Origin of the sequence: Thermocrispum municipale DSM 44069 (genome assembly GCF_000427825.1) — a bacterium.
In the GTDB taxonomy this organism is placed as follows: domain Bacteria; phylum Actinomycetota; class Actinomycetes; order Mycobacteriales; family Pseudonocardiaceae; genus Thermocrispum; species Thermocrispum municipale.
Genome location: NZ_ATYT01000015.1, coordinates 1 through 56211, shown reverse-complemented (window position 1 = coordinate 56211; position 56211 = coordinate 1). Strand labels below are relative to the sequence as shown.

At 70.4% G+C, this 56211-nt stretch carries 54 protein-coding genes (1 of these 54 only partly in view); 25 read left to right on the top strand and 29 right to left on the bottom strand.

Annotation, left to right across the window (positions count from 1 at the left end):
- Window positions 1-225, top strand: the 3' portion of a protein-coding gene (locus tag YWM_RS0113590) for a GntR family transcriptional regulator (RefSeq protein ID WP_425426553.1). Its footprint begins 141 nt before the window's first position; the window shows 225 of its 366 coding nt (coding positions 142-366); the start codon falls outside the window, past its left edge; it ends in the stop codon at window positions 223-225.
- Here the strand turns inward: YWM_RS0113590 and manB are convergent.
- Window positions 222-1328, bottom strand: a complete 1107-nt coding sequence (manB, locus tag YWM_RS0113585) for a mannose-1-phosphate guanylyltransferase (protein ID WP_052344881.1) — start codon at window positions 1326-1328, stop codon at window positions 222-224. The two genes, YWM_RS0113590 and manB, sit on opposite strands and share 4 nt — an antisense overlap.
- A gap of 175 nt (window positions 1329-1503) precedes the next feature.
- Here manB and YWM_RS0113580 point away from each other — a divergent pair, with 175 nt between their 5' ends.
- Complete coding sequence (locus YWM_RS0113580; RefSeq protein ID WP_028851190.1) at window positions 1504-1881, top strand: hypothetical protein; 378 nt, start codon at window positions 1504-1506, stop codon at window positions 1879-1881.
- On the opposite strand, the gene YWM_RS23620 is transcribed toward YWM_RS0113580, so the two are convergent.
- From YWM_RS23620 to YWM_RS0113565, 3 genes are read right to left on the bottom strand one after another with little or no spacing between them, the layout of a single operon-like run.
- Window positions 1863-2774, bottom strand: coding sequence for a glycosyltransferase family 2 protein (locus YWM_RS23620; RefSeq protein WP_052344879.1), 912 nt, complete (start codon window positions 2772-2774; stop codon window positions 1863-1865). The genes YWM_RS0113580 and YWM_RS23620 overlap by 19 nt on opposite strands.
- Window positions 2775-2788: 14 nt before the next feature.
- Window positions 2789-3937 (bottom strand): glycosyltransferase family 4 protein, encoded by a 1149-nt coding sequence (locus YWM_RS0113570; RefSeq protein ID WP_156914773.1) that lies wholly within the window; start codon window positions 3935-3937, stop codon window positions 2789-2791.
- 35 nt (window positions 3938-3972) lie between these two features.
- Window positions 3973-5097, bottom strand: a complete 1125-nt coding sequence (locus YWM_RS0113565) for a glycosyltransferase family 4 protein (RefSeq protein WP_028851188.1) — start codon at window positions 5095-5097, stop codon at window positions 3973-3975.
- Here YWM_RS0113565 and YWM_RS0113560 point away from each other — a divergent pair.
- From YWM_RS0113560 to YWM_RS0113545, 4 genes are all read left to right on the top strand, one after another.
- A complete protein-coding gene (locus YWM_RS0113560; protein WP_052344878.1) occupies window positions 5096-6046 on the top strand; it encodes a glycosyltransferase family 2 protein in 951 nt (316 codons plus the stop codon). The two genes, YWM_RS0113565 and YWM_RS0113560, sit on opposite strands and share 2 nt — an antisense overlap.
- 106 nt (window positions 6047-6152) lie before the next feature.
- Window positions 6153-7454: a hypothetical protein gene (locus YWM_RS0113555; protein ID WP_028851186.1), complete on the top strand. Its 1302-nt coding sequence runs from the start codon at window positions 6153-6155 to the stop codon at window positions 7452-7454.
- 47 nt (window positions 7455-7501) lie between these two features.
- On the top strand, window positions 7502-10018 hold the full coding sequence (locus YWM_RS0113550; protein ID WP_028851185.1) for a glycosyltransferase: 2517 nt from the start codon (window positions 7502-7504) through the stop codon (window positions 10016-10018).
- Window positions 10011-11117 carry a glycosyltransferase family 4 protein gene (locus tag YWM_RS0113545; protein WP_245566036.1) on the top strand — a complete coding sequence of 369 codons (1107 nt, stop codon included), beginning with the start codon at window positions 10011-10013 and terminating at the stop codon, window positions 11115-11117. Before YWM_RS0113550 ends, YWM_RS0113545 begins: the two co-directional genes overlap by 8 nt.
- Here the strand turns inward: YWM_RS0113545 and rfbD are convergent, their stop codons facing one another.
- Complete coding sequence (gene rfbD, locus YWM_RS0113540; RefSeq protein ID WP_028851183.1) at window positions 11118-12029, bottom strand: dTDP-4-dehydrorhamnose reductase; 912 nt, start codon at window positions 12027-12029, stop codon at window positions 11118-11120. It abuts the gene before it with no gap.
- A gap of 10 nt (window positions 12030-12039) precedes the next feature.
- A complete protein-coding gene (gene rfbB, locus YWM_RS0113535) occupies window positions 12040-13029 on the bottom strand; it encodes a dTDP-glucose 4,6-dehydratase (protein WP_028851182.1) in 990 nt (329 codons plus the stop codon).
- A gap of 73 nt (window positions 13030-13102) precedes the next feature.
- Here rfbB and YWM_RS23615 point away from each other — a divergent pair, with 73 nt between their 5' ends.
- The 3 genes from YWM_RS23615 (at window position 13103) to YWM_RS0113520 (ending at window position 15762) form a co-directional block, all read left to right on the top strand.
- The gene (locus YWM_RS23615; RefSeq protein ID WP_052344877.1) at window positions 13103-14254 is read left to right on the top strand and encodes an LCP family protein; all 1152 of its coding nucleotides are present in this window, start codon (window positions 13103-13105) and stop codon (window positions 14252-14254) included.
- A gap of 115 nt (window positions 14255-14369) precedes the next feature.
- Entirely contained in the window at window positions 14370-15077 is a 708-nt protein-coding gene (locus YWM_RS0113525) for a TIGR03089 family protein (protein WP_028851181.1), read from the top strand.
- Between the two features lie 133 nt (window positions 15078-15210).
- Window positions 15211-15762, top strand: coding sequence for a hypothetical protein (locus YWM_RS0113520; RefSeq protein WP_028851180.1), 552 nt, complete (start codon window positions 15211-15213; stop codon window positions 15760-15762).
- A 24-nt stretch (window positions 15763-15786) separates the two neighbouring features.
- On the opposite strand, the gene YWM_RS0113515 is transcribed toward YWM_RS0113520, so the two are convergent.
- Complete coding sequence (locus YWM_RS0113515) at window positions 15787-16935, bottom strand: acyl-CoA dehydrogenase family protein (RefSeq protein ID WP_043661037.1); 1149 nt, start codon at window positions 16933-16935, stop codon at window positions 15787-15789.
- A gap of 152 nt (window positions 16936-17087) precedes the next feature.
- On the opposite strand from YWM_RS0113515, the gene YWM_RS26895 reads away from it, so the two are divergent.
- On the top strand, window positions 17088-17345 hold the full coding sequence (locus YWM_RS26895; protein WP_245566035.1) for a hypothetical protein: 258 nt from the start codon (window positions 17088-17090) through the stop codon (window positions 17343-17345).
- Window positions 17300-18097: a serine hydrolase gene (locus tag YWM_RS23610; RefSeq protein ID WP_245566034.1), complete on the top strand. Its 798-nt coding sequence runs from the start codon at window positions 17300-17302 to the stop codon at window positions 18095-18097. Before YWM_RS26895 ends, YWM_RS23610 begins: the two co-directional genes overlap by 46 nt.
- Before the next feature lie 4 nt (window positions 18098-18101).
- Here the strand turns inward: YWM_RS23610 and purE are convergent, their stop codons facing one another.
- Genes purE through YWM_RS0113490 form a run of 4 tightly spaced genes read right to left on the bottom strand, consistent with a single transcriptional unit; the run spans window position 18102 to window position 21877 of the window.
- Window positions 18102-18605, bottom strand: coding sequence for a 5-(carboxyamino)imidazole ribonucleotide mutase (purE, locus tag YWM_RS0113505; RefSeq protein WP_028851178.1), 504 nt, complete (start codon window positions 18603-18605; stop codon window positions 18102-18104).
- A gap of 12 nt (window positions 18606-18617) precedes the next feature.
- Complete coding sequence (locus YWM_RS0113500) at window positions 18618-19802, bottom strand: 5-(carboxyamino)imidazole ribonucleotide synthase (RefSeq protein ID WP_028851177.1); 1185 nt, start codon at window positions 19800-19802, stop codon at window positions 18618-18620.
- Between the two features lie 13 nt (window positions 19803-19815).
- The gene (locus tag YWM_RS23605; RefSeq protein ID WP_156914772.1) at window positions 19816-20991 is read right to left on the bottom strand and encodes a glycosyltransferase 87 family protein; all 1176 of its coding nucleotides are present in this window, start codon (window positions 20989-20991) and stop codon (window positions 19816-19818) included.
- A 31-nt stretch (window positions 20992-21022) separates the two neighbouring features.
- On the bottom strand, window positions 21023-21877 hold the full coding sequence (locus YWM_RS0113490) for a GGDEF domain-containing protein (RefSeq protein ID WP_084612398.1): 855 nt from the start codon (window positions 21875-21877) through the stop codon (window positions 21023-21025).
- A 243-nt stretch (window positions 21878-22120) separates the two neighbouring features.
- Here YWM_RS0113490 and YWM_RS0113485 point away from each other — a divergent pair, with 243 nt between their 5' ends.
- Complete coding sequence (locus tag YWM_RS0113485) at window positions 22121-24394, top strand: sigma-70 family RNA polymerase sigma factor (protein ID WP_028851175.1); 2274 nt, start codon at window positions 22121-22123, stop codon at window positions 24392-24394.
- Window positions 24395-24500: 106 nt separating this feature from the next.
- Entirely contained in the window at window positions 24501-25010 is a 510-nt protein-coding gene (locus YWM_RS0113480) for a GtrA family protein (RefSeq protein ID WP_028851174.1), read from the top strand.
- Here YWM_RS0113480 and YWM_RS0113475 read toward each other — a convergent pair whose 3' ends face one another.
- Both YWM_RS0113475 and YWM_RS0113470 read right to left on the bottom strand, forming a co-directional pair.
- Window positions 25011-26285: an ATP-binding protein gene (locus YWM_RS0113475; RefSeq protein WP_028851173.1), complete on the bottom strand. Its 1275-nt coding sequence runs from the start codon at window positions 26283-26285 to the stop codon at window positions 25011-25013.
- A 15-nt stretch (window positions 26286-26300) separates the two neighbouring features.
- Window positions 26301-27005 (bottom strand): response regulator transcription factor, encoded by a 705-nt coding sequence (locus YWM_RS0113470; protein WP_028851172.1) that lies wholly within the window; start codon window positions 27003-27005, stop codon window positions 26301-26303.
- Window positions 27006-27061: 56 nt separating this feature from the next.
- On the opposite strand from YWM_RS0113470, the gene hisN reads away from it, so the two are divergent.
- On the top strand, window positions 27062-27859 hold the full coding sequence (gene hisN / locus YWM_RS0113465; protein WP_028851171.1) for a histidinol-phosphatase: 798 nt from the start codon (window positions 27062-27064) through the stop codon (window positions 27857-27859).
- Here the strand turns inward: hisN and YWM_RS0113460 are convergent.
- The 7 genes from YWM_RS0113460 to YWM_RS0113430 form a co-directional block, all read right to left on the bottom strand.
- The gene (locus YWM_RS0113460; RefSeq protein ID WP_028851170.1) at window positions 27839-28168 is read right to left on the bottom strand and encodes a hypothetical protein; all 330 of its coding nucleotides are present in this window, start codon (window positions 28166-28168) and stop codon (window positions 27839-27841) included. The genes hisN and YWM_RS0113460 overlap by 21 nt on opposite strands.
- Window positions 28165-30429: a glycohydrolase toxin TNT-related protein gene (locus YWM_RS26195; RefSeq protein ID WP_028851169.1), complete on the bottom strand. Its 2265-nt coding sequence runs from the start codon at window positions 30427-30429 to the stop codon at window positions 28165-28167. The genes YWM_RS0113460 and YWM_RS26195 overlap by 4 nt, the downstream gene beginning before the upstream one ends.
- A 3-nt stretch (window positions 30430-30432) precedes the next feature.
- A complete protein-coding gene (locus tag YWM_RS0113450) occupies window positions 30433-30762 on the bottom strand; it encodes a hypothetical protein (RefSeq protein WP_028851168.1) in 330 nt (109 codons plus the stop codon).
- Complete coding sequence (locus YWM_RS23600; RefSeq protein ID WP_052344875.1) at window positions 30759-31163, bottom strand: YbaB/EbfC family nucleoid-associated protein; 405 nt, start codon at window positions 31161-31163, stop codon at window positions 30759-30761. Before YWM_RS23600 ends, YWM_RS0113450 begins: the two co-directional genes overlap by 4 nt.
- Window positions 31164-31471: 308 nt before the next feature.
- The gene (locus tag YWM_RS0113440) at window positions 31472-32413 is read right to left on the bottom strand and encodes a hydroxymethylglutaryl-CoA lyase (protein ID WP_043661035.1); all 942 of its coding nucleotides are present in this window, start codon (window positions 32411-32413) and stop codon (window positions 31472-31474) included.
- Between the two features lie 4 nt (window positions 32414-32417).
- On the bottom strand, window positions 32418-32975 hold the full coding sequence (locus YWM_RS0113435; protein ID WP_028851166.1) for a PH domain-containing protein: 558 nt from the start codon (window positions 32973-32975) through the stop codon (window positions 32418-32420).
- Between the two features lie 102 nt (window positions 32976-33077).
- On the bottom strand, window positions 33078-33884 hold the full coding sequence (locus YWM_RS0113430) for a biotin--[acetyl-CoA-carboxylase] ligase (protein WP_028851165.1): 807 nt from the start codon (window positions 33882-33884) through the stop codon (window positions 33078-33080).
- 73 nt (window positions 33885-33957) lie between these two features.
- Here YWM_RS0113430 and YWM_RS0113425 point away from each other — a divergent pair, with 73 nt between their 5' ends.
- The 5 genes from YWM_RS0113425 (at window position 33958) to YWM_RS0113405 (ending at window position 38769) form a co-directional block, all read left to right on the top strand.
- Window positions 33958-35598, top strand: a complete 1641-nt coding sequence (locus tag YWM_RS0113425; protein WP_028851164.1) for an acyl-CoA carboxylase subunit beta — start codon at window positions 33958-33960, stop codon at window positions 35596-35598.
- Window positions 35595-35813 carry an acyl-CoA carboxylase subunit epsilon gene (locus YWM_RS0113420; protein WP_028851163.1) on the top strand — a complete coding sequence of 73 codons (219 nt, stop codon included), beginning with the start codon at window positions 35595-35597 and terminating at the stop codon, window positions 35811-35813. Before YWM_RS0113425 ends, YWM_RS0113420 begins: the two co-directional genes overlap by 4 nt.
- A gap of 162 nt (window positions 35814-35975) precedes the next feature.
- Window positions 35976-36503, top strand: a complete 528-nt coding sequence (locus YWM_RS0113415) for a DinB family protein (protein ID WP_052344874.1) — start codon at window positions 35976-35978, stop codon at window positions 36501-36503.
- A gap of 140 nt (window positions 36504-36643) precedes the next feature.
- Complete coding sequence (locus tag YWM_RS0113410) at window positions 36644-37267, top strand: Maf family protein (RefSeq protein ID WP_028851161.1); 624 nt, start codon at window positions 36644-36646, stop codon at window positions 37265-37267.
- A 164-nt stretch (window positions 37268-37431) separates the two neighbouring features.
- Window positions 37432-38769: a dicarboxylate/amino acid:cation symporter gene (locus tag YWM_RS0113405; RefSeq protein ID WP_028851160.1), complete on the top strand. Its 1338-nt coding sequence runs from the start codon at window positions 37432-37434 to the stop codon at window positions 38767-38769.
- 64 nt (window positions 38770-38833) lie between these two features.
- Here YWM_RS0113405 and YWM_RS0113400 read toward each other — a convergent pair whose 3' ends face one another.
- A complete protein-coding gene (locus YWM_RS0113400) occupies window positions 38834-39538 on the bottom strand; it encodes a hypothetical protein (RefSeq protein WP_156914770.1) in 705 nt (234 codons plus the stop codon).
- A 346-nt stretch (window positions 39539-39884) separates the two neighbouring features.
- On the opposite strand from YWM_RS0113400, the gene YWM_RS0113395 reads away from it, so the two are divergent.
- The 3 genes from YWM_RS0113395 to YWM_RS0113385 are packed head-to-tail and all read left to right on the top strand — an operon-like array spanning window position 39885 to window position 42673.
- A complete protein-coding gene (locus YWM_RS0113395) occupies window positions 39885-41675 on the top strand; it encodes an acetyl/propionyl/methylcrotonyl-CoA carboxylase subunit alpha (RefSeq protein ID WP_028851158.1) in 1791 nt (596 codons plus the stop codon).
- 41 nt (window positions 41676-41716) lie between these two features.
- Window positions 41717-42133, top strand: coding sequence for a DUF1707 SHOCT-like domain-containing protein (locus YWM_RS0113390; protein WP_028851157.1), 417 nt, complete (start codon window positions 41717-41719; stop codon window positions 42131-42133).
- A 9-nt stretch (window positions 42134-42142) separates the two neighbouring features.
- The gene (locus tag YWM_RS0113385; protein ID WP_028851156.1) at window positions 42143-42673 is read left to right on the top strand and encodes a GNAT family N-acetyltransferase; all 531 of its coding nucleotides are present in this window, start codon (window positions 42143-42145) and stop codon (window positions 42671-42673) included.
- A 39-nt stretch (window positions 42674-42712) separates the two neighbouring features.
- Here YWM_RS0113385 and glpD read toward each other — a convergent pair whose 3' ends face one another.
- The gene (gene glpD, locus YWM_RS0113380; protein WP_028851155.1) at window positions 42713-44446 is read right to left on the bottom strand and encodes a glycerol-3-phosphate dehydrogenase; all 1734 of its coding nucleotides are present in this window, start codon (window positions 44444-44446) and stop codon (window positions 42713-42715) included.
- A 73-nt stretch (window positions 44447-44519) separates the two neighbouring features.
- On the opposite strand from glpD, the gene YWM_RS0113375 reads away from it, so the two are divergent.
- Entirely contained in the window at window positions 44520-45062 is a 543-nt protein-coding gene (locus YWM_RS0113375; protein ID WP_028851154.1) for a hypothetical protein, read from the top strand.
- 23 nt (window positions 45063-45085) lie between these two features.
- On the opposite strand, the gene YWM_RS0113370 is transcribed toward YWM_RS0113375, so the two are convergent.
- Window positions 45086-46489, bottom strand: coding sequence for an NAD(P)H-quinone dehydrogenase (locus YWM_RS0113370; RefSeq protein ID WP_028851153.1), 1404 nt, complete (start codon window positions 46487-46489; stop codon window positions 45086-45088).
- A gap of 51 nt (window positions 46490-46540) precedes the next feature.
- Here YWM_RS0113370 and YWM_RS0113365 point away from each other — a divergent pair, with 51 nt between their 5' ends.
- A complete protein-coding gene (locus tag YWM_RS0113365) occupies window positions 46541-46993 on the top strand; it encodes a gamma-glutamylcyclotransferase family protein (RefSeq protein ID WP_028851152.1) in 453 nt (150 codons plus the stop codon).
- A 60-nt stretch (window positions 46994-47053) separates the two neighbouring features.
- Here YWM_RS0113365 and YWM_RS0113360 read toward each other — a convergent pair whose 3' ends face one another.
- From YWM_RS0113360 to YWM_RS0113335, 6 genes are all read right to left on the bottom strand, one after another.
- A complete protein-coding gene (locus YWM_RS0113360) occupies window positions 47054-48421 on the bottom strand; it encodes an amidohydrolase (protein WP_084612397.1) in 1368 nt (455 codons plus the stop codon).
- A 244-nt stretch (window positions 48422-48665) separates the two neighbouring features.
- On the bottom strand, window positions 48666-49250 hold the full coding sequence (locus YWM_RS26190) for a hypothetical protein (RefSeq protein ID WP_052344873.1): 585 nt from the start codon (window positions 49248-49250) through the stop codon (window positions 48666-48668).
- A 10-nt stretch (window positions 49251-49260) separates the two neighbouring features.
- Window positions 49261-50250: a methylmalonyl Co-A mutase-associated GTPase MeaB gene (meaB, locus tag YWM_RS0113350; RefSeq protein WP_028851150.1), complete on the bottom strand. Its 990-nt coding sequence runs from the start codon at window positions 50248-50250 to the stop codon at window positions 49261-49263.
- Between the two features lie 24 nt (window positions 50251-50274).
- Window positions 50275-52449, bottom strand: a complete 2175-nt coding sequence (scpA, locus tag YWM_RS0113345) for a methylmalonyl-CoA mutase (protein ID WP_028851149.1) — start codon at window positions 52447-52449, stop codon at window positions 50275-50277.
- A gap of 2 nt (window positions 52450-52451) precedes the next feature.
- Window positions 52452-54299 carry a methylmalonyl-CoA mutase family protein gene (locus YWM_RS0113340; protein ID WP_028851148.1) on the bottom strand — a complete coding sequence of 616 codons (1848 nt, stop codon included), beginning with the start codon at window positions 54297-54299 and terminating at the stop codon, window positions 52452-52454.
- Between the two features lie 54 nt (window positions 54300-54353).
- The gene (locus YWM_RS0113335; protein WP_028851147.1) at window positions 54354-54998 is read right to left on the bottom strand and encodes a MerR family transcriptional regulator; all 645 of its coding nucleotides are present in this window, start codon (window positions 54996-54998) and stop codon (window positions 54354-54356) included.
- Window positions 54999-55133: 135 nt separating this feature from the next.
- Between YWM_RS0113335 and YWM_RS0113330 the strand changes: the two genes are divergently transcribed.
- Window positions 55134-56111, top strand: a complete 978-nt coding sequence (locus YWM_RS0113330; protein WP_245566033.1) for a hypothetical protein — start codon at window positions 55134-55136, stop codon at window positions 56109-56111.
- Window positions 56112-56211 lie beyond the last annotated feature (100 nt).

Below are 56211 nucleotides of genomic sequence, written 5' to 3'. Positions count from 1 at the left end.
CTGGGCATCGCGCCGAACACCGTGGCCCGCGCCTACCGCGAGCTGGAAGCCGCCGGGCTGCTGGACACCCGCGGCCGTGCGGGCACGTTCGTCAGCGCGCAAGGTGACACGACCCGGGCACGGGCAGCCGAGGCCGCCGCCGAGTACGTCGACGTCACCGACAGCCTGGGCCTCAGCCGCAAGGAAGCCCTCAAGATCGTGCAGGCGGCGCTGGAGCAGGACTAGCCTGCGGAGAACCGCACGCCCCCGTCGGGCAGCTCGACGCCCGGCCAGATCCGGACCCCGTCGAGCAGCTCGCAGTCGGCCCCGACGCGCACACCGTCGCCCAACACCACGCCGCGCAGCTCGGTCCGCGGCCCGACGACGGCGCCGGTGCCCAGCACCGAGTCCACGACGACGGCGTCCTCGGCGACCCGGACACCGTCGGCCAGCACGGACGACGTGATCCGGGCACCGGAGGCCACCACCGCGTCGGCCCCGACCGTCGACCCGCCGTCGACGGTCGCCGCGGGATCGACCGTGGCGGTGGGGTGCACCAGCCGGTCGGCCGGACCGTCGGTCAGCATGCCGCTCGGCGCGACGCCCCGCACCAGGTCCGCCGAACCCCGCACGAACGCGGCGGGCGTGCCCACATCGAGCCAGTACGACGAATCCACGTGCGCCTGCAGGTGCCTGCCGGACGCCAGCAGCTGCGGGAACGTCTCTCGTTCCACCGACACCGGTCTGCCCGCCGGGATCTCCTCGATCACGGACCTCCGGAACACGTAGCACCCCGCGTTGATCTGGTCCGTCGGCGGATTCGGCGTCTTCTCCAGAAACGCCGTCACGCGTCCGTCGGCATCGGTCGGGACGGACCCGAACCGGCTCGGGTCGTCCACCTTGACCAGGTGCAACGTGACGTCGGCTCCCGTGTCGCGATGGGTCGCCAGCAGATCGAGCGGGTTCGCGGCGGACAGGATGTCGCCGTTGAAGACCAGCACGTCGTCGGCGCGCAGCAGGTGCGCGACGTTGCGGATGGCGCCCGCGGTGTCCAACGGCTCGGACTCCACCACGTACTCCAGCTCCAGCCCCAGCCGGGACCCGTCGCCGAAGTACTCGGAGAACACCTCGGCCCGGTACGACGTGCCCAGCACGACGTGCCGGATGCCTGCGGCGCGGATGCGGGACAGCAGATGCGACAGGAACGGCACGCCCGCGGTCGGCAGCATCGGTTTCGGCGTGGACAGGGTCAGCGGCCGCAGCCGGGTGCCCTTCCCTCCGACCAGCACGACGGCGTCCGCTCCCGGGTCCGGCGTGGCGTCCAGCGCGGCTGGGGGATCCTCACTCATGCCAGCGATCCTGACACAATGTGGCCGAAGCGTTTGCACGAGCACCAAATGGGCGACACCTGGCCGGTCTCGGCGTGATTTCCTGACGGAGATCACCTGTCCGGCCTACCCTTGGACACAGTGCACGGGCGCACCACCTCACCACTCGGGCGCCCACCGAGCAGGGAGGTCGGGGATGGATCCTCTCGCTAGGGCAGATGCGTTGCTCAAGCGGGCACAGGAGCGTGGCGCGTACGTCGTGACGCCGGAAAGTGCGATTTCTCCGATGGACGCCGCCAATACCCAGCAGATCCCGCGCGAAGTGGTGCGCGGGGCGGAAGCGGCGATGGTGGACCCGGACGCCACGACGATCCTGTCCGACGAGGAGATCCGCGAGCAGGACGACGACTACCTGGCCGAGCCGACGCCGACCCAGCAGGTCATGCCGGGCGGCGCGGAGCAGACCGAGGACGGCGAGGAAGAGATCGTCGTGGAGGAGCACACCGACGACCTGCTGCCGACGACCACCCAGCGGCGGCGGACCAACAACCTGGCTCAGCGGCTGGAAGGCTGATCGGCCGCGCGGTGGCCGGTGCGCTTGCGCATGGCGACCCGCAGCCGCAGCGCGAGCCCGAGCCGCAGCAACCACAGTAACGGCTTGCTCCACGGGCGTGAATAGCGTCCGGCGAGGTAGCGGTATGCGCTGTCGTGGTGGGCGGCGAGCATCGCCGCGGTCTCCCGCGAGGTCGCGTGCCCGTGAATGTGCATCACCTGTGCGCTGGGCACGTAGACGTTCAGCCAGCCTGCCCGGCCGAGCCGCTCGCCGAGGTCGACGTCCTCGAAGTACATGAAGTAGCGCTCGTCGAAGCCGTCGACGTCCTCGAACGCCTGCCGCCGCAGCAACAGGCACGACCCGGACAGCCATCCGGCGGCGCGTTCCCGCGGTTCACGGCCGGTCTGCAGGTAGGCCCTGGTCCACGGGTTGTTCGGCCAGATGTCGGCGAACACGGCGTGCCCGGCGCCGCGAATCAACGACGGCAGGCTCCGCGCGCTCGGGTAGATCGACCCGTCCGCCTCCCGGATCAGCGGGCCGAACGCACCGCCCTGCGGCCAACGCTCCGCGGCCTCGAGCAGCAGGTCGAGCGAACCCGGCTCCCATTCCAGGTCCGGGTTGGCGATGACCACCCACCCGTACGAGGAGTCCAGTTCTGCCACGCCCCGGTTGGCCGCCGTGCCGTAGCCGAGATTGCCGCCGGTGGGCAGCACTCGCACGTTCTCCCGCTCGCGCGCGGCCCGCTGCGGTGCTCCGTCGGCGGACCCGTTGTCCGCAAGGACCACGGTCACCTCGCGCGACGACGCCTTCACCAGCGTGTCCAGAAAGCGCTCCAAGACCTCGCCAGACGTGTAGGTCACCGTGACCACGGCGACCCGATCGCCGTAGCGGGTTCTGGCTGTCACGCGCGACATTGTCCTCGGCGGCCTCATCTGCTTCCCGACCGGGCCCGCGCGGCCCGCTGGTAGATCTCCCGATGCCGCTGCGCGCTCGCTCGCCAACTGAACTCTTTCGCACGCAACACGGCTGCCGCACCCAGTTCGGCTCGCTTGCCCGGGTCGTCGAGCAGCTCACCGAGCGCCGCCGCCACGTCGCCTGCCCCCACGCCGCAGTACGCCACCGCGTCTCCGCCGACCTCCGGCAGGGCCAGCCGTCGCGTGGTCAGCACACAGGCGCCGCAGGCCATCGCCTCCAGCACGGGCAGCCCGAACCCTTCCCCGAGGCTGGGGTACACCACCAGCTCCGCCCCGCCGAGGTAGCCGGCGAGGCACCGGTACGGCAGGTACCCGGCGCGCACGACCCGGACGTGCGGCGGCACGGTGGCCATGGCCTTGCCGATCCGGTCGTCCCAGCCCGGTGGGCCTGCCAACGCCAACGCGGGCGGATCCGCCCGGTCGCGGACCGCCTGCACGAACCCGCGGATCAACGCGGGCACGTTCTTGCGCGGCTCGAGCGCACCCAGGAAAGCCACGTACGGCTGCTCGCCCAGGCCAGCCGCCGCTCTCGCCTCCGCGATCTCCTCCGGCGACGGCGGGTGGAAGCTGTCGGTGTCGACGCCGTGCGGGATCACGCTGAGACGCTCGGGATCGGCCGAGGCCACCGCGGTCAGCTCGCGAGCGGTCGCCTCACTGGGAACCACACAGCGGTCGGCCCTGCGCAGCGACAAGCGGGTCCAGGAACGGAAGAATCGCACCTTGACCGCCGAGTGCAGCACCGGCTCGGTGAAGAACGTCGCGTCGTGCAGCGTCACCACCGACGCCGCCTTGCCCGCCAGCGGCATCGTGTAGTGCGGGCTGTGCACGACGTCGACGCCGAGCTTGTCGATCAGCCGCGGGAAGCCGACCTGCTCCCAGGCCAACCGGGCCGGCGGCCGGGCGATCGTCTGCGGCGCGGCGACCACGTCGGAGTGCGGCGCGATCTCGCCGTAGACATGCTCGTCCCGCTGCTGGCAGACCACCACGAGGGACGCGCCGTCGGCGTCCAGGGCAGCGATCAGCGCATCGACGTAGCGGCCGACGCCGCCGCGATCGGCGGGCACGGCCGTCGCGTCGATGAGCACCCTGGGCTCGGCGAGCATGATCCGAAGACTACGACGACCGTCGGCGCCGGTGGTCAGGAACCGGCAAATCCGGCTTGCTCGGTGTGCAACTTCCACAACGACTCGGCCGTCCGCTGCCACGAGAACTCCGCGGCCCGCCGCCGTCCCGCTTCCGCGAGCACCGCCCGTCGCCGCTGGTCACCCAGCAGCCTGCCGAGCGTCTCGGCGAGCGCGGTGTCGTCACCGACGGGCACGACCTCGCCCGCGCCGGCCGCGACCTCCACCAGCGCAGGGACGTCCGAGTGCACCACGGGTGTTCCGCAGGCCATCGCCTCCAGCACGGGAAGTCCGAAACCTTCCGCCCTGCTCGGGACGACCACCGCCGTCGCGGCCCGCACCGTCGCGGCCAGCTCGTCGTCGCCGATCGCGCCGAGTTGCCGAACCGCGCCACTGGGCAGGCCGGTGCGCTCGGCGAGCGCGACCGGGTCCAGCCCGCCCCAACCCTGCGGCCCGGCCAGCAGCAGCGGCGGCGGCTCCGCACCCGTGCGGTGCAGCCGCCCCAACGCGGAAATCAGCACGTCGATGCCTTTGCGCGGCTCGAGGGTGCCGACTGCCAGCAGAAACTGCTCGGGGAGGCCCGGCGGCCGGGCTTCGTCCACGCGCGGGTCGGTGAACAGCTCCGCGGCGGCGTGCGGAATCACTTCCACGCGAGCCGGCCCGTTCACGCATGTCGCCAAGTCGTCCGCCACGGCCTGAGTCGGGACCACGACGGCGTCCGCGACGTGCATCGCCCGCGCAATGGTCGCCTTGTGCCAGCGCACTCCGCGCGGCGTGAGTGTCTCCGGGTGGGTCCACGGCACGGTGTCGTGGACCGTCACGGTCAACCGGGCATCACGGGGTTTGAACGGCGGCGCGAACGGGGTCGGCGCGTGCACAGCTGCAGCATCGCCGGGCCAGTACCGCACGCCGTATTGCCACAGCAGGGTCATCGCTCGCCGTGGTAGCGGAAGCACCCTGGGCCCGTGCGCACCGTCGAAGCGTGCCCGCTCGACATCCGAGTGGCGGCACACCACGGTGCCCACGGACCACGACCTCGGCGCGGTCGCCACCAGCGCGGGCACCAGCTGCTCGGTGTAGCGGCCCGTGCCGCCCGGGACGGGGGCGAACAGTTGCTCCGCGATCACCAGCAGCTGGGGCATGCGCCTATTCTCGGTGATCGTGGCGGACACCGAAGCGTCAACCACCGTGGTGGTCGTGACCTGGCGCGGGGCTGCCCACATCGGCGCATGCCTGGACGCGTTGTCCGCGCAAGAACGCAAGCACCGGATCCTGGTGGTCGACAACGCCTCCGACGACGGCACGGCCGACGTGGTCGCGCAGCATCCGAGCAAGCCAGAAGTGCTGCGTCTGGAGCGCAACACCGGGTACGCGGGTGCGCTCGCCGCTGCGCTCCCCCGGGTACGAACTCGCTACATGGCGTGGCTCAACGACGACGCCGCCCCCGCGCCGGATTGGCTGGCGCGCATGGAGCACGCCCTGGATGCCGAGCAGAACGTGGCCGCGGCCAGCGCCCGCCTGGTCGACAGCGCGGGCCGCACCCAGTCCGTGGGTGTAGCCCTCACCCCGCTCGGTTACGGCCGGGACCTCACCCGCGCGGTGTCCACCGACGTCTTCGGTTTCTGCGGCGGCGCTGCCGTGGTTCGCACCAGCAGTCTGCGCAAAGTCGGCGGCGTCCCCGCGGAGTTCTTCTGCTACTACGAAGACACCGACACGTCGTGGCGGCTGCGCCTGGCCGGGTGGCGTGTGGTGTCCGTCCCGCAGGCCGTCGTGGTGCACGCCCATGGCGCCAGCACGAACATCGGGTCGCGGGATTTCCACCGCTGGAACGAGCGCAACCGCCTGCTGATGCTGGCGCGGTGCGCGCCCGCCGGTGTCGCGATCACCGAGCTGATCCGCTTCGCCGTCATCACCGCGCTGCTGCCGTTCCGCACGGCACCCCGAACCCCGAACTTCCGTATCTCGTTGCGTCTACGAGTGCTCGGCGAGACGCTTCGTATGCTGCCGACCGCGCTGCGTGCCCGACGATCGCTGGCCGGAGTCAAGGCAGCCACGCGTCGCCGCGTGTGGCGCACGTGGGTCGGCCGCTGACGCTGAGCACCAGGGACGCTGTTCCGCCGGGGCGGCACAACCGACACCGGCGGGACGATCCGAGGGCGGAGGCCGCCACAACCCGGCGGCCGGAAAGGGATAGCCGATGACGCGCACCCGCATCGCACGAAGACTGGCCGTGGTGGCGGCGGCGGTCACCGCGACAACCGTGATCGCGTGGCCCGCACACGCCGCGTCGTGGACGCCGGCGGCCACGGTGTCCGCACCGGAAGGGGTGGCCGGCCAACAGCAGGTCGCCATCGACGGCTCCGGGACGGCGACCGTGGTGTGGGCGGAACGCCGCACGAACGACGTCGACGTGATCAAAGCGGCACGCCGCTCGCCCGGCGGGTCGTGGTCCTCAGCTGTGACATTGTCCAACAGCGAGCGCCATGCGGCGGAGCCTCAGGTGGTGGCGTCCGACAACGGAGCCGTGGTGGCGGCATGGGTGGAGGATGCGGCGGCGTCGCCGACCGACAGCCGCCGGATCATGGCCGCCACGCTGGGGGCGGGCGGCTCGTGGAACGCGGCGAAGGCGGTGTCGGCCGCCGGCGGGGTCAGCAGGCCGAGGCTGGCGGGCAACGCAGGCGGCGACGCCATCGTGATGTGGCACCAGCGCAACGGCCTGCGCACGTCGCGGCTCAACGCCGGGGACACCACCTGGGCCACGCCGCAGGCCGTCTCGGCGTCGGGCAGGCAGCACGACATCGCCATGGCCACGACGGGGGTGGCCTACGCGACGTGGAAGGACGCCGACGGCGAGGGCATCGACCGAGTGAAAGCCGCCCGCGCCACACCGAACGGGTCGTGGGAGTCCGCCGCGACGTTGTCCCGGTCCGATCGGCACGGCGAGGAACCCGCGGTCGCGGTGGACGACAACGGCAACGCGCAAGTGCTGTGGGTCTTGCGCAGTTCGCGGCGGGTGGTGCAGGCCGCGCAGCGCACCGGAACCGGTAGCTGGACGGCCGCGCAGTCGTTGTCCGACCTGGCGCGCAATGCGGTGAAGCCCGAGGTCGCGCTGGACGCCGAAGGCAACGCGGTCGCCGTGTGGCAGATCAACCTCGACTCCACGGCGTCCGCGGTCGCGGCGGCGACGCGCACGACAGGCGGCACGTGGAGCGCGCCGCAGGAACTGACCGCGGCAGGCGCCAGCCCCCAGGTCGGCATCGACGACGAGCGCAACGCGCACGTGGTGTGGCTGGTCAACGCACGCTCCGACAGCGCCGATGACCGGGTCGAGGCGATGGTCCGGCCTCCGGCAGGCGTGTGGTCCGGGCCCGACACGGTGGCCGCGGAAAGTCACATGTGGAGCGTCGCGCTGGCCGTCAACGGGGACGGACAAGCCGCCGCGGCCTGGCGGCAGACCGAGTCGGACTTCAGCAGGGTCCGGGCGTCCGCCACGGAGTGAGCTCCGGCTAATCTTCGGGGCACCATCCGGGCGAGAAGGGAGCCTTCGTGGCGCAGGCCGATCCGCTGCTCTCGGTCGTCGTGGTCAATTTCCGCCGCGCGGCCGACACCCTGCACTGCCTCGAGCGGATCACCGCCGACCTGGACTACCCCGAGCTCGAAGTCATCTGCGTGGACAACGCCTCCGGCGGCACGGACGCCGACCAGCTCACCGCGGCGGCCAAGCAGCTGCCCGGGGTGCGGGTGGTGCGTTCGGAGGTCAACCGGGGCTTCGCGGGCGGCTGCAACCTCGGCGCGCGACACGCCAAGGGCAGCGTGCTGGCGTTTCTGAACAACGACGCGCGGCCGGACCGGAATTGGGCTCGTGCCGCCGTCGACGTGCTCAAGGCCGAGCCGACCGTGGCCGCCGTGGCCAGCAAGGTGCTCGATTCCGACGGCACCCACGTCGACTTCGTCGACGCCGGGCTGACCTGGTTCGGCATGGGCTACAAGCGACACGCCGGACGCCCGGTGGCCGAAGTGCCCGCCGAGGAGCTCGACCAGGCCAAGGACGTGCTGTTCGCGACCGGATCGGCGATGTTCGTGCGCGCGTCGGTGTTCGCCGAGGTCGGCGGCTTCGACGAGCGGATGTTCATGTTCTACGAGGACGTGGACCTCGGCTGGCGGTTGAACCTGCTGGGCTGGAGAGTGTGCTACGAGCCGGCGTCGGTGGCCTACCACGAGCACCACGGCACGATGAACGCGCTGGACAAGCCGGAGTCCGGCAGGGAGACGTTCCTGCTCGAGCGCAACGCGTTGGCTGCGCTCTACAAGAACCTGTCGGACGAGACGCTGGCTCGTGCCCTGCCCGCGGCGCTCGCGCTGGCCGTGCGGCGTGCGACGGCTCGGGGCGAACTGGACGCCACGCAGCTCGATCTCGCCGCGGGGGTCACGCCGCCGGAGACCTCCCCGGTGCCGATCCCCCGCACCACGCTCGCCGGGGTGCTGGCCATCGACCAGTTCGTCGAGCAGCTGCCCGAGCTGCAGCGGGAGCGTGAGCGGGTGCAGGCGAGCCGGACCCGCTCCGACGCCGACCTGCTGCCGCTGCTGCGCAAGGCGCTCGAGCCCGCCTACCCACTTCCGCGTTATCTCGCCGCGCACGACATCCTGACCGAGGTCTTCGGCATCGCCGGCGCGTTCGGTCACCGCCGCAAGGTGCTGGTCATCACCGGCGACGCGATCTCCGGGCGGATGGCCGGGCCGGCGATCCGGGCGTGGAACATCGCGCGCATCCTCTCCGCCGAGCACGACGTCCGGCTGGTCACGGTCAATCCGGCGAACGCACTCGACGAGCTCCCCGCCACCGAATTCACCGTCGCCGAAGCCCGGCACCGCGACCTCGCCGAGCCGATCGCGTGGGCCGAGATCGTGGTGCTGCAGGGCCACGTGCTGGAGATGGCCCCGGCGCTCAAGGAGCGGCACAACGGCAAGATCGTGGTCTGCGACCTGTACGACCCGATGCACCTCGAGCTGCTCGAACAGTCCAAGGACACCCCGGACGACCGGCGGGCGGCCGACGTCGCCGGGGTGACCAGGGTGCTGGACGCGCAACTGGAGCGCGGCGACTTCTTCCTGTGCGCCTCCGAGCGTCAGCGGCATTTGTGGCTCGGCCATCTCGCGGCGATCGGCAGGCTCACGCCGCGGCTCTACGACGCCGACCCGACGACCCAGTCGTTGCTGGCCGTGGTGCCGTTCGGGCTGCCGGAGCAGCCGCCGCGACGAACCGGGCCCGGACTGCGCGCCACCATCGACGGAATCTCCGACACCGACCACGTGATCATCTGGGCGGGCGGTGTCTACAGCTGGTTCGATCCGCTGACGCTGATCCGGGCGGTCGACCGGCTGCGCGAGCGGCGCGGCGACGTGCGGCTGGTCTTCCTCGGCATGAAGCACCCCAACCCCGAGGTCGGCGAGATGTCCATCGCGGCCCGCAGCGTGCGACTGGCCGACGAGCTCGGGCTCACCGGCAAGCACGTGTTCTTCAACCAGCAGTGGGTGCCGTACGCGGAGCGGCAGAACTGGCTGCTGGACGCCAACTGCGGCGTCACCACGCACTACCAGCACGTGGAGACCACGTTCGCGTTCCGCACCCGAGTGCTGGACTACCTGTGGGCCGGGCTGCCGATCGTCACCACGGACGGTGACGCGTTCGCCGACCTGGTGCGAGCCGAGGGGCTCGGTGTGGTGGTCCCGCCGGAGGACCCCCATGCGCTGGCCGAGGCGTTGGAGAAGTGCCTGTACGACGCGGAGTTCGCCGCAGGCTGCACCGAGCGGATGGCCGCGGTGGCGCAGCGGTACACCTGGCCGGAGGCGCTGCGGCCGCTGGTGGAGTTCTGCCGCGACCCGCGCCCGGCCGCCGACCGGCTGCCCGGCTCGGCCGATCTGACCGTCGAACCGAAGCCGCGCGGCCGCGAGCGCATCCGCCGCGACGTCGCACTGGCCCGCGAGTACCTCGCCGCGGGCGGAGTCACCGAACTCGGCCGACGAGTGGCCGGACGGCTGCGTAAGGTCATCAGACGTGGCTAGGTCGGCACAGCCCGCGTCCGAGCCGGAAGCGACCCCGCTGCGGGTCTTGTTCGACGGCACCCCCTTGCTCGGTGAACGCACCGGCGTCGGACGCTACACCGTCTCGTTGTCCGAAGAGCTGGCCTCGATGCCCGAGGTGCGCTCGCGCGGCGTGGCGTTCACGCTGCGCGGTTGGCGGAAGCTGCGGCGGGTGCTGCCGCACGGCGTCACCGCCGCAGGGATGCCGGTGCCTGCCCGTGCGCTGCGCGCGGCGTGGAAGCGGAGCCGCTTCCCACCGGTCGAGCTGTTCGCCGGCCCTGCCGATGTGGTGCACGGGACGAACTTCGTCCTGCCCGGCACGTTGCGCGCCGCCGGTGTGGTGACCATCCACGACCTCGCGTTCCTCGACCGACCCGAATCCGCAGGCGAAAGCGACCTGCCGCAGCTGGTGCGGGTCAGCGCACGCCGCGCCAAGGCGATCTGCACGCCGACCGCGGCCGTCGCCGACCAGGTCGCCGAACGCCTCGAGGTCGCCCGGGACAAGATCGTGGTGACCCCGCTGGGCGTCGACCCGTCGTGGTTCACCGCGCGCCCACCCGGCGAGCAGCTGCGCCGGCGCTTGTCGCTGCCCCCGAAGTACCTGCTGTTCGTCGGCGCCGCGGGCCCACGCAAGGGGCTGCGCTGGCTGTCCAAGGCGCACCAGGCCGACCCCGGGTTGCCGCCGCTGGTCTACATCGGCCCTGGCGTGTTCGAGTCGTCGCCGCGCTCACAGCACGCCGGGTACATCTCCGACGTCGACCTGCGCAGTGTCATGGCCGGGGCGAGCGCGTTGGTGCTGCCGTCGCGCGACGAAGGTTTCGGGCTGCCGGTGTTGGAGGCAATGGCGTGCGACGTCCCGGTCGTCTGCACCGACGTCCCCGCGCTGCGGGAAGTGTCCGGCGGGCATGCCGAGCTGGTGCCGTACGGGGACGTGGACGCCTTGATCGCGGCGATGAACACGGCAGTGTCCGACTCGCACTCGCCCGAAGCGTCGGTGGCGCGCCGGGCCCACGCCGCGACGTACACCTGGCGAAGGTGCGCCGAGCTGACCGTGCAGGCCTACCGCAAGGCCGTCGGCTGACTACTCGCGGATCGCGTCGCCGTGCTCGCGCACGTACGCGGCCAACGCCTCACGCCACTCGGGCAGCGGGTCGAGACCGGCGTCCAGCCACGACTTCGGCGAGAGCACCGAGCGCGCCGGCCGGGGTGCGGGACGCGGGAAATCCTCCGTCGAGCACGGCTGCACCCGCTCCGGATCGGCGCCCAGCTCCTCGAAGATCGCCCGGGCGAAGCCGAACCACGTGGTGCTGCCTTGGCACGTGCAGTGCAACGTCCGCTGCGGCGGGCCCTCTCCGGTGACGATGCGCTCGCCGAGTTGCAGCAACCCGCGCGCCAGCGCCTTCGCCGACGTCGGTGACCCGTGCTGGTCGTCGACCACGCGGATGGTTTCCTTCTCGCGCTCCAGCCGGGCGATGGTGTGCACGAAGTTCGAGCCGCCGACGCCGTAGACCCAGGCAGTGCGCACGACCCAGGCGTCGGCACCGGAGTTCATCACCGCGACCTCGCCTGCCGCCTTGGTGCGGCCGTAGGCGCTACGCGGGGACAACGGGTCGTCCGGCTCGTACGGCCGGTCGGTCTCGCCGGAGAAGACGTAGTCGGTCGACACGTGCACCAGCGGCACCTGAGCCGATGTGCACGCCGCGGCCAGCAGCCTCGGGCCGTCTGCGTTGACCGCGAAAGCCTTGCGCTCGGCCGTCTCGGCGGCATCGACCGCGGTGTAAGCGGCCGCGTTGATCACCAGCGGTCGAGCCTGGCGTCGGCGGGCCCGCTCGGCCAGCTCGCGCACGGCGGACACGACCTGGCTCGCGCTGGTGACGTCGAGTTGGGCGCTGCCAGGGGCGAGCACCTCGGCGCCCGCTTGCCGCGCTTGCTTGTCCAGCTCTTGTCCCAGTTGCCCGGTTCCGCCCGGGACCAGCAGCGTCAGTGCCTGCATGCGGTCGCCTTCATCCGTCCAGCCCTGCACGTTTGCGCAACGGTTCCCACCAGCTTCGGTTGTCGACGTACCAGCGCACGGTGGTGGCCAGTCCTTCGGTGAACGGCACCGCGGGACGATACCCCAACTCCGAGCTGATCTTGCTGATGTCGACCGAGTAGCGGCGGTCGTGACCCTTGCGGTCGGTCACGTATTCCACCATGTCCCAGTCGGCACCGACAGCCTCCAGCAGCAGGCCGGTCAGCTGCTTGTTGCTCAGCTCGGTCCCGCCGCCGATGTTGTAGACCTCGCCGGGGCGGCCGCCGTCGAGCACCAGCTGGATTCCCCGGCAGTGGTCGTCGACATGCAACCAGTCGCGCACGTTGCCGCCGTCGCCGTACAGCGGCACCGGCTTGCCGTTGAGCAGGTTGGTCACGAACAACGGGATGACCTTTTCCGGGTATTGGTACGGCCCGTAGTTGTTCGAGCAGCGGGTGATGCACACCGGCAAGCCGTGCGTGCGGTGGTAGGCGCGGGCCAGCAGGTCGGACGACGCCTTGGACGCCGAGTACGGCGAGTTCGGCTCGAGCGGGTGGTCCTCCGGCCACGAGCCCTGCTCGATGGAGCCGTACACCTCGTCGGTGGAGACGTGCACGAACCGGCCGACCTCGGCCTCCAGCGCTGCTTGCAGCAGTGTCTGAGTGCCCAGCACGTTGGTGGAGACGAACTCCGCGGCGCCGTCGATCGAGCGGTCGACGTGGGACTCCGCAGCGAAGTGCACCACGGCGTCCGCGCCACGCAGCACCCGGCGGACCAGCTCGCCGTCGCGGATGTCACCGCGCACGAACTCCAGCCGTTCGGAGTCGGCCACCGGCGCGAGGTTCTCCTCGTTGCCCGCGTAGGTGAGCTTGTCCAGCACCACGATCCGCGCATCGGCCAAGGACTCGTAGGCGCCGCTGAGCGCCTGACGTACGTAGTGCGAGCCGATGAACCCGGCACCGCCTGTGACGACCACCCGCATGCATACCTCCAACCGCGCGACAGTCTAGGGATAGCTCCACACGATCGCGTTCGGCCTGGTTCACTATTGCCTGATGAAATCGATGGTGAGGCGGGCGTGGAACCTGGTGATCGCCGTCTTGTCCGTCGCCACCATCGTGGCGGCGGGCTACACGTACCTGAAAGTGGACGATTTCCGCGAGGGCGTCACCAGCAGCCCGTCGCTGGAGGACATCCCCAACGCCCCACCGACCGATGACGGCGCGGAGGACATCCTGCTGGTCGGCTCGGACAGCCGCACCGACGCGCAGGGCCGTCCGCTCTCACCGGCGATGCTGCGCAAACTGCGCACCGAGGCCTCCACCGGCGTCAACACCGACACGTTGATCATTTTGCGCTTCCCACGGGACGGCGGGTCGCCGCGCGCGGTCTCGATCCCGCGGGACAGCTGGGTGAACGTGCCGACGGGCGGCAAAGCCAAGATCAACTCGGCGTTCAACACCGCGAAAGTGGCCGAGGCCGCGCGGCTCCGTCAGCGCGGCGGCATGAGCCGGGCACAGATCGAGCGGGCCTCCGACGAGCGCGGCCGCAAGGCGCTGATCCAGACCGTGCAGGACTTCACCAAGGTGCGCATCGACCACTACGCCGAGGTCAGCCTGCTCGGGTTCTACCTGCTCACCGAGGCCCTCGGCGGTGTCGAGGTGTGCTTGGCCGCGGCGACGTCGGATGCCGACTCCGGCGCGAACTTCCGTGCGGGGCGGCAGACGATCAGCGGCGGCGAGGCGCTGTCGTACGTGCGGCAACGCAAGAACCTGCCGCGTGGCGACCTGGACCGGATCGTCCGGCAGCAGACGTTCCTGGCATCCGCGCTGCACAAGGTGCTGTCCACCGACACGCTGACCGACAACCGCAAGCTGCGGAAGCTGGTGGATGCCGTGCGGCGGTCCGTGGTGCTCGACGAGGACCTGGACATCCTGGAGTTCGCCCGCAAGGCTCGCGGCCTGTCGTCCGGGCAGGTCAAGTTCGTCACCATCCCGGTGGAGAACATCGCGGGCACCAGCCCGGACGGCAAGCAGAGCATCGTGGTGGTCGACGCGAACAAGGTGCGGAAGTTCATCCGCGACCTGATCAAGCCGAAAGCCGGTCATCGGTCGAGCGGCGGTGGCAGTTCGCCGGGGGCGGCGTTCGGCGTTCAGCAGCAGGACAACGACCCGATCCGCGGCGGCCGCGCGCCTTGCGTCAACTAGGCGCCACCCTCGGCAGCGGCTCGGCCGCACCCAGCCACCCCACCGCCCGAGCTGGCGCAGTTCGCGAACGTGCGCGGCGCGCCCCGCGCCCCACCCGTCCGGTTAGGGTGCAAGTGTGAACATCACCGAGACCCTGCTCGGCCCGCTACTGTCGTCCTCCCCTGCCCGCCCGCTGCTGACGCACTACGACGACGCGGCGCAGACCCGCATCGAGCTGTCCGGCGCGACGCTGGCGAACTGGGCGGCCAAGACGGCCAATTGGCTGGTCGAGGAGTTCGACGTGGAGGTCGGCGACCCGGTGTGCGTGCGGCTGCCGACGCACTGGCAGACCGCAGGCGTGCTGCTCGGCGCCTTCTGGGCCGGCGCCCACGTGGTCACCGATCCGCAGGACGCCCGCGTCGTGTTCGTGCCGCCGGGCGAGCACGACTTCGCCGCTCCGCAGGCCGTCGTCGCCCTGGACCCGCTCGGCCGCGGCGTGCCGGGTGGTGTGGCAGCGCCCGCTTTGGACTACCTGGCCGAGTCTCGCGTGTGCGGGGATGTCTTCACTCCGATGGAATCCGTACCCGACGACTCCCCCGCGCTGGAAGATCTGACCGCGGAGCGGGTGCTTGCCGCGGCGCGCAAGCACGCCGACGACACGGGCTTGCACCCGCAGAGCAGACTGCTGTCGACGATCGACTGGACACTGCCCGACGGCCTGCTGCGTGGGCTGCTGGCACCACTGGCCGCCGGTGCCTCCGTCGTGCAGATCACCGACGCGAACCCGGAGAAGCTCGACTCCCGCCGGGAAACCGAGCGCACCACCGTGGATTTGCTCGGCTGACATCACCGCAGGTGCCGTGCGTCACGCGCACGGTCACGATCCGGCATCACGCGTGACGATCAAGGCCGGGCCCACGATGCAGGGAAGGACGAGCGGCATCCCGCTCGGATTCACTCACGCTCGAGGACTTCCCATGACCCTGCCCGTGCCGCCTGCCTACCCCCAGCCGACGCCACTGCCCCGGCGGCGCGTCGTGCCGCTCAACGTCGTGATCTTCATCGTCATCGTGTCCGTCGTGGTCACGGCGCTGGTCACCGGCCTGCTCGTGCGCGGCCTGGGCGACTCGGCTGATTCGTCCTCGACGACTTCGAACTCGTCGGCATCCGGACCTCAGGCGGCAGCTCCGCCGATCGACTACAGCGCCGAACCCGAGCCGGAGCCCGAGGTCGTACCGTTCACGCCGAAGGACTTCAAGCTCAGCGTGAAGGTGCTGTCGAAGGAATGCTTCGACTCCTACGGATGCAACGTGACCTTCCGCATCATCCCCGAGTACGTCGGCAGTGCGCTCGACTTCGAAGAGCGCACAGCCGAAATCTCCTATCGGGTCACCGGGATGGAGAACGAGGCCACCAACACGTTCACGATGACCAACGGCGAGTACTACAAGTACGAGCTGGAGCACTTCGGCACTGTGCCGACGTCGTCGGCCAAGATCTCCGCGAAGGTCACCGAGGTCACCGAGTAGCGCCCCGGCGGGCCCGCGCGCTGCCTACTTGAGCAGCGAGCGGGCCATCACCAGCCGCTGGATCTGGTTGGTGCCCTCGTAGATCTGCGTGATCTTGGCGTCGCGCATCATCCGCTCCACCGGGAAGTCCCGGGTGTAGCCCGCGCCGCCGAAGATCTGCACCGCGTCGGTGGTGATCTCCATCGCCGCGTCCGAGGCGAACGTCTTGGCCGCGCTGGAGGCGAACGACGCATCCGGCTCGCCGCGTTCGACCTTGGCCGCCGCCGCGTACACCAGGTGCCTGGCCGCCTCCACCTTCATCGCCATGTCGGCGAGCATGAACTGGATGGCCTGGAAGTCGGCGATCGCCTTGCCGAACTGCTTGCGCTCCTTGGCGTAGGCCACGGCCGCGTCCAGCGCGCCCTGCGCGATGCCCAGTGCCTGCGCGCCGATCGAGTGCCGGGTGTGGTCCAGCGTGGTGAACGCCAGCTTCAACCCCTGCCCCGGCTCACCGATGATCCGGTCCTCCGGGATCGTGCAGTTCTCGAAGTAGATCTCGTTCGTCGGCGACCCTTTGATGCCGAGCTTGCGTTCCTTCGGGCCGACCACGAAGCCCGGGTCGTCCTTGTGCACCGCGAACGCGGAGATGCCCCTGGCCGGGCTGGGAGCGTCCGGATCGGTCACCGCCATGACCGTGAACCAGTCCGACATGGCCGCGTTGGTGATCCAGCACTTGGTGCCGTTGAGCACCCAGGTGTTGCCGTCCTTCACCGCGCGCGTGCGCATCGATGCGGGGTCCGAGCCTGCCTCGCGCTCGGACAGCGCGTACGACGCCATCGAGCCCGCGGCGACGTCGCCGAGAACCTTCTTCTTCAGCTCCTCGGACCCGCCGAGGATGATGTTCATGGTGCCGAGCTTGTTCACCGCCGGGATCAGCGACGAGGACGCGCACACCCGCGCGACCTCCTCGATCACGATGTCGGTGGCGATCGCGTCGGCCCCTTGGCCGCCGTAGGCCTCCGGGATGTGCACCGCGGCGAAGCCCGCTTTGGTCAGCGCATCGCGCGCCTCGGTCGGGTAGCGCTCCTGCTCGTCGACATCGGCCGCGTACGGCGCGATCTCCTTCTCCGCGAGCGACCGCACGGCGGCACGCAATTCCTCGTGCTCCTCGGCAAGCCGGTACAGCTCGGACACCTGAACCTCCTGTTGCCACCAACATGGCCCGCGGCGGGTTGCCGCCCCCTAAGGCTATCGGCCGATTAGTAGGACGTCCTAGGAAGTATTCGTGAAGCTCCTCACCGCTAGCATGCTCGCCACCCGCTTGATCGACACAGAGAGTTGACTTCATGACGTTCACCATGACCCGCCGCAAGGCTCTCGGCTTCGGCGGAACGCTGGCAGGGGGCACCCTGCTGGGGACCGGCCTCGCGGTGGCGGACGCACTGAACTCCACCGAACCCGCGGACAAGATCGCCAACACCTACGCCAAGGTCACCGAGGCGGCAGGCGGCACATGGTCGTCGATGATCTCCCTCAACGAGGGGGCGCGGTCCGCGAAGTGGTGCTCGCCGAACCCGACCGCGTCGTCGAGGCCTACAGCGTGAACAAGATCCCGGTCGCGGTCGCCGTGCTGGACAAGATCGACCGCGGCGAACTCACGCTCGACCAACGGGTCGAGGTCACCGAGGACATCGTCGTCGACGACACCGACGGCATCTTCGGGTTGGACGGCGCCTACCCGTCGTCGGTCACCCTCGGTCACACCCTGGCCACCATGCTCACCGTCTCGGACAACACGTGCGTGCGGCTGTGCGGGCTGGTGTGCCCGGCGCGGGAACTCAACGAGATCCTGCGCAGCAAGGGCTTCGAGCACACCCAGGTCGACCCGGTGGAGAACCCGAACCGGTTCTTCCTCGGCAAGACCACGCCCCGGGAGACGCACACGCTGCTGCAGAAGCTGGTCGCCGGCGAGCTGCTGTCCGAGGAGTCCACCACGTACCTGCTCACCGTGCTGCGCTCGCTGACCGCGTTCACCGACGGCTTCCGCCTGCGACTGACCTCGCCGGAGCGGCTGCGGGTGGCCACCAAGGCGGGCTGGTTCGCCGACGGCCGCAACGAGGCGGGCGTCGGGTTCAGCCAGGACGGAGTACCCCAGGCCACCTACGCGCTGTTCGCCTCGGGCACGTTCACCGGTGGCGAAGCGGTCGACGAAGACTTCGGCGCGACTCACCCGGCGGTGCAAGCTCGCGCCGAGCTGGGCCGGGTCGTGCTGGACGCGGTCGCCGCCGTGCCGACCCAGCGCACGTCCGCCAACCGCTACCCGGCGCCGGAATACCGCCCGTCCAACGGCGGCTGAGGCGTCAGCCGAGCGACTCGCGCAGCTTGGCGTCCTTGTCCAGGACCAACTGCTCGAGGTCGCGCTGGAACTGCGCCATGCGTTCGCGCAGCGCCGGGTCCGATGCGGCCAACATCCGCACCGCGAGCAGCCCGGCGTTGCGCGCCCCGCCGACCGAGACGGTGGCGACCGGAACTCCGGCAGGCATCTGCACGATCGACAGCAGCGAGTCCAAGCCGTCCAGGTGCCGCAGCGGGACCGGCACCCCGATCACCGGCAGCACGGTGGCGGAGGCGACCATCCCCGGCAGGTGCGCCGCACCTCCGGCCCCGGCGATGATCACCTTGAGGCCGCGGTCGGCGGCGCCCGCGGCGTAGTCGAGCATTCGCTGCGGTGTGCGGTGCGCGGAGTACACGCCGACCTCGTAGGCCACGCCGAACTCGTCCAGCGCATCGCCTGCGGCCTTGAGCACGGGCCAGTCCGAGTCGCTGCCCATGATCACGCCGACCGACGGCTGAGCTGCCTGCATAACGCGTTCTCCTTAGTGGATCTGGTAGCCGTCGAGCCACACGGCGTGCGACAGCCAGTGCGCGGCGAGCCGACCGCGCTCCCGCAGCGTCTCGAGATCGTCGCCGAGAAAGTTCACGTGTCCGAGCTTGCGACCGGGTCGCTCTTCCTTGCCGTACAGGTGCACCCGTGCGGTCGGGAACCGGGCGAAAAGGTGGTGCAGCCGCTCGTCCGGGCTCATCGCGGGCGACTTGGGCGCACCGAGCACATTGGCCATGACACAGACCGGGGCGAGCGGATCGGTCGCCCCGAGCGGGTAGTCCAGCACCGCGCGCAGGTGCTGTTCGAACTGCGACGTGCTGGAGCCGTCCATCGTCCAGTGGCCGGAGTTGTGCGGCCGCATCGCCAGCTCGTTGACCAGCACACCGGAGTCGGTCTCGAACAGCTCGACGGCCAGGACGCCGACCACCCCGAGGTCCTCGGCGATCCGCAGCGCGAGTTCCTGGGCGTCGTGGGCGGTGTCGACGGACAGCCCCGGCGCGGGGGCGAGCACCTCGGTGTTGATGCCGTCGCGCTGGACGGTCTCCACCACCGGCCACGCCGCACCTTGACCGAACGGGGAGCGGGCGACCAGCGCGGACAACTCGCGCCGCATGGCCACCCTCTTCTCCACCAGCAGCGGGGTGCCCGCGTCCAGCAGCTCGGTGACCAGCTCGTCGGACTCCTGCGGCGAGTCGAGCATCCACACGCCACGGCCGTCGTAGCCACCGCGCGCGGCCTTGAGCACCACCGGCCAGCCGTGCTGCTCACCGAAGCGACGCACGTCGTCCGGGTCGGCGACGGCGGCGAACGGCGGCACCGGACAGCCTGCCTCGGCAAGTCGCCTGCGCATGCGGAGCTTGTCCTGCGCGTGCAGCAACGCGTCCGGGCCAGGGCGCACGACCACACCGGCGTCGACCAGCTGGCGCAGGTGTTCGTTGGGCACGTGCTCGTGATCGAAAGTCAGCACGTCGACGCCGGAGGCGAACGACATCAGCGCGTCGAGATCGGTGTGGTGTCCCTGCACCACCTTGCCCGCGACCAGTCCGGCGGAGTCGTTCTCGCCCGCCGCCAGCACGTGCAGGGATTGCCCGAGAGCGATTGCCGCCTGGTGGGTCATCCTGGCCAGCTGCCCACCGCCGACCATGCCGACGATCGGCAGCCCAGTGTGTGCGTCCATGACGAGCAAAACCCTACCGTCGGCGCAGCAGCACGCCGCCGAGCACCAGCGGAACGTACAGGTACAGGTTGCCGAGCACGTGGTCGACGATCGACCAGCCGAGGTCCGGGTCGCGGCCGCCGGGCAGCCAAAGCAGCAGGTAGCTGGCGAAGACCACGGTCAGTGCCGCGGTCACCCACCACCGCGCCCGCACGAGGAGCACGATCAGCAGTGGCACCGCCCACACCCAGTGGTGCGTCCAGGAGACCGGGGAGATCAGCAGGCCGTAGAACGCGGTCACCAGCAGCGCGGGCAGCGGTTCACCGCGCAGCTGGAACCGGCGCATGAGCAGCACGGCGGGCGGGGCGAGCACCAGTCCGACCGCGAGCGCGGCGAGCAGCGACCACGAAGCGCCGTCGGTCAACCGGAGGACCAGGCCGTTGAGCGCCTGGTTGTCCGACCAGTGGATGGTCCCGATCCGCTTGGGGTCGTTGACCGCGTGCGTGAAGTAGCGGATCACGTCGTGCGGGCTGATGAGCAGCAACACCGCCTGCAGGCCGACGAACGTGAGCACCGAACGGACGGCGTCGCGCCAGCGGCCGATGAACACCAGGTGCGCCACGAAGATCAACGGCGTGAGCTTGACCGCGGAGGCCACGCCGATCAGCACCCCGCCCCATCGGCTGCCGCGTGCCCCGATGACCAGCACGTCGACCATCACCAGGGCCATCAGCACCAGGTTGATCTGGCCGAGCGAGATGGTGCGCCACACCGGTTCGAGCACGATCGCCGGCGCGGTCAGCACCACGGTGGCGGTGGCGGCGTTGGTGAAGAACCGCATGCCGACGGCGCGCAGGGTCAGCCACACCACCAGGGCAAGACACAGCACCGACAGCGCACCGAGCGCACCCCACGCCACCGGGATCGCCAGCGGCGCCAGCGGGACGAACAGCAGCGCCGCGGCGGGTGGATAGGTGAACGGCAGCAACGCCCAGTCGGGTTGGTACGCGGGCAGTGTGGGGGTGTCGTAGAGCGGATCGCCGTCCAGCAGCGTGTTGGCTCCTGCCCGGTACACCACGCTGTCCATGCCCAACGGCCACCCGGACAGCCACCCGACGATGCCTACCACCAGCGGCAACGCCGCCAGCAGCGCGATCAGCGCGACCGCGACACGGTGGGCGCGGAACCGGCGCTGCACGGGTGTGGACACGCAGCAAGATTAGGTCGTGCCTGCTACGGCGCTACGACCGGCTGATGGTGCTCAGCACCGCGCACGACTCGGCGTAGGTGGGCTGCAGCCGCACCGTGCCCAGCGAGGGCGGCTGCACGTTGCGCAGCTGCCGGTCCCCGTACAGCTGGGCGATGATCTCCCGCCGCACCGCGACCGCCCTGGTGGGCAACTGCTCGTCGCGTTCGGTCAGCACGGCCAACGTGGACGGGCCGAGGCACGCCACCGTCTCCCCGCCGTCGAACACCTTGCGCAACGCGTCCGCGGTCAAGATCATCACGGTGAGCCGCGACCAGCCCGCCATGTCGTTCAGGTTGATCGCGGCCCGCAGCAGGACGTAGTCCTCGGGCACCGAGCGTCCGGCGCGCGCCGCCGCCCGATACAGCTCCGCCAGCCTTGTCCGCAGGTAGGCCGCCGTCGGGAGCTCGGTCAGCGGGTCGGTCACCTCGGTGTTGGTCAGCTTGTCCAGCGCGACCTCGGCCCACGCGATCGCGGTGATCCGCAGCAGCCGCGACGGCGTCGCGTCGATGTCCGGCGTCACGAACCCGTCGGCGGCGTCGGGGTCGACCAGCACGGCGTGCAGCGCGGCCAGGTCCGCCAGCGTCTCGTCGAGCCCCGCTCCCGCCGCGGCGCGCGCCCGGCCCAGCCCGGACAGGACCTGGTCACTCGGGCCTTCGGTGAGCACCGCCGCGCACACCGCGTCGACCTCGGGCAAACCCCAGTCGCTGGGAAACCGCCATCCCGCGGCGAGGCTCGCGGTCCGCCAGCGGGCACGCAGCACACGCGAGTCGACACCGAGCGGTCGAGCCTCCGCCCGGCGCGGCTCGTCCGGAACGGAGGACGCGCCCAGGGCTGGCCCGTCTGTCACTGCATCGACCCCTTAGCTCCCCGTGGTCTCGTTCAGCGAAGTGACGGGCTCGTCCGCCTGCCGTGACGCCATTTCCCCGGCGAGAGTTCGTGAGGGTTGTTCACCTTCCGCACTACTCACGGTTACGCTTCCCAGCCTCATGGTGACGCGGCGGCGTTGGTCCGTCACACTGGTGCGCGGACGCCGTCACTGCTGTGCGCGCAGCACAGTAGCGGAGCGCCCGACTGGGAGGAGGAGAACCCCGTGACGACCGCACCAACTGGGGGTGCTGAGGCCCAAGGCCCCAGTGACGCCGAGCTGATCGACGCGGTGCGTAAGGGGACCATCTCCGCCTACGGGACGCTGTACGAGCGGCACGTGCAGGCCGCGTACAACCTCGCTCGCCAGCTGGCCAGGTCGAGCGCGGAGGCCGACGACCTGGTCGCGGAGGCCTTCGCCAAGGTGCTGGACACGCTGCGGGCGGGCAAGGGCCCCGATTCGGCCTTCCGCGCCTACCTGCTGACGTCGCTGCGGCACGCCGCCTACGACAAGACCCGCAAGGACAAGCGGGTCGACCTCAACGAGGACATGTCCGAGGTCAGTGGCGCCCTGGGCGCTGCGCTGACCGTGCCGTTCTCCGACACCGCGGTCGCCGGGCTGGAGCGCACGATGGCCGCGCGGGCGTTCGCGCGGTTGCCGGAGCGTTGGCAGGCGGTGCTGTGGCACACCGAGATCGAGCAGCAGTCGCCCGCGGAGGTCGCGCCGCTGATGGGGCTCACGCCCAACGGCGTCTCCGCGCTGGCTTACCGTGCCCGCGAGGGTCTCCGGCAGGCCTACCTGCAGGTTCACCTCGCCGAGACCACGGCCGACCGGTGCCGCGCCACGGCGGACAAGCTGGGCGCGTGGACCCGCGACGGGTTGTCCAAGCGCGAGCGCGCCCAGGTGGAGAACCACCTCGACACCTGCGACCAGTGCCGCGCGCTCGCTGCGGAGCTCGCCGACGTCAACGGTGCGATTCGCGCCGTCGTCGCCCCGCTGGTCCTGGGCGGCGCCGCACTCGGCTACCTGGCCCTGGCCGGGGCCGCGAAGGGATCTGCGGCGACCGCAGGCGCAGCAGCCGCCAGTGCCGGAGCGGCTGCCGCCGCCGGGTCGTCCTCGGGCGGTGCGGCGTCTGCCGGTGCGGCCGCACCTCGCCAGCTGCTCGGCGTCGGCGCCTCCGGTGCTGCGGTGGTCGCTGCGGTGGCTGTCGCGCTCGCGTCCGGCGGGCCGGATCCTCTGCCCGCAGCGCAGCCGCAGCCGCAGGCCCAGCCACCCGCGGCGGAGTCGCCGCAACAGCCGCCCGCCGCCAAGCCGGCGCCGCCGAACGAGCCGCAGCAGCAGCCGCCGCCTGCTGGGCAACCGGAGTCGCCTCCCGCGTCGGATTCGCCTGCTCCGCCCGCCCCGCGACCGGAGCCGCCGCCGCCCGAGCAGCCGCTGCCCGCGGACATCTCGGTGGCCCCACCGGGTGGCAGCCTCGAACTCACCCCCGGTGGCGGCCCGACCGACTTGCCCATCACCGTGCGCAACGACGGTGGCCGCAAGTCCAAGCCGGTGATCGTCACGCTGAACCTGCCGCGCGGCGTCACCGCGGTCGACCCCGCGGGCGGCGGTGGCAGCACGGCCGGCCGCACCGCGTCCGTCCCGCTCGCCTCGGCCCCGCAGGCCGCGGCCAAGAACCAGTACGTGAAGTGTCCGGGTGGTTCCGGTCAGGTCACCTGCCGCACCCCGGACGGCCTCGAACCGAGAGAAGCCGCCACGCTGGTGTTCCGGCTGGTGGCGGATTCCTCGGTGCGGAACGGGCAGATCACCGGCACGGTGTCCAGCGGGTCGACCACCACGCTGAACATCCGCATCCCGGTCCGGGTGGAGGCGAAGGACGGCGTCACGCTCGACGCCCGCGCACACGGCTGGCACTTGGCGGCCGAGGTGACCAACAGCGGCGAGACGACCAAACACGCCACGGTCACGATCAACCGCCCGATGCTGATCAACGACTGGTCCGGTCTGGACTTCACCTGCCTCAGCGGGCCGAGCGCCACGACGTGTTCGAGCAAGCGCGCGCTCGAACCGGACGAGAAGGCCTACCTGCTGGTCCCGCTCTCCCACGGCGGCTTCCCGAACAACGTCACGGTCGCCGCCCGCATCGGCAGCGCATCGGCCTCCCGGACCGTCCGCCCGTGGTGCTTCTTCGGTTGCTGGCCCGGGCTGCTGCCGGACGCGGTCCCGCAGTCCGAGGCGCCGTCGACGGATCCGGTGGAGTCCTCCACGCCGGAGTCGGTCGAGCCGAGCGAGTCGCACCAGCCTGCGCCGCCGTCGAGTTCCACCGAGTCGCCGTCGTCGACGCCGGAGGGGCCCAGCAGCGGCACGCCGAGCCAGTCGTCGTCGCCGCCGAGCACGACGACCACCACGAAGAAGCCGCCCGCGTGGGAGCGGCCGAACCCCAAGCCGCGGTCGAACCGCGACGCCGAGCGCATGTTCCGCGACTGGCTGCACTGGTGACGCAGACCGGCGCAGAGACGAGGGCCATACCGTGTCCGCCCCAACACGGCCTACACGGCCCGGCCCATAGACTGCCCCGCGTCACCGTTCGTTGGGAGTCAGTGCCGTGACCGTCGTGGAGAGCTTGCTCGCGCGCGTGCCGGAGCCGCTGCGCGGGGTGCTGATCAAGCACCGGGAGAAGCTCAAGTTCGCGGTCGTCGGCGCCACCACGTTCGTCATCGACAACGTCGTCTGGTACGCGCTCAAGCTCACCGTGCTCGAGGAGAAGCCGACGACGGCGAAGGCGTTCGCCATCGTGGTGGCCACCATCGTGTCCTACATCCTGAACCGGGAGTGGTCGTTCCGCACCCGCGGGGGCCGCGAACGGCACCACGAAGCGGCGCTGTTCTTCCTGGTCAGCGGTGTGGCGCTGGTGGTCAACCTGATCCCGCTGTTGATCTCGCGCTATGTGCTCGACCTCGAGGTGCCGCACGTGGCGCGGTGGGTTCAGGAGGTGGCCGACTTCACCGCCGGATCGATCATCGGCATGCTGCTGGCAATGGTGTTCCGGTTCATGGCGATGCGGAAGTGGGTCTTCCCGGACGAGTTGGGCGGCAGGCGCAACGACGTGACCTGATCACCGCGGATGGCCGCTTCTCAACGGCGGCTCGCTCAGATCGGTCGACTTCGGCACCAGCAGGAAGACGCTGAACGTGGCGGGCCGCGGCGAAGCGAGCTCCAGCCGTCCGCCGTCCGCCTCGGCCAGTGCCCGCGCCAGCGCCAGGCCGACCCCCGTGGATCCGACACCGGAGACGCCGCGGTCGAAGATGTGCGGCGCCAGGTCCTCGGGGACACCCGGCCCGTTGTCACTGACCGACACCACGACACTGCCGTCCCCGGCGCGCGCGGACAACGTGACGGTGCCCGCTCCGTGCCTGCTGGCGTTGTCCAGCAGGACACCGATGACTTCCCGCAGGCGGGCCGGGGTCGCACGGGCGATCAGGCCCGCCGGGATGCGCAGCTTCAAGCCGCGGTTCTTCGCGGTGAAGACCGGCCCCCAGTGGCCGGCGATCTCGCGCAGCTGCGCACCGACGTCGACCGGCTCCGCACCGGCTTCCCGCGCGGCGCGCGCGGCCGCGAGCAATTCGTCCAGCGCCGCGGTGAGCTGATCCGCCTGCTCCTGCGCCGCCCGGGCGTCCTCGACCACGTCGCTGTCCGAGTGCGCGGTCAGGGCGTCCAGGCGCAGCTGCAGCGCGGTGAGGCGGCTGCGCAGCTGATGGGACACGTCGCCGACGAACTGCCGCTCGCGGCGGATCAGCGCCGACAACGCCTCGGCCGACGCGTCCAGCGCCTCGGCGATCATGTCCAGCTCCTGCATGCTGTAGCGGGCGGCATCCGGCCGGAAGTCACCCGCGCCGAGCCTGGCCGCGCGGGCCGAGATGTTGCGCATCGGCCGGGCCAGCCTGCGGGCCGTCACGCCGGCCACCACCATGCCGGTGCCCACCGACAGGATCGCGAGCAACACCACCGCGATGGTGACCTGGGTCTGCCGCGTCCGTACCGGCTCGGCGGGGATGGTCAACTGCACCTGACCGCCGCCGCCCAGGTTCGCCGTCTCCGCCAGCACCTCGCCCTGCGGTCGGTCGCCGTAGTGGTATTCCTGCCCGTCCTGGCCGCGCACCAGCAGGAACCCGTCTTCCGGGATGGCCAGCCGCACCTGGCGGGTGTCGATGACCTCACCTGCGGCGATCGTGTTGTCCAGACTCTTGGCGATGCGCTGCGCCCTGGTCGCCAGATCCTCTTTCGCCAGGCTGGACACCAGCTCCCACGCGGTGAATCCGAGCGGGATACCGAGCGCCGCTGCCGTGACCGCGACGGCCAACAAGATGGCGAGCAGGATGCGGCGATGCACGGGGCTAGTCTGGCCTCACTCGACGTTGAAGCGAAAGCCCACGCCACGCACCGTGGCGATGTGTTCGTTGTCCGCCGGCTGGGACCCCCTGGTGCCGCCCTTGCCGTCGATGTCCCCGGAGGCGATGGCGAGCTTGCGGCGCAGCCACGAGACGTGCATGTCGAGCGTCTTGGTGGTCTTGGAGTCCAGGTCGTTCCACACCTCGGCGAGGATCTCCTCCCGGCTGACCACCTGGCCCGCGCGGCTCATCAGCACGCGCAGCAGTTCGAACTCCTTGTTGGCCAGCTGCACTTCGACCCCGTCGACGGTGACCAGCCGGGCGGCGAGATCCATCCGCACCCCGTTGGCCTCCAGCACCTCGGGGGCCTGCCTGCGCAGCAGCGCGCGAATCCGGGCCAGCAGCTCGGCCAACCGGAACGGCTTGGCCACGTAGTCGTCCGCGCCCGCGTCCAGACCGACCACGAAGTCGACCTCGTCGGTGCGCGCCGTGAGCATCAGCACCGGCAGCTCCGCGCCGCGCGCGCGCAGCCTGCGGCAGACCTCCAGGCCGTCCATCCTGGGCAGGCCGAGATCGAGCACGATGAGGTTCACCGGACGCTGCTGGGTCACCTCCAGCACACTCGGCCCGTCCGTGACGACCTCGACCACGTACCCCTCGCGGTCCAGCGCCCGCGACAACGGCTCGGCGATGGCGGGGTCGTCCTCGGCGAGAAGAACCATGCTCACGGCCATTACCATACGGCGACCTGTCGATTACGGCGTGCGAGGATCTCAGCGTGACACGCGCCTACACCGACGACATCGATCTGGCCAAGCGGCTCGCGGACGTCGCGGACGCCATCACCGTCCCCCGCTACACCTCCCGTGACCTCACGGTGCGCACCAAGCCGGACCGCTCTCCGGTCACCGACGCCGACCTGGCGGTGGAGGAGGCGATTCGCGGCGTGCTCGCCACCGAGCGACCGCAGGACGCCATCGCCGGTGAGGAAGGCGGAGGGTCGATCGGCGCGGGCCGCACGTGGGTGCTGGACCCGATCGACGGCACCAAGAACTTCCTGCGCGGCGTGCCCGTTTGGGCGACGCTGATCGCACTGGTGGACGACGGGAAGCCGGTGGTGGGGATGATCTCCGCGCCGCTGCTGGGCCGCCGGTGGTGGGCCGACGCGGGTGGTGGCGCCTGGGTCGCCGATCCGTCCGGCCAGCGGCGGTTGCGGGTCTCCGCGGTGGCTGAGCTGTCGGACGCCTACCTGTCGACCACGAACCTGAACACGTGGGACGAGTACCACTCCAAGCAGGCTTACCTCGATCTGGTCGCCGCCTGCTGGGAGAACCGGGCGATGGGGGACTTCTGGTCGCACTGCCTGGTCGCCGAGGGCGTGATCGACATCGCGGCCGAACCGATCGTGAATCCGTGGGACGTGGCGGCCGCGCAGATCCTGGTGACCGAGGCCGGTGGCCGGTTCACCGACCTGACCGGGGCCGAACGGTTCGACGGCGGCAACGCGCTGTCGACCAACGGGGTGCTGCACGACGCGGCGCTGCGGGTGTTGTCGTCAGGACTGGTCGACCGGTGACTTCGTCGGCTCGGGCTCGGGCAGCAACCCGACCGCGCCGCGGGCGACCTGCGACCACGCCAACCGCCCGAACAGGTAGTGGCAGGCCACCTGCTCGTTGGTGAAGCTGGCCCAGTCGTAGCGGTTGCCCTGCTCGCGCCAGAACACCTCCCAGGCGGCGACGGTCTTCTCCACGCCGGACTGCTCGTCCTCGACCACCCGGTCGGTGCGCAGCAGGCACCACGTGTTGTCCGCTTCCTTGCCGATCGAGATCACCTCGAGCGGCACGCCGATCGCGTCCAGCCAGCTCGGGAGTGACTCCATGTTCATGCGCTGCCTCCCGGTTGCTCCCCGGCGTCGGTGTCGGTGAGTTCGTCGGTGACGTCCCGCAGAAACCCGAGCACCACGAGGTCATCGGCGGGATAGACGGTCCGGAATCGTTCGGCGCCGCCCGGCTGACCGAACCACGGCGCCACGATGCCCCGCCACACCGGCAGCGGCCGCAGCACTGCGTAGCGCCGATAGCGGAGGTGCGGCCCGGGTGGCGGGAGGGATCGTTTGCGATACGCCGTGCCGTCCGGGTGGAAGACCCGCCCGCGTGGCTCGCCGAAGCGGTCGATGATCGTGCCGGGCTCGAGCAGCACGGGCACGCCGGGCTCGGCACAGCCCTCCGGAAAGGCTTCCCCGGGCGGCCAGGCGTACTCCAGCGGCTCACGGTCAGCTTTGACCAGGTAGCGGCGCTCCCATTCGGCTTCGTTCGAGTCCGCCAGCGGGTCGTAGTCGTCGAACAGCGGCGCGAGCGCAGGATGGTCCAGGTCGAGGCCGGGTGAGGCGGCCGCCCGCTCCGGCAACACCTCGGCGTCGTCGAAGACCGCCGACTCCGGGTGGTCGTGCGGCGGGAAGCGCAGCGCGGCTGGCGCATCCGCTTCTCCGGTCGGGATCGGCAGCTGGCGGCTCGGCTCGCTGGTGGCCTTGGGCAGGTGGCCGATCGGGAACATGTGGACCCGGAACAGTGCCACGATGCTGGCCCGGTCCTTGCGCGGCGTGCCGTAGGCGGGTTGTTCCGGCGCGGGCCGTGGTTGCGGTTCGGGTTGCGGTGGCGCGACGCCGGACTGCTGGCCGCGCGCCGACACGTTCGGCGCCTGCGATGCCCCTGCCGTCCAGGCTGCCGGGGGCGGTGTGCCGGGACGTGCTGCCGGGTTGCCGCCTGCGGCCACCCGGGCGATGCCACCGGCCTGCCTTCCGGGTTGTTGCCCTGCTTGGGACGGGTCGCCGCCGACCACGCCGGGCATCGCGGGTGGCGGGGCACCACCGGGCGCCGGCATGGGCTGGCCGATCGGCCCCGCAGCGGGTGGCAGGGGTCCGCCCACCGGCGGTGCGGGCGGCTGGGCCATCGGCGGCACACCACCGTCGACGAATCCGGCCAGCGACGTCTGACCTTGGGGTTGCGGCGGCATCGGGACGCCAGTGCGTGGGGTGGGCGCCTCCATCCATGCCGGGAGCCGGTTGCCCATCGGCGGGGTCAGCGCGTCCGGTCCGCCATCGGGGACCGGTCCCCCGGTGTGCGGTACGGCCTCGGAGATGTCACCTCGAGCTTCCTCGACATGCTCGCGGAGACCCTCGACGCCTTCGCGCACGTTGTCCGGAACGCGATCTGCGTGCCCGGGCGCGTGGCCCCGGACATCCTCAGCGTCTTCAAGAACTTCGGCGCGGATGTCTCCGGCGGCTTCGTGCACGGCGTCCCGGGGGTGCTCGACACCTTCGCGCACGACGTCCCCGGCGTGCTCGACACCTCCGCGCACGACGTCCCGGACTCCCCCGACGCCTTCGTGCACGGCGTCCCGGGGGTGCTCGACACCTTCGCGCACGACGTCCCCGGCGTGCTCGACACCTCCGCGCACGACGTCCCGGACTTCCCCGACGCCCTGGCGAGCGTCTTGTCGAAGGTCGGTGACCTCGTCCTCGACGTCGTCCCACTCGTCCTCGACGGTTTCGGTCACCGCGTCGGTGGCGCCGATGACTGCCTCGAGCAGCGAGCCGGTCCCGTTGTGGCCCGGATGGGGCGACACCACCGACGACGTGGTCACTTCGCGTCCGGTGTCCGCGACCGCGTCGGCCAACGACTCGGTTACCGCCGTGACGTTCGTCGACACCGCCGACCGCAGCGTCTCCAGGCTGAGCAGCGCCTCCGGGTGACCGCCGTCCGCCGCGGCAGCCGCCGCCTGCTCCGTTCGTGCGGCGTCGACCAGCTGGCGGACGATCTCGACCTTCGCCGCGCCCACCTGCCGGGCGGCATGGTCCAGCCGGTCGGCGGCCCGCTCGGCTTCCTGTGCCGTTCCGGTCAACAGCCCGGAGTCCGCGGCGACGAACGTCGACCATTCCCGTCCGGCTTGCTCGGCGGCCTCCCCCGCCATGCTGGACACCGCTTCCGCCGCCGTGGAATCCGCGTCCGTCGCCAGCGCCCGCAGACCCCGTGCGGCTTCCCGCCAGGCATTCGCCTGCTCGTGCAGCGCGTCCTCGTCGGCCTCCGGCCACTTCGCGCCGACCCGGCCGGCGATGTCGGCCAGCTCCGCAGGAAGCTCGATACCCACGGGTCAGACCTCCCCGAGCTCGCGGTCGATGCGGGCTGCGCCCTCCGCGGACTCGTCGTCGGTCGACCGGTAGGTCTTGGCCGCGTCGCCGAACTTGTCCCCCATCGAGGTCAGCTGCGCGCTGATCTCCTCCAGCCGCTGCATGGCCCGATTCGCGGCGTCGACGTGCGCACCGGCGAAGCGCTCTCCGATCTCGTCCGATCCCCACGGGGCCTTGCCGTCGACGGCCGCGCGCAGGTCGTCCGCGATCCGCTTCGCGCGCTGGGCGTGCTCGCTGAAATCACGTGCCCGCGACGCGAGGCGCTCGACGTCAGCTCCGTGATCGGGGTTCATCGGCCTTCCCCACTCGAGTCGGCAGCACCGTCATGATGAGCACGCAACTCCGCCGGGGAAAGGTCGGCCGTGCCGAGCAGCAACGCCTCCGGATCGACACCCGACGGCAACGCCGGCGCCAGCGCCGCACTCGCTTCGGCCACGGCGGTGGTCGCGGCCCGTTTGGTCAGCCGGACGATCTGCTCGGCGAGTTCCGCGGGCGAGAACGCCTCGTAGGCCTGCTCGGTGATGGTGAGCGCGGTCAGCGTGCCCCGCGGGCCCACGGTGGCGGTGACCGAGCCGTCGGACGATCTGGCCGTCGCGATGATCTTGCTCAGCGTGCGGTGGACCTCGGCGAGCTGTTCCCGGCCGCGCCGGTAGTCGGCGAGAAGCTCATCGACCCGCGCTCGGTACTCGGTCACGGCGCCCTCCCGGTCCCAGTGGCGTCCCTGCAGTCCCTGTCGAGTCGATCGACGGCGCCCCGCCCCTGGGACGGCGCGGTGCGCGATCCGGTTAGACGCTAACGCACCACGCTCGGTTCCCACGGGTTTTCGTTCGTGCGCCGATCGTGATCAGGACTACGTCCCGGACGCCCCGGCAGGCCGCCGCCGAGCCACGCAATCGGAGCCTGCGACGATCCACCGGTCGCGGCAAGGCCGCCGCGGCCCAGCACCCACCCCGACAGCACGAGAATCCCGGCCAAGTTCGTGCGCGTCGCCCTGTGCCGGGCTCATTCAGCCAGCGCACGCACGACGCGAGACGGCGTGGGCCTCCCCAGTTGCTCGGCCATCCACGTGCTGACCCGCACGAGCGCGTCCAGGTCCACGCCGTGCTCGATCCCCAGCCCGTCCAGCATCCACACCAGGTCCTCGGTGGCCAGGTTGCCGGTCGCCGACTTCGCGTACGGGCACCCGCCGAGACCACCCGCCGACGAGTCGACCGTGGTGACGCCCAGCCGCAGCGCGGCCGCCGTGTTGGCCAGGGCCTGACCGTAGGTGTCGTGGAAATGCACCGCCACCGACTCCACCGGCACCCGCTGCGTCACCGCCGCCAGCACCGCCTCGACGTGCCCCGGTGTCGCGACGCCGATGGTGTCGCCCAACGACAGCTGCCAGCAGCCCATCTCGTGCAGCCTGCCTGCGACGTCGGCGACCTGCTCCGGCCGCACATCGCCCTCCCACGGGTCGCCCCAGCACATGGAGACGTACCCGCGCACCCGCATGCCCGCCTCCTTCGCGCGGGCCAGCACGGGCTCGAACAGCCCGAACTGGCCCTCGAGGGTGTTGTTCAGGTTCCGCTCGGCGAACGTCCGGGTGGCGCTGGCGAACACCGCGATGTCCTCGACGCCGGCCTTCACCGCGCGATCCATGCCGCGCTCGTTGGGCACCAGCACCGGGTAGCGCACACCGCTGCGGCGTTCCAACCGCTCGAGCAACTGCTCGGCATCGGCCAGCTGCGGGACCCACTTCGGATGCACGAAGCTGGTCGTCTCGATCGTGGTCAGCCCCGCATCGGCCAGGCGCTGCACGAACTCGAGTTTCACGTCGACGTCGACCATCGACTTCTCGTTCTGCAGTCCGTCGCGCGGCCCGACCTCCCAGATCGTCACCCGCTCCGGCAAGCTCGCCGAGCGATGCACCGACGGCAAGCCGACGTCCCGTGCTCCGGCCACTTCGTCACCGTCCCCTGTGCGGGTACTCCTGCGTGCCTTGCGGCCCCTGTTGCTCGACCCCGTAGTCGTCGTACGGGTTGTCGTTGAGCTGGCGGTAGATCCACGTGTGGATCTTCTCCACCTGCGGGATGTCCTCGAACTGCAACGGCTCGTCGGAGGCCGACTCGATGATCAGCGTGCCGCACCCGAAGATCCGGTCCAGCAGGTCGTGCTCGAACCGCACGCTGTTGATGCGCGCCATCGGGATGTCGATACCGGTGCGCTTGAGGACGCCCTCCCGTGCGATGACCCGGTCGGTGGTCACGACGAAGTGGGTGGTCCGCCAGCGCACCAGCGGCGTGAGCACCAGCCACACCAGCAACACGAGGCCGACGACGACGACGGCGATGAGCGCGACCATGTCCCACGGCGGGGACGCGTCGCCTGCCAGCACACCGAGCCAGATGGCCACGGCGAGCAGCAGCGCGCCGAACAACAGCGGAAAAATCAGCATCTTGAAGTGCGGATGCTTGTGCGTGATGATCTGCTCGCCCTCACTCAGCAAGCCCTTCGGGTAGCCCACCTCAGCACGCTCCTGTTTCGTGTTCCTGGCAGCTCACTCACCGTATCCGTTTCCGCGCCCGGCGCAGGCTGCAACCCGATAAATTCGCCGGCGCGTCAGTGATCAGCGCACATGGACGACGTCACCGGCGAACACCGTGGTGGTCGACCCGTCGGCGGTACGGACGACCAGCTGCCCCGTGCGGTCGATGTCGACCGCCTCCCCCTCGAGTTCCCCGTCCGGCAACAACACCCGGACGCGTGAATTGAGCGTCGCGCACGCCGCACGATAGGCGTCCAGCAATCCTGCCGCCGACAGGTCACCGCCGGCTGCCCGCCACGCCTGCTCCCGTTCGTGCAAGGCGTGCAGCAACGACGTGGTCAGCGCCGTCCGGTCCGGATCCCGCGCGCCCGCTTCCGCCAGTGACACGGCGCGTAATCCGCCAGGTCCGGGCTCAACGTCGCCGAGCGGGTGGACGTTCAGCCCGATGCCCAGCACGACGGCGGGCTCCGGCGCGTCATGCACCAGCTCGGAGAGCACACCGGCGAGCTTGCCGTCGCCCGCGAGCATGTCGTTGGGCCACTTCAGCACGGCCTCCACCCCCACCGACCTGGCCACTTCGAGCACCGCCAACCCGGCGACGACGGCCAGCGAGCCCAGCCGCTCCGGGGCGACACCGCTCGGCCGCAACAACACCGACAGGTAGATCCCCGCGCCCGGCGGCGACGTCCAGCTCCGCCCGCGCCTGCCCTGGCCGGACGTCTGCTCCTCGGCGAGCAGCACGGTGCGATCGGCCGCGCCCTCCGCGGCTGCGACCCGCAAGTCGGCGTTGGTCGACCCGGTCGAGGCCACCACGTGCACCGCGGAGTACGGACCAGCTGGGGCAAGCAGCGCGGCGCGCAACGCGGCCGCGTCGATCGGCTCGGACATGTCGCAAAGCCTACGGTGAGATGGCCTACGTCACGTGCTGAAAATGCGTGAACTGCCGTTAGGCTCGCAGGCTATGAGTTCTGCGACGGAACCGATCGGCAACGTGCCGGAAACCGAGCCGGACATCCACACCACCGCGGGCAAGCTCGCCGACTTGTATCGGCGCAACGACGAAGCGGTGCACGCCGGCTCCGCGCGAGCGGTGGAGAAGCAGCACGCCAAGGGCAAGAAGACCGCGCGAGAACGCATCGACATGCTGCTCGATCCCGGCTCGTTCGTCGAACTCGACGAGCTGGCCAGGCACCGGTCGACCAACTTCGGCCAGGACCGCAACCGTCCGTACGGCGACGGCGTGGTGACCGGCTACGGCACCGTCGACGGCCGTCCGGTGTGCGTGTTCTCCCAGGACGTCACGGTCTTCGGTGGCTCGCTCGGCGAGGTGTACGGGGAAAAGATCGTCAAGGTGATGGACCTGGCGATCAAGACCGGCAGGCCGATCATCGGTATCAACGAGGGCGGCGGCGCGCGCATCCAGGAAGGCGTGGTGTCGCTCGGCCTGTACGGCGAGATCTTCCGTCGCAACACGCACGCCTCCGGTGTCATCCCCCAGATCTCGTTGATCATGGGAGCGAACGCCGGCGGGCACGTGTACTCGCCCGCACTGACCGACTTCGTGGTGATGGTCGACCAGACCTCGCACATGTTCATCACCGGCCCGGACGTCATCAAGACGGTCACCGGTGAGGAGGTCACGTTCGAGGACCTCGGTGGTGGTCGCACGCACAACACCAAGTCGGGCAACGCGCACTACCTGGGCACCGACGAGGAAGACGCCATCGCCTACGTCAAGGAGCTGCTGAGCTACCTGCCGTCGAACAACCTGGACTTCCCGCCGGTGTTCGACGCCCCGCAGCCCAGCGGCCAGACCGTCGCCGACGACATCACCGACGCCGACCGCGAGCTGGACACGCTGATCCCCGACTCGCCGAACCAGCCCTACGACATGCGCGAGGTCATCGAGCGGGTGCTGGACGACGGCGAGTTCCTCGAGGTGCACGAGCTGTTCGCGCCGAACATCGTGGTCGGCTTCGGCCGGGTCGAGGGCCATGCGGTGGGCATCGTCGCCAACCAGCCGACCCAACTGGCCGGATGCCTGGACATCAACGCGTCGGAGAAGGCCGCCCGCTTCGTGCGGACCTGCGACGCGTTCAACATCCCGGTGCTGACGTTCGTGGACGTGCCGGGCTTCCTGCCCGGCACCGATCAGGAGTGGAACGGCATCATCCGGCGCGGCGCGAAGCTGATCTACGCCTACGCCGAGGCCACCGTCCCGCTGGTCACCGTCATCACGCGCAAGGCGTACGGCGGCGCGTACGACGTCATGGGTTCCAAGCACCTCGGCGCGGACATCAATCTGGCGTGGCCGACCGCGCAGATCGCCGTGATGGGTGCGCAGGGCGCGGCCAACATCGTGCACCGCAAGACGCTGATGAAGGCGGCCGAGGAAGGCAAGGACGTCGAGGCGTTGCGGCAGGAGCTGATCCAGGAGTACGAGGACACGCTGTGCAACCCGTATGTGGCGGCCGAGCGTGGCTACGTCGACTCGGTCATCCCGCCGTCGTACACGCGTGGCTACGTGGCCCGGGCGCTGCGGATGCTGCGTGAGAAGCGCGAGTCGTTGCCGCCCAAGAAGCACGGGAACATCCCGCTATGAGCGAGGAGAAGAAGCCGTTCCTGCGCATCGTCCGGGGTACGCCGGACGACGAGGAGCTGGCCGCGCTGACCGCCGCGCTCGCTGCGGTCGCGGCAGGCGCCCAGCAGAAGGACGAACCGAAGCCCCGGTCGGCGTGGGCTGATCCGGAACCGCGGTTGCGGCAACCGCTGCGGCCCGGGCCCGGTGCGTGGCAGGCATCGGCCCGCAGCCGGTAGCGCGGCATCGCACCAGCTCGCACGTCGTGGCGCGGCGTCGCACCAGCTCGCAGGTCGTGGCGCGGCGTCGGCCCGTCGCAGGCGGCGAGCACTCCGGCCGAATCGGCACAAAACCCCAAAACCGGTCGCTACTCGCCGCCGTTGCCGTTATCGTCCGCGCTTATGTCTGACACCCAGCCCGGCAGGCCGCGGGATCTCATCAACTCCGTGACCGCCGCGGACGAACGGAAGATGCTCGAAGCGTTCCTCGACTACCTGCGCGGCGCCGTCGTCCGCAAAGCGCGCGGAGTGTCCGAGGAGGACGCCCGCCGGAGCCCGGTCGACAGCGGAACCTCGATCGGCGGACTGGTCAAACACCTGCGCTGGGTCGAGCACGAGTGGTTCGCCGTCCAGCTCACGCAGACCCCGCGGGAAGAGCTGGAGACGCCGCCGTGGGTCGAGGACCCGGAGGCGGACATGCGGCTCGAGCCGGACGAGAAGATCGACGAGGTCATCGACGCTTACGAGGCCCAGTGCGAGCGCTCCCGCGAGATCGCCGCGGCCTACGAGCTCGATCACGCGGTCACGCTCCGCAGCGGCAGATCGATGACGACACGGTGGGCCTACCTGCACATGATCGAAGAGACCGGTCGGCACGCCGGGCACTTGGACATCCTGCGCGAGATGATCGACGGCACCACCGGCGACTGATTTGTCGACAAATCGTCGAGTTAATCTTGGCGAACGCGGCCGCAGGCGGTGACCCCGCGCGCCCGAGAGCCCAACCCGGACCGCCGACCCTGCCACCGCAACGGCTGGGCGGGCACCGGGGCGGCTTAGACTCCGCACTCATGCAGTTCGTGCTGGCCTCCGCATCTCCCGCCCGACTTGCCGTGCTGCGCGCCGCCGGGATCGACCCCGTCGTGCGCGTGTCCGGGATCGACGAGGACGCCGTCGCCGCCGAGCTGTCCGACCCGACACCGGAACAATTGGTCGTGCGGCTGGCTCAGGCGAAGGCCGCCGCGGTCGCCGACGAACTGGCTGCGGAGGGCCACACCGGGGAGTCGGTGATCGTCGGCTGCGACTCGATGTTGTCGTTCGACGGCGAAGTGGTCGGCAAGCCGCAGACCAAGCAGATCGCCCGCGACCGCTGGCTGCGCATGGCGGGCAAGTCCGGCACGCTGATCACCGGGCATGCCGTCGTCCGGCTCGACGGCGACGTCCGGGTCAAGGAGGCCGCGGCGAGCAAGTCGACCGTGGTGCGCTGGAGCCGGCCGAGCGAAGAAGAACTCGCCGCCTACCTGGAATCCGGTGAGCCGTTGCAGGTGGCGGGCGCGTTCACCCTGGACGGCCTCGGCGGCTGGTTCGTGGAAGGCGTCGACGGCGATCCCTCCAGCGTCATCGGCATCAGCCTGCCGCTGACCCGGCGTCTGCTCGCCGAGGTCGGCATCCGCGTCACCGACCTGTGGGGATGACGGGAATTATTCCCGCTCCCGCATAGTGGGCGAACTGTCCACGCTCACCTGATCGGTGGACCCTCTATTGGGGCGCCTATCCGGCGTCCGGTTCACAGGAGGGCACCGTGTCACAGTCATCCGACCGGGAGAGGTCGTTTCTTCGCACCTACACCCGCCCACGCGTGTTCGGCACCGCAGTCATCTCCGCGTTGCTGCTCGGCGTGCTGGTCGGCGTCATCGCGCGCACCACGGAAACCACGTGGCTGAGTGAGGCGCTGGACGCCATCGGGTCCACGTTCACCACGCTGCTGCAGCTGGCCGTTCTTCCGTTGGTGTTCACCGCGATCGTCGTGGGCATCAACTCGCTGCGCCAGCTCGGCGGTGGCCGGGAAGCCGCGCGGCTGGGCGGCAAGACGGTGTTGTGGTTCGCCACCACATCGTTGATCGCCGTGCTGATCGGCATCGCCGTCGGACTGCTGTTCGACCCGGGTTCCGGTGGGCTGAGCGCGACACCGACCGAGGAGAACACCGCCCGCGCCGCCGAGAGCATGTCGAACTGGGGCTCGTGGTGGAGCTTCCTGGAGAGCCTGATCCCCAGCAACGCGTTCGCCGCGTTCGCCGAGGGCGGCACGCTGCAGGTGGTGTTCCTGGCTGTGATCGTCGGCGCGGCCGCCTACTCGCTCGGCGACAAGGCCAAGCCGTTCGTCGAGCTCAACGCCAGCGTGTTCGCCATCGTTCAGCGCTACCTGGGCTGGATCGTGTTGCTCGCGCCACTGGGCGTCTTCGGTCTGATCGGCGCCGCGACCGCCACCTACGGCGACGAGCTCTTCGGGCCGCTGGCCACCGCCACGGCCGCCGTCTACACCGGGACGCTGCTGGTCATGCTGGTCGTCTACCCGATCCTGCTGCGCTTCGTCGGCAAGGTCTCCCCGGCGCGGTTCTTCAGCAAGGCGTGGACCACGCTGCAGTTCGCGTTCGCGTCCCAGTCCTCCGGTGCCACGCTGCCGCTGACCAGGCAGACGGCGGTCAACCTCGGTGTGCCGCCCGCGTACGCCGGGTTCGCCGTCCCGCTCGGCAGCACCACGAAGATGGACGGCTGCGCGGCGGTCTTCCCCGCCATCGGCGTCATCTTCATCGCCAACATCTCCGGCATCACGCTGTCCGTCGGGCAGTACCTGGGCATCGTGGCGGCGGCCGTGTTCGGCGCGTTGGCCACCGCGGGTACCACCGGCTGGTTGACCGCGCTGACCCTGTCGGCCACCGTGGTCGGCCTGCCGCCGGAGCAGATCGCGCTGGGCATCGCGTTGTTCTACTCGATCAACCCGATCATCGACATGATCCGCACCGCCACCAACGTGGCCGGGCAGATCGTGGTGCCGGTGCTGGTGTCCCGCTCCGAAGGCCTGCTGGACGACGAGGTACTGAACTCGCCGACCACGCCGCCGCTACTGGACGACACCGGCACGGCGCCGTCTGCGAAGCGGGAACGGGATGCGGCTGCGGAGCCGGCAAGGGCATAAGCCACCATTGCGGATGAGGCGCCCCGGTGGGGACAGCACCGGGGCGCCTCTCTCGCGTCCATGCCTAGGGGCAGTCGCGCAGTTCCCAGTCGCTGAGCGCGATGTCCGGCCACCCGGGCACCTGCGTCAATGAGCTGTATGTCGCCGAGCATCCCAGTGGCGAGCCGTCCAGGCCGTAGACGTGCAGCCGGATGGGCACTTTCCTGCACAAGTGCCCCTGACCCGCGCAACCCGGCACCTTGGCCACTGCGACTTCCGGCGAACGGTCCCCGGTGATCTGCGCCAGGTCGACCAGCCCGGCCTCGGAGTAGTACGGCTGCTCGACCGTCGTCCACCCGCCACCGGTGCGCACGAACACTTCGCCGATGACGCCCCCGTCACTTCCGCCGCGGACCAAGCACGCGCTCGTCGGCCCCTGGAAACACGACAGCGACTTCTGCGTCAACCGCACGTCCATGTCCGCCAACGCGGTACCCAGCAGCGAGGCGCCGTCGGGTTCGAGGAAGCGCAATCGGCCGTGTCGGCCGTTGGCGTCCGCCAGCAGCTCCACGGTCGTCTGGCCGACCGGAACGCTGGTGAGCACCTCGCACGGGTTCTCCCCGCACTTGGCGGCCACGTCGTCGACACCGGCCACCGGCCCGGTCGTGGCGTCGGCCCGCGCGGATTCGGTGCGCTGCATGCGCAGCACGGCTGCGGTCGCCAGCGCGGCCACCGCCACCACGATGGCCACTACGACGGTCACTTTCACCGGACGCGGGGTTCGTCGCACAGCGTGACGATAAACGAGGACGGTGCGCGGTGCCCGCCACCGCGGGCCATCCGATCGGGGATTCACTTAGTGGGAGCTTCGCCACTTTGCCGAACGATCGTCGGGGCCGTGCAGCAGGCAACCACCCGGCACCCCAAGATCGTCATCGTCGCAGCTCAGCAAGGCTGTTCCGGCCAGAGCCGGCGTAGCGTCGACAGCAGCGGAAGGCCGTGCCGAGCGGGTGCGATGCGAGCGGACAGTGAGCCGTCTCTCAGCCACATCGCCCGTTGTGATCCGTACACTGCTCGCAGGCCACCACCGGGCTGCTGTCCGTGAGCAGCCGGTCGCAACGCTGCAGGAGGTAGGCGTGCCGCAGAGTTCAGCCCAGAATCTTGCCGGGCCGGTCACCAAGGTTCTGGTCGCGAACCGAGGCGAGATCGCCGTGCGGGTTATTCGGGCCGCGCGGGACGCGGGACTGGCATCGGTCGCGGTCTATGCCGCCCCGGACCGGGACGCGCCGTTCGTCCGGTTGGCTGATGAGGCGTTCGCGTTGGGCGGCAGCACGGCGGCGGACAGCTACCTGGTGGTCGAGAAGCTGCTCGAGGTGGCCGAGCGGTCCGGCGCGGACGCCGTGCACCCCGGCTACGGCTTCCTGTCGGAGAACGCCGACTTCGCGCAAGCGGTCATCGACGCGGGCCTGACCTGGATCGGCCCCTCCCCGCAGGCGATCCGCGACCTCGGCGACAAGGTGACCGCCCGCCACATCGCGATGAAGGCCGGTGCGCCGCTGGTGCCCGGCACCAAGGACCCGGTGTCCGGTCCGGACGAGGTGGTCGCGTTCGCCGAGGAACACGGCCTGCCGGTGGCCATCAAGGCGGCGTTCGGTGGCGGCGGTCGCGGGCTCAAGGTGGCCCGCACCATCGAGGAGATTCCCGAGCTGTTCGAGTCGGCCACCCGGGAGGCGGTGGCGGCGTTCGGGCGCGGTGAGTGCTTCGTCGAGCGTTACCTGGACAAGCCGCGGCACGTCGAGGCCCAGGTGCTGGCCGACCAGCACGGCAACGTGATCGTGGTCGGCACGCGCGACTGCTCGCTGCAGCGCAGGCACCAGAAGCTGGTGGAGGAAGCGCCCGCGCCGTTCTTGACCGACGAACAGCGGGAGAAGATCCACAGCAGCGCCAAGGCCATCTGCCGCGAGGCCGGCTATTGGGGCGCGGGCACGGTGGAGTACCTGGTCGGCCAGGACGGCGTGATCTCGTTCCTCGAGGTCAACACCCGGCTGCAGGTCGAGCACCCGGTGTCGGAGGAGACCACGGGCATCGACCTGGTGCGCGAGCAGTTCCGCATCGCGGCCGGGGAGAAGCTGCGGTTCACCGAGGATCCGCAGCCGCGCGGCCACAGCATCGAGTTCCGCATCAACGGCGAGGACGCCGCCCGCAACTTCCTGCCCGCGCCCGGCACGGTCACCACGCTGCGACTGCCGAGCGGCCCCGGCGTACGGGTGGACACCGGCATCGAGGAGGGCACCGTCATCGGCGGCCAGTTCGACTCGCTGCTGGCCAAGCTGATCGTCACCGGATCGGACCGGGAGAACGCGCTGGAACGCAGCCGCCGGGCGCTGGACGAGATGCAGGTGGACGGCATGGCCACCGTGCTGCCGTTCCACCGGCTGATCGTGCGCGACCCGGCGTTCACCGCCGAGGACGGCTTCACCGTGCACACCCGGTGGATCGAAACCGAGTGGGACAACACCGTCGAGCCGTTCGCGGGCGACGGCGAGGCCGGCGACGAGGAAACCGACGAGCGGCAGAACATCGTCGTCGAGGTCGGCGGTCGCCGTCTCGAGGTGTCGTTGCCCGCCGGGCTGGCGGCCACGGGCGGCTCGACGGCCACGCAGAAGGCCAAACCGCGCAAGCGTGGCGGCGGGAAGAAGGCCGCGGTCTCCGGCGACGCGGTGACCGCACCGATGCAGGGGACGATCGTCAAGCTGCCGGTGCAGGACGGCCAGCAGGTCGAGTCCGGCGAGCTGGTGGTCGTGCTCGAGGCGATGAAGATGGAGAACCCGGTCACGGCGCACAAGGCGGGCACGGTTACCGGTCTGACGTGCGCGGTCGGCGACACGGTCAGCCAGGGTCAGGTGCTGTTCGAGATCAAGGACTGACGGCGCAGCCAAAGTGGTTGTCAGGTCCGTACGATCGAAGTGTGACCCCCGATCAGCCCGAGCTGCGGCTCAGCGACGCCGAACGTGAGCAGGCGCTGGAAGCGTTGGGCGTCCACCTGACCAACGGGCGGCTGGACCTCGACGAGTACGGCCAGCGCTCGGCGCAGATCGTGGCGGCGAAAACCCGGGGCGATCTGGTTCCGATCTTCCGCGACCTGCCCGACCCACACCCGGAGGTGCTGGTCAGCAAGCTTCCGCAGGATCAGCGGACGGCGCCACCTGCGCCATCGTCCGCACGCCCGCTGGCGCAACGCTTCGCGGCGAGTGTGGTGCCGATCGCGGCAATCATCTCGCTGGTGCTTTTCCTGACGGTCGCGCGCGGCATGTGGATGGTATTCCTGCTCCCCGCGCTCGCCGTGATCATTGCGGGAATGATCGGTAAGCAGGGATACCGGTGAGGGGTGCAGATGGAGCCAGTTGAGATCAACGCCGGCCGGTGCTACTTGCGCGCTTTCCGTGCCGACGACCTGTTGGACGACCGGGTCGCGCTGGTAGAGGCGTTCGGCGACGAGGCGATGCGCACGTTCGTGCGGCAGTTCCGGGTCGACACGATCGAGGACGCGGATAACTACATCGCGACCAGGGCCCGCGAGTGGGAGAACAACGAGCGGGCGTCGTGGGCGATCGCGGAGCCGACCACCGGGTTCCTGCTCGGCGAGGTGGGCCTGAAGAACCTGAGCCCGTCGGCGACGGCCGTCCCGGAGGCCGCGATCTGGGTGCACCCGGTCGCGCGCAAGCGCGGTATCGGGGAGGCCGCGCTGGCCGCCGTCGTGCGGTTCGGATTCGGCGCGCTGGAGTTGTCCCGCATCGACTACGTCTGCGACGACGCGAACACCGCGTCGGCCGCGCTGGCCGCTCGCTGCGGGTTCACGCACGTCGGCCCGACCACCACGCCGGACGGCGCACCCGCGCAACGGTGGACGCTGACGAACGACTAGTCCGGCATGCCGACCGGACGGCTCGGCGTGCCCTTCGCCCTAGTCCTGCAACGCGGTGACCCCGGCTCGCACGTCGGGGGCCTCGCGCCTGCGCTTGTCCGCGGCCTCGTCGTCCGGCTGCTGCTGTGCGGCCCGCTCGGCGGCCACGCGCGCGTTGTACAGCTCGACCTCGCGCTTGATGGTCTCCTCCGACCAACCGAGCACGTCCGCGACGAGCTCGGCGACCTCCTGCGCGCACGCCACGCCGCGGTGCGGGTACTCGATCGAGATCCGCGTCCGCCTCGCCAGCACGTCCTCCAGGTGCAACGCGCCTTCGTGCGTGGCCGCGTAGACCGCCTCGACGCGCAGGTAGTCCGGCGCCTCCGCGATCGGTTTCAGCAAGTCCGGGCGGCCCTTGGCCAGGTCGAGCACCTCGTAGATCAGGGAGCCGTAGCGGTCCAGCAGATGGCGTGCCCGATACGGGTGCAGGCCGTGCCGCAGCGCGAGCTGATCGGCCTGGTTGACCAGCGCGTGGTAGCCGTCCGCGCCGAGCAGCGGCACCTTGTCGGTGATCGACGACTGGACGCGGATCGGTAGCTCGTGCGCGGCCGCATCCACCGCGTCTGCGGCCATGACCCGATACGTCGTGTACTTGCCGCCCGCGATGGCCACCAGACCCGGCGCCGTGCGGGCGACCGCGTGCTCACGGGACAGCTTCGACGTCTCCTCCGACTCGCCGGCCAGCAGCGGCCGCAGCCCGGCGTAGACGCCTTCGATGTCGTCGGTGGTCAACGGGGTGTTCAACACCGCGTTGACCTGATCCAGCAGGTAGGCGATGTCCTTGGCGGTCGCCGCCGGGTGCGCCAGGTCGAGGTTCCAGTCGGTGTCCGTGGTGCCGATGATCCAGTGACCGCGCCACGGAATGATGAACAGCACCGACGTCTGGGTGCGCAGGATGACGCCGGAGTCGGACACGATCTTCTCCCGCGGCACCACGATGTGCACGCCCTTGGACGCCCGCACCCGGAAGCGGCCCCGGCTGCCCGAGATGTGCAGCACCTCGTCGGTCCACACCCCCGCGCAGTTGATCACGACACCGGCGCGAACGTCCTGCTCCTCGCCGGTCTCCACGTCCCGCACGCGCACCCCGGACACCCGGTCCGACTCGTGCAGGAAATCGATCACCTGGGTCGAGGTGCGGATGACCGCGCCGTACTGCGCCGCCGTCCGCGCCACGGTCAGCGTGTGCCGCGCGTCGTCCGCCTGCGCGTCGTAGTAGCGGATCCCGCCGACCAGCTTGTCCCGCTTCAACGCGGGCACCATGCGCAGCGCGCCGGCCCTGGTCAGGTGCTTCTGTCCGGGCACGGACTTGGCGCCGCCCATCCGGTCGTAGAGGAACAACCCGGTCGCGGTGTACGGCCGCTCCCATACCCGGTGCGTGAGCGGGTACAGGAACGACACCGGCTTGACCAGGTGCGGAGCGAGGCGGGTGAGCATCAGCTCGCGCTCCCGCAACGCCTCCCGGACCAGCCCGAACTCCAATTGCTCCAGGTAGCGCAGGCCACCGTGGAAGAGCTTGCTCGACCGGCTGGACGTCCCGGCGGCCAGATCCCTGGCCTCGACCAAGGCCACCCGCAGGCCCCTGGTGGCCGCGTCCAGCGCCGTCCCCGCGCCGACCACGCCGCCGCCGATGACCAGGACGTCGAATTCCTCGTCGCCCAGCCGCCGCCAGTTGTGTGCTCGCTCGTCGACTCCCAGTCGCCCCGAGGGCGCGGTGGATCCCGTCGCGTTCATGCCTTCACGGTACCGTCGTCGGGCAGGATGAGCCCGTGGAAACCTGGCGGGTCGCGGCATCGTCGAAGTGGACATGACACGAGCGCTGGTGGCGGCCGTCCTGGCCGCGTTGCTCCTGACCGGATGCCAGGCGGAGGGAACGCCGACTCCCGACCCGGCGGAGCCTCGCACCGAGCAGGTGAGCGTCGAATTCGACACCCTCGCCCTCACGCTCGAGGTACCCGTGTGGCTGGGTTCCGGCCGGCGGGAGAACGAACGCGCCAGGTGCCCGGCGGACCGCCACACCTGGTACAAGAACCCGAGCAACGCCGACCGCGCCCAGCTGACCGTGGCGACGACGGACGCAGGCTGTCCCGATGAGCAAGCGCTCAACGGTCGCTTCCCCGCGTGGCACGGCGCTGATCAACTACCGACGGACGCCGAGCCCGTCGAGACTCCGGTCGGCCAAGGCCACCGGTTCCCGCTGAAGTACACCGAGTGCACCAACGAGTGCCGGTCGTTCGACTACACCGTGATCTTCGTCGAGCTGGACGGGGGCCGGTCGTTCTGGCTGCAAGCCACCGGGATCGAGCGTTCCGTCCTGGACGCTGTGGTGGATTCGCTGCGGCTGGCCTAGTGCCGCATCAGCCGACGCCCGGCCTAGTCCAAATCGTCGTGCCGCATCAGCCGGCGCCCCGCCTCGGTGATCGACCCGGACAGCGACGGGTACACCGAGAACGTGGTGGCGATCGACTCCACGGTGAGCTGGTTCTGCACCGCCAGCGCGATCGGCAGGATCAGTTCGCTCGCGCCCGGCGCGACCACCACGCCACCGATCACCACACCGGTCGCCGGCCGGCAGAACAGCTTCACGAAGCCGCGCCGCAAGCCCTCCATCTTCGCCCGGGCGTTGGTGGCCAGCGGCAGCATGATCGTGCGGGCGGGCACCTCGCCGGAGTCGATCGCCGCCTGCCCGATACCGACCGTGGCGATCTCCGGGTGGGTGAACACGTTCGCCGCGACCGTCTTGAGCTTGATCGGTGAGACGCCCTCGCCGAGCGCGTGCCACATCGCGATGCGGCCCTGCATGCTCGCCACCGACGCCAGCTGCATCAGGCCGGTGCAGTCGCCCGCCGCGTAGATGCCGGCGACGCTGGTCCGGGAGACCCGGTCGACGGTGATGTAGCCGCGCTCGTCGGGCCGCAGGCCGACGGTCTCCAACCCGATGTCGGACGTGTTCGGCACCGAGCCGACGGTCATCAGCGCGTGACTTCCTTCGATCGTGCGTCCGTCGGTCAGGTGAACTCGCACGCCGTCCTCGGTGCGGTCGACCCGGTCCGCCCTGGCCCGCTTGACCAGGGTGGCGCCGCGCTGGTTGAAGACCTCCTCCAGCACCACCGCGGCGTCGGCGTCCTCGTGCGGCAGGATGCGATCGCGGCTGGACACCACGGTGACGTGCACGCCGAGTTCGAGGTAGGCGGAGGCGAACTCCGCGCCGGTCACCCCCGAGCCGACCACGATCAAGTGTTCCGGCAACTCGGGCAGGTCGTACAGCTGACGCCAGTCGAGGATCCGCTCTCCGTCCGGCACCGCACCCGGCAGGACCCGCGGGGTCGACCCGGTGGCGATCAGCGCGACGTCCGCCTTCAACACCTGCTTGCTGCCGGACGGCTCGGTGACCTCGACGTGGTGTTCGGCCAAGCCAGGCTCGGGGTCGCAGAACCGCGCGGTGCCCGTGATCACCCGCACGCCCTCGCGCTGCAGCCGCGCCCGGATGTCCGCCGACTGGGCCAGCGCCAGGCCCTTGACCCGGCCGTGCACCGTGCGGTTGTCCACCCGCGCCGACTTGGTGTCCAGCTCGATGCCCAGCTCCCCGATCCGGTGCAACCCGGCCCGCGCGCCGGACGACGCCAGGAAAGTCTTGGACGGCACGCAGTCGTACAGCACGCAGGCACCGCCGAGGCCGTCCTTCTCGACCACGGTGACATCGGCCCCGAGCTGCGCGGCCACCAAGGCGGCCTCGTAGCCTGCGGGCCCTCCGCCCATGATCACGATGGTCGCCACCAGGTTGCCTCCTCACCGCTCGGCCTCGCCTGGGAGGTTAGTATCTCGAGCGTGCCTCTCTACGCCGCGTACGGGTCCAATATGGATCCCGCGCAGATGATGGAGCGCGCACCCCATTCCCCGATGGCCGGGACCGGGTGGATCGAAGGATGGCGTCTGACCTTCGGTGGCGAAGATCTCGGGTGGGAGGGTGCGCTGGCCACCATCGTGCCGGACCCTGACTCCCGCGTGTTCGTGGTGCTCTACGACGTCTGTGACGCGGACGAGCGCAAGCTGGACAGCTGGGAGGGCGGCGAGCTCGGCCTGCACAACAAGATCCGGGTCCGCGTGCAGACGCTGGACGGCCCGGTGCTGGCCTGGCTCTACGTGCTCGACGCCTACGAGGGCGGATTGCCGTCCGCGCGTTACCTCGGTGTGCTCGCCGACGCGGCTGAGGCGGCCGGAGCGCCCGCGGATTACGTCAACGACCTCCGGACCCGTCCGTGTAGCGGCATCGGCCCGTAAGGACGTCCCAGACACACGAAAGGCCGCCTCCGCGATCGGAGGCGGCCTTTGTCGTGGGTCTCAGGCAGCCAGGGCCGACAGGGCGGTGTGCACCATCACCCGGGTGCCGGTCAGCAGCGCCCGCTCGTCGAGCACGAACGTGCCCTGATGCAGATCACGCTGCGGACCCTTGCCGTCCCACACGCCCAGCCGCGCGAACGCGCCCGGGATGTGTTCCAGGTACCAACCGAAGTCCTCGCCGCCGGAGGACTGCTCGGTGGAGGTCAAGCCGTCCTCGCCCAGCGCGGCGTCGACACCGGCCGACAGGAACGCGGTGCTCTCCGCGTCGCACACCACGGGCGGCACGCCCCGCCGGTAGTTCAGCGTGAACCCGACACCGGTCGGCGCGAGCAGCGACTCGACGGCCGGGTTGACCAGCGACTCCATCTTCAGCCACACGTCGTGGTCCGCGGTGCGCAGCGTGCCGAGCAGGGCACCTTCCTCCGGCACGGCGTTGGCCGCTTCCCCGGCGTGCACCGCGCCCCAGACCAGGATCGTGCCCGACCGCGGGTCCACCCGGCGGGAGATCACCGCGGGCAGGTTCGTGATGACCGTGCCCAGCGCGTGCACCAGGTCCGCGGTCAGGTGCGGCCGGGACGTGTGCCCGCCCGGAGAGGTCAGGCGCAGCTCCAGCAGGTCCGCCGCCGACGTGATGGCGCCGACCCGGACGCCGACCTGGCCGACCGGCAGTCGCGGGTCGCAGTGCAGGCCGAAGATGCGGTCCACGCCGTCCAGCACACCGGCCGCGATGGCGTCCAGCGCTCCGCCGGGCATGACCTCCTCGGCCGCCTGGAAGACCAGACGTACGCGGCCGGGCAGCTCAGGCGCGGCGGCCAACGCGGAGCCGGCGGCCATCAGGATCGCGGTGTGCGCATCGTGCCCGCAGGCGTGCGCGACACCGTCGACGGACGACGAGTACGGCAGGCCGGTGGCCTCGGTGATCGGCAGCGCGTCCATGTCCGCGCGCAGCGCGACGCACTTGTCGCCGCTGCCGATGTCGCAGACCACCCCGGTGCCCAGCGGTAACACCTGCGGCTGCAGGCCGAGCGAGCGCAAGTGCCGGACCACCAGCTCGGTGGTGCCGTACTCGCGCCGGGCCAGCTCGGGGTTGGCGTGAATGTGGCGGCGCCACGCGACGATGTCCGCCGCATGTCGCTCGAGCCATCCGTCGAGCCAGTCGGGGCCGCGGCCCGCACCGAGATCTTCCACATCAGCCATGGTGACGCCGTCCGGGGTGATCAGCCCGTCGAGGCGCGCGTCGGTGATGGTGGGATCCCCGATGGGGCTACTGTCGCGGCGCCCGGCATCGGGCACCGACTTGAGGACGTCCGCCTCGACGCGCTCCAGGCGTCCGCCTGCCGAGCGCGAGTGCGGGGACGTCGTCGTCATGACTCACCTCCAAGCTGGTCGGACTCCTGAACGTGCGCCGCCGCAAGAAGTACCAACAAGAACTACGGGCCGCAGGCAATGAACGACTCACTGCGAGACTCGCGGTGAGCCTAATCCTGCCGGACAAGGGATCCGACCACGTCCCTGCAGGTGAGACGCCGAGCCCGGCGGTTGCGTTCCTGCGACAAGCGGTGACCGGATTTCGGTCACGCTGTAGTTGGTCGTCGATTGCGGCCGCGGTGAGCTACTGCTTGCTCTTGGCGGATCGCACCCGCCGGCCCCACAACACGATCAGCAGCAGGCCGACGGCGACGCCTCCGACCACCAGTTTACGCCTGGCCTCTTCCGACTCCGCACGCTCGGTGGTCTCCGGGTCGATGACCGGGCCTATCCCTGCCGATTCCGCCCCGGACCTGCTCGGGGTGCGCGACGCGCTGGACTTGGACTTCGTGCGCTCGGCCGAGGAGCTCGTGCGCGGCTTCTTGGCCGGCTTCTCCGCGGATTTCTCGGCCGACTTCTTCGCCGACGAGGCGGTGGTCTGCTCGGCGGCCGGCTTCGGCTGGGCCGACGTGTCGCCCTCCCGCTGATCCGACGCCAGCCCCAGGATCGGCACCAGCGCGGCGAGCACCGCGACGACGAGCAGCGCGTACCCGGCTATGCGCAGCTTGTTGAGGCCGCGCTTGTCCTCCTGCTTGGGTGGTTCGCCTTGCGCCTGGCCGACCGGCACCAGCTCTTTGCCGCCCTGCGCAGGCTGCTCACCTGCGGTTTCGTCGGCCGCGCCTTCCTCGGGCCGAGGCGGCTGCTCTGCGTCACCACCGCTAACCGTCATGGGTGACAACTTACTCGTCGAAGGCGTCGAGGATGCGCTGCGCCGCGAGGCTCGCGGTGATCTCACCCGCCCGTACCAGCTCCTCGACCTCGGCCGCCACCGCGCGCACCGCGGGGCGTTCGGTCAACCGGGCCAGCAGCTGTTCGCGCACCATCGACCAGGTCCAGTCGACCTGCTGCCTGCCCCGCTTGGCGTCCAGTTCACCGGACTCGCGCAGCAGCGTGTGATGCTCGACGACCTTGTCCCACACCGTGTCCAGCCCGGCGCCGGTCAAACCGCTGCAGGTCAGCACGGGCGGGGTCCACTTGGCGCCCTTGCCGTACAGCATGCGCATGGCGCCGGACAGCTCGCGGGCGGCCTTGCGGGCCTCCTTCTCGTGCTCGCCGTCGGCCTTGTTCACCGCGATCACGTCGGCCAGTTCGAGGATGCCGCGCTTGATGCCCTGCAGCTGGTCCCCGGTCCTGGCCAGGGTCAAGAACAGGAACGTGTCGACCATGTTGGCCACGGTGACCTCGGACTGGCCGACACCCACGGTCTCGATCAGCACGACGTCGTACCCGGCCGCTTCCATCAACACGACGGACTCACGGGTCGCCCGGGCCACCCCACCGAGCGTGCCGGCGTTCGGCGACGGCCGGATGAACGCGTCCGGGTCGTTGGCCAGCTTGGCCATACGCGTCTTGTCGCCCAGGATGCTGCCGCCGGTGCGGGTCGACGACGGATCGACGGCCAGCACCGCGACCTTGTGCCCGTCGCCGGTCAACCTGGTGCCGAGCGCCTCGATGAACGTGGACTTGCCGACACCGGGCACACCACTGATCCCGACGCGGTGCGCACCGCCGGAATGCGGCAGCAGCTCCTGCAGCAGCTCGTGCGCCTTCTGCCGGTGTTCGGCTTTGACCGACTCGACCAGCGTGATCGCCCGGGACAGGATTCCCCGGTCACCGGCGCGCACGCCCTTGGCGTACTCGGCGACGTCGATGGCGCGACGCGCGGCCATAGCTTCAGCCCACTCCCGTCGTGATCACTCGGCGTGCAGCTGCGCGGTGAGCTGCTCGAGCAGGTCCACCGCGGCGTCGGCGATCACCGTGCCGGGCGGGAAGATCGCCGCCGCACCGGCCGCGCGCAGCGCGTCATGATCCTGCGGCGGGATGACGCCGCCCACCACGATCATGATGTCCTCGCGGCCGAGCTTGGTCAGTTCCTCGCGCAGTGCGGGTACCAGCGTGAGGTGGCCGGCCGCCAACGACGAGACACCGACGACGTGCACGTCGGACTCGACGGCCTGGCGGGCCACCTCGGCGGGCGTGGAGAACAGCGGGCCGACGTCCACGTCGAAGCCGATGTCGGCGAACGCGGTGGCGATCACCTTCTGCCCGCGGTCGTGACCGTCCTGGCCCATCTTGGCGACCAGGATGCGGGGCCGACGACCCTCTTCGGCCGCGAACTGCTCCACCTTCTCGCGGGCCGCGCCCACGTTCGGCGCGTCGCCGACCTCGTGCCGGTACACACCGGAGATGGTACGAATCTGGCCGGAGTGCCTGCCCCAGGCCTTCTCCAGGGCCGCCGAGATCTCCCCCACCGTGGCCTTCGCCCGCGCCGCGTCGATGGCCAGCGACAGCAGGTTGCCGTCGGACTCGGCCGCGCGGGTCAGCGCGTGCAGCGCCCGGTCCACTTCGTCCTGGTCACGCTCGGCGCGCAGCCGCTCCAACTTGGCCAGCTGCTGGGCGCGCACGCCCGCGTTGTCGACCTTGAGGACCTCGATCTCCTCGTCCTGGTCGACGCGGTACTTGTTCACGCCGATCACCGGCTGGCGGCCGGAGTCGATGCGCGCCTGCGTGCGGGCGGCGGCTTCCTCGATGCGCAGCTTCGGGATGCCCGCGTCGATGGCCTTGGCCATGCCGCCGGCCTGCTCGACCTCGGTGATGTGCGCCCACGCCTTGCGGGCCAGGTCGTAGGTCAGCCGCTCGACGAACGCCGAGCCGCCCCACGGGTCGATCACCCTGGTCGTGCCGGACTCCTGCTGGAGCAGCAGCTGGGTGTTGCGAGCGATGCGGGCGGAGAAGTCGGTCGGCAGCGCCAGCGCCTCGTCCAGCGCGTTGGTGTGCAGCGACTGCGTGTGGCCCTGGGTCGCGGCCATGGCCTCCACGCAGGTGCGGATGACGTTGTTGAACACGTCCTGCGCGGTCAGCGACCACCCGGAGGTCTGGCAGTGCGTGCGCAGGCTCAGCGACTTCGGCGACTTCGGGTCGAACTGTTTGACCAGCTTGGCCCACAGCAGCCGGGCCGCGCGCATCTTGGCGACCTCCATGAAGAAGTTCATGCCGATCGCCCAGAAGAACGACAGCCGCGGTGCGAACTTGTCGATGTCCAGCCCCGCGTCCAGGCCCGCGCGGATGTACTCCACGCCGTCGGCCAGCGTGTACGCCAGCTCCAGATCGGCGGTCGCCCCGGCCTCCTGCATGTGGTAGCCGCTGATCGAGATCGAGTTGAACCGCGGCATGTGCTGCGAGGTGTAGGCGAAGATGTCGGAGATGATCCGCATCGACGGCTGCGGCGGATAGATGTAGGTATTGCGGACCATGAACTCCTTGAGGATGTCGTTCTGAATGGTCCCGGTGAGCTGCTCGGGCTTGACGCCCTGCTCTTCGGCCGCCACCACGTACAGCGCCATCACCGGCAGCACGGCGCCGTTCATGGTCATCGACACCGACATCTTGTCCAGCGGGATGCCGTCGAACAGCTGCCGCATGTCGTAGATGGAGTCGATGGCCACGCCCGCCATCCCGACGTCACCGGCGACGCGCGGGTGGTCGGAGTCGTAGCCACGGTGGGTGGCCAGGTCGAACGCGACACTCAGACCCTTCTGGCCTGCGGCCAGGTTGCGCCGGTAGAACGCGTTGGACTCCTCGGCGGTGGAGAACCCGGCGTACTGGCGGATCGTCCACGGCTGGGTGACGTACATCGTCGGGTACGGGCCGCGCAGGTACGGCGCGATGCCCGGGTAGGTGTTGAGGAAGTCCAGTTCCTCGGTGTCCGAGGCGTCGTAGAGCGGCTTGATCTCGATGCCTTCTGGTGTCTCCCAGGTCAGTGCGTCCGGACCCTTGCCGGTCGCCTCCTGCACGGCGGCCGCCCACTGATCGCGGTCGGCGGGCTCGGACTGCCCGAGGTCGATGGTGGTGAAGTCGGGGATCGTCATGCTCACGCCACCTCCAGGTGCTCGAGCGTGGCGGTCAGCACCTCGAGCGCGTTGCATCCGGCGTAGATGAAGCCGTCGACACCGGTGTAGGCGTCGCTGGGTTTGCCCGCCAACAGCACGCGCGTGGCGCCCGCCTTGCGGAGGGCGGCCGCCACCTCGTCGGCTTGTTCCTCGTAGGCGAGATCGGTACCGCACAGGCAGGCCACCGACGTATGGCTGCACAGGTAGGCGGCCACCACGTCGGCGGTGGACGCCGTGGCACCGGGATTGACCGCCTCGATGCCACCCGCCGCGAACAGGTTGGCCGCGAACGTGGCGCGCGCGGTGTGCTGCGCGATCGGGCCGAGCGTCGCGAGGAAGACCCTGGGACGGCCACCGGGGTTGGCCTCCGCCCGGTCGCGGAGCCGTTCGAACTCCTGCCCGTAGCGGATGGTCGGCAGTCCCCCGCTGCGGCTCGCGGGCAGCGGCTTGCGCTCGATGGCGCGCTCGTCCAGGTTCGGGAACTCGGAGACGCCGGTCAGCGGGTCTTTGCGGGTGGCCAGGTTCTTCGCCCGGGCCTGCCAGGTGGCTTCCAGCCGCTCGGCCAGGGCGCCGCTGTCGAGCGCGGCGACGATCCCGCCGAGCGACTCCAGCTCCTGGAACTCCCGCCAGGCGGCGCGGGCGAGGTCGTCGGTGAGCTTCTCCACGAACCACGAGCCGCCGGCGGGGTCGATCACCCCGGACAGCTTGGATTCCTCGGCCAGGATCGAGGAGGTGTTGCGGGCGATGCGCCGGCTGAACGTGTCCGGCAGGCCGATGGCGGCGTCGAACGGCTGCACCGTGATGGCGTCCGCGCCACCGACCGCCGCGGCGAAGCAGGCCACCGTGCCGCGCAGCATGTTCACCCACGGATCGCGCTTGCTGATCATCGCCGACGACGTCACGGCGTGCTGCACCTGCGGCACACCGGCAGCGCCGGACACTTCGCAGACCCGCGCCCACAGGCGACGGGCGGCGCGCAGCTTGGCGATGGTCAAGAACTGGTCGGCGGTGGCCGCGTAGCGGAATTCCAGCTGGGCGGCGGCCTGCTCGGGGCTCAGGCCCGCTTCGGTGAACGCGCGCACGTAGGCCACGCCCGCGGCCAGGGCGGCGGCGAGCTCTTGGGCGTCCGAACCGCCTGCCTCGTGGTACGGCGTCGCGTCAACCACCGTGCTGCGCGCTTTCGGGTGAGCGGCGGCGATGCGGGCGGCGAACTCGGCGGCAGGCGCCACGTCGTGCGGCTCACCGGTGCGCGCTCGCAGGCTGATCGGGTCGGCGCCGAAGGTCGCGACGACTTCGGTGTCGGGAACCTTGCGTTCGGCGAACAACTGGAGCAGGGCGTCGGCAGCCTCGGCGTAGCGCTCTCCGACATCGAGGACGACGGGTGCCATCTCGACGTAGACGCCGTGCAGGATCTCGGGCAGTTGCGCGGGCGGCAGGTCCCGCAACCAGATGCTGCTCGCCCCGTTCTCCAGATCGGTCAGGATCGCCGCGTTGGTCACGCCCACGTCCGGGTCGGTGTGCAGGGGGCGGTTGTCCCAGCCGGTGCCACGGCCCTCCGCGCGGCCTCCGCGCACGTACGGCGGCAGACCCGGGACGCCGGACGGCGGCAGACCCTCGAGGTCCTCGGCCGTGTAGAGCGGCTTGATCGTGATGCCGTCGTACGTCGTCGACTCCAGCGCTCGCTCCGGGACCTCACCGGGCTCGCGGCCCTTCTTGCGCAGCACACCGGCCACCAGGTCCTGCCACTCCTGGTGGCTCGGTGCCGGGAAGTCCGCGGCCAAGGTCAGGGTTGCTGGCTCTGCGTTCGACTGATCCGACGCCCTCGTCATACCCAGCAATGCTAGGCCCCAGCCGCGCCGACGCAGTGTGACGCTAATCCCGATTCACATGTCGTGATCGTCTGGTCGGGTGAACTTGCGCGCGGATCGATCGATCTGAGCGACCCGTCGCATGGCCGACATCAGGGCGTCGCCGAGCACGGTGCCCGCGACGACGATCTCCACCTGCTGCTCCAGCGACCTGCCTTCGAGCAGCTCGACGTCCAGATCGGCGACCTTGCCGATGAGCTCGGCCCGGGCATCCAGCTGCTGCAGCAGGACCGGCTCCAGTTCCTGGATCGTGGCGATCACCCTGGCCAGCGCGTTCACCGGGGGCCAGTCGGGCGGCACGCGCCAATCGTGGTCGACGAGCAGCTTGTGCACGCGCTCCCGCGCCGCCTGCGCGTGCTCGCTGTCGTCGTCCGGGTCCAGGCCGGGCTGCGTCACGGTCGCCTGGGCGACGCCGAAGATCTTGTGCTGATCGAGGTCGTCGGCGTCCACGGCGTCAAGAACCTCGGTGACTTGTGCCAACGACAATCCGCCCACTTCGAGCAGCGCGCGGATCAACCGCAGTCGGCGCACGTGCTCGCGGCTGTAGCGGGCTTGGTTGGGGCTGGTTCGTTCGCCGGCGGGGAGCAGACCCTCGCGCAAATAGAACTTGATCGTGGCCACCGGCACGCCGGACTCGCGGCTCAGCTCGGCCATGCGCATGGGCTGCTCCTTTCCCGGATGGGCCGTCCTGCTCGTCTCCCGCATCTCACGGCCGCCCAGTTTCTCACTTGACTTTATGGATAGTGTAGCTATCTAATATGGATAGTAATGCTATCCACTCTCGAGGTGATCCCCTTGACTCCCACGTCCTCCCTTCCCCGGTGGCGGGACAGCGTTCGCGGTTGGGACACCGCGATGCTGGCGCTGGCCGGGCTGATGACCGTCATGACCGTGGTGTCGATCGGCGGCCTGCTGCTGGACGAGCGCATGCTCGGCGGCCAGCCGATCTGGACGAAGCCGCTGAAGTTCTCGATCTCGATCGCGCTGTATGCGCTGACCTGGGCCTGGCTGGCGTCACTGATCACGCGCGCGCCGCGGCTGAAGTGGTGGGGTTCGCGGATCGTCGTGGCGCTGTTGTTGGTGGAGATGGTGGCCATCGTCGGGCAGGTCGTGCGCGGTCGGGCGAGCCACTTCAACAACGAGACGCCGTTCGACAACTGGGTGTTCCGGGTGATGGGTGCGGCGATCACCGGCGTGTGGATCGTGACGCTGGTACTGACCGTGGTGATCTCGCGTAGCGCGGTGTCCGACCCGGCGTCACGAGCAGCGATCCGGCTGGGCCCTGCCATCTCGTTGTACGGCATGGCGGTCGCGTTCCTGATGGCTACGCCGACCGCGGACCAGCTGGAGCGGATGCAGGCAGGCCGGCACAGCCCGATGATCGGCGCGCACTCGGTGGGCGTCGCGGACGGCGGTCCGGGGTTGCCGCTGCTGGGTTGGAGCACGACCGGTGGCGACCTGCGCATCGCGCACTTCATCGGGTTGCACGCGCTGCAGGCGTTGCCGCTGCTGGCGATTGCCCTGAGCGTGCTGGCCGCCCGGTGGCCTGCGCTGCGGGACGAGATCGTCCGTGCGCGACTGGTGCGAATCGGCGCCGCCGCCTACTTCGGGCTGTGCGTGCTGTTCACCTGGCAGGCCCTGCGCGGCCAGTCGATCGTGGCTCCCGATGCGATCACGCTGACGGCCTTCGGTGTGCTGGTTGCGGGCACGGCGCTGGCCTCCGCGTGGGCGGTGCGGGCTCGCTCGCCGCGACGCGAGGAGGTGGCTGCCTAATGTGTTTGTCAAGCAGCGGTAGCCGTGTTTCGCCGGTAGTCGGGTTGGTAGGGCTGGCGGGTGCGCAGCAGTGCGTGCAGGACGTTGATGCGTCGTCGGG

What these genes read in the sequence shown, in the direction of transcription:
- manB (WP_052344881.1), bottom strand. Translation starts at nt 1,328, where the DNA reads ATGAGTGAGGATCCCCCAGCCGCGCTGGACGCCACGCCGGACCCGGGA.
- YWM_RS0113580 (WP_028851190.1), top strand. Translation starts at nt 1,504, where the DNA reads ATGGATCCTCTCGCTAGGGCAGATGCGTTGCTCAAGCGGGCACAGGAG.
- YWM_RS23620 (WP_052344879.1), bottom strand. Translation starts at nt 2,774, where the DNA reads ATGTCGCGCGTGACAGCCAGAACCCGCTACGGCGATCGGGTCGCCGTG.
- YWM_RS0113570 (WP_156914773.1), bottom strand. Translation starts at nt 3,937, where the DNA reads ATGCTCGCCGAGCCCAGGGTGCTCATCGACGCGACGGCCGTGCCCGCC.
- YWM_RS0113560 (WP_052344878.1), top strand. Translation starts at nt 5,096, where the DNA reads ATGCGCCTATTCTCGGTGATCGTGGCGGACACCGAAGCGTCAACCACC.
- YWM_RS0113565 (WP_028851188.1), bottom strand. Translation starts at nt 5,097, where the DNA reads ATGCCCCAGCTGCTGGTGATCGCGGAGCAACTGTTCGCCCCCGTCCCG.
- YWM_RS0113555 (WP_028851186.1), top strand. Translation starts at nt 6,153, where the DNA reads ATGACGCGCACCCGCATCGCACGAAGACTGGCCGTGGTGGCGGCGGCG.
- rfbD (WP_028851183.1), bottom strand. Translation starts at nt 12,029, where the DNA reads ATGCAGGCACTGACGCTGCTGGTCCCGGGCGGAACCGGGCAACTGGGA.
- rfbB (WP_028851182.1), bottom strand. Translation starts at nt 13,029, where the DNA reads ATGCGGGTGGTCGTCACAGGCGGTGCCGGGTTCATCGGCTCGCACTAC.
- YWM_RS23615 (WP_052344877.1), top strand. Translation starts at nt 13,103, where the DNA reads ATGAAATCGATGGTGAGGCGGGCGTGGAACCTGGTGATCGCCGTCTTG.
- YWM_RS0113520 (WP_028851180.1), top strand. Translation starts at nt 15,211, where the DNA reads ATGACCCTGCCCGTGCCGCCTGCCTACCCCCAGCCGACGCCACTGCCC.
- YWM_RS26895 (WP_245566035.1), top strand. Translation starts at nt 17,088, where the DNA reads ATGACGTTCACCATGACCCGCCGCAAGGCTCTCGGCTTCGGCGGAACG.
- purE (WP_028851178.1), bottom strand. Translation starts at nt 18,605, where the DNA reads ATGCAGGCAGCTCAGCCGTCGGTCGGCGTGATCATGGGCAGCGACTCG.
- YWM_RS0113500 (WP_028851177.1), bottom strand. Translation starts at nt 19,802, where the DNA reads ATGGACGCACACACTGGGCTGCCGATCGTCGGCATGGTCGGCGGTGGG.
- YWM_RS0113470 (WP_028851172.1), bottom strand. Translation starts at nt 27,005, where the DNA reads ATGGTTCTTCTCGCCGAGGACGACCCCGCCATCGCCGAGCCGTTGTCG.
- YWM_RS0113460 (WP_028851170.1), bottom strand. Translation starts at nt 28,168, where the DNA reads ATGAACATGGAGTCACTCCCGAGCTGGCTGGACGCGATCGGCGTGCCG.
- YWM_RS0113450 (WP_028851168.1), bottom strand. Translation starts at nt 30,762, where the DNA reads ATGAACCCCGATCACGGAGCTGACGTCGAGCGCCTCGCGTCGCGGGCA.
- YWM_RS0113430 (WP_028851165.1), bottom strand. Translation starts at nt 33,884, where the DNA reads ATGTCCGAGCCGATCGACGCGGCCGCGTTGCGCGCCGCGCTGCTTGCC.
- YWM_RS0113425 (WP_028851164.1), top strand. Translation starts at nt 33,958, where the DNA reads ATGAGTTCTGCGACGGAACCGATCGGCAACGTGCCGGAAACCGAGCCG.
- YWM_RS0113420 (WP_028851163.1), top strand. Translation starts at nt 35,595, where the DNA reads ATGAGCGAGGAGAAGAAGCCGTTCCTGCGCATCGTCCGGGGTACGCCG.
- YWM_RS0113415 (WP_052344874.1), top strand. Translation starts at nt 35,976, where the DNA reads ATGTCTGACACCCAGCCCGGCAGGCCGCGGGATCTCATCAACTCCGTG.
- YWM_RS0113410 (WP_028851161.1), top strand. Translation starts at nt 36,644, where the DNA reads ATGCAGTTCGTGCTGGCCTCCGCATCTCCCGCCCGACTTGCCGTGCTG.
- YWM_RS0113385 (WP_028851156.1), top strand. Translation starts at nt 42,143, where the DNA reads ATGGAGCCAGTTGAGATCAACGCCGGCCGGTGCTACTTGCGCGCTTTC.
- glpD (WP_028851155.1), bottom strand. Translation starts at nt 44,446, where the DNA reads ATGAACGCGACGGGATCCACCGCGCCCTCGGGGCGACTGGGAGTCGAC.
- YWM_RS0113375 (WP_028851154.1), top strand. Translation starts at nt 44,520, where the DNA reads ATGACACGAGCGCTGGTGGCGGCCGTCCTGGCCGCGTTGCTCCTGACC.
- YWM_RS0113360 (WP_084612397.1), bottom strand. Translation starts at nt 48,421, where the DNA reads ATGACGACGACGTCCCCGCACTCGCGCTCGGCAGGCGGACGCCTGGAG.
- YWM_RS26190 (WP_052344873.1), bottom strand. Translation starts at nt 49,250, where the DNA reads ATGACGGTTAGCGGTGGTGACGCAGAGCAGCCGCCTCGGCCCGAGGAA.
- meaB (WP_028851150.1), bottom strand. Translation starts at nt 50,250, where the DNA reads ATGGCCGCGCGTCGCGCCATCGACGTCGCCGAGTACGCCAAGGGCGTG.
- scpA (WP_028851149.1), bottom strand. Translation starts at nt 52,449, where the DNA reads ATGACGATCCCCGACTTCACCACCATCGACCTCGGGCAGTCCGAGCCC.
- YWM_RS0113340 (WP_028851148.1), bottom strand. Translation starts at nt 54,299, where the DNA reads ATGACGAGGGCGTCGGATCAGTCGAACGCAGAGCCAGCAACCCTGACC.
- YWM_RS0113335 (WP_028851147.1), bottom strand. Translation starts at nt 54,998, where the DNA reads ATGCGCATGGCCGAGCTGAGCCGCGAGTCCGGCGTGCCGGTGGCCACG.